At 46.1% G+C, this 56,581-nt stretch carries 64 protein-coding genes (2 of these 64 running past the window's edge); 51 read left to right on the top strand and 13 right to left on the bottom strand.

The features are described from left to right. The 14 genes from P3C17_RS15710 to P3C17_RS15645 all read left to right on the top strand — a co-directional run. Positions 1-251 carry the final stretch of a hypothetical protein gene (locus tag P3C17_RS15710; protein ID WP_300930314.1) on the top strand. Its footprint begins 283 nt before the window's first position, so 251 of the gene's 534 nt are visible here — the last part of the coding sequence; its start codon lies beyond the left edge, outside the window; the stop codon is at positions 249-251. 185 nt (positions 252-436) lie between these two features. Continuing rightward, a complete protein-coding gene (locus P3C17_RS15705) occupies positions 437-751 on the top strand; it encodes a hypothetical protein (RefSeq protein ID WP_300930313.1) in 315 nt (104 codons plus the stop codon). An 85-nt stretch (positions 752-836) separates the two neighbouring features. After that, positions 837-1,217 (top strand): hypothetical protein, encoded by a 381-nt coding sequence (locus tag P3C17_RS15700; protein ID WP_300930312.1) that lies wholly within the window; start codon positions 837-839, stop codon positions 1,215-1,217. An 86-nt stretch (positions 1,218-1,303) separates the two neighbouring features. Beyond that, positions 1,304-1,495 (top strand): hypothetical protein, encoded by a 192-nt coding sequence (locus P3C17_RS15695; protein ID WP_300930311.1) that lies wholly within the window; start codon positions 1,304-1,306, stop codon positions 1,493-1,495. A gap of 156 nt (positions 1,496-1,651) precedes the next feature. After that, a complete protein-coding gene (locus P3C17_RS15690) occupies positions 1,652-1,894 on the top strand; it encodes a hypothetical protein (protein ID WP_300930310.1) in 243 nt (80 codons plus the stop codon). Further along, the gene (locus P3C17_RS15685; RefSeq protein ID WP_300930309.1) at positions 1,891-2,154 is read left to right on the top strand and encodes a hypothetical protein; all 264 of its coding nucleotides are present in this window, start codon (positions 1,891-1,893) and stop codon (positions 2,152-2,154) included. The genes P3C17_RS15690 and P3C17_RS15685 overlap by 4 nt, the downstream gene beginning before the upstream one ends. Positions 2,155-2,770: 616 nt before the next feature. Continuing rightward, positions 2,771-3,085: a hypothetical protein gene (locus tag P3C17_RS15680; protein WP_300930308.1), complete on the top strand. Its 315-nt coding sequence runs from the start codon at positions 2,771-2,773 to the stop codon at positions 3,083-3,085. Positions 3,086-3,331: 246 nt separating this feature from the next. After that, entirely contained in the window at positions 3,332-3,778 is a 447-nt protein-coding gene (locus P3C17_RS15675; RefSeq protein ID WP_300930307.1) for a hypothetical protein, read from the top strand. Between the two features lie 97 nt (positions 3,779-3,875). Then, positions 3,876-4,184 (top strand): hypothetical protein, encoded by a 309-nt coding sequence (locus P3C17_RS15670; protein WP_300930306.1) that lies wholly within the window; start codon positions 3,876-3,878, stop codon positions 4,182-4,184. A gap of 135 nt (positions 4,185-4,319) precedes the next feature. Further along, positions 4,320-5,372 carry a serine hydrolase domain-containing protein gene (locus tag P3C17_RS15665; RefSeq protein WP_300930305.1) on the top strand — a complete coding sequence of 351 codons (1,053 nt, stop codon included), beginning with the start codon at positions 4,320-4,322 and terminating at the stop codon, positions 5,370-5,372. Positions 5,373-5,877: 505 nt separating this feature from the next. Next, positions 5,878-6,084 carry a hypothetical protein gene (locus P3C17_RS15660; protein ID WP_300930304.1) on the top strand — a complete coding sequence of 69 codons (207 nt, stop codon included), beginning with the start codon at positions 5,878-5,880 and terminating at the stop codon, positions 6,082-6,084. A gap of 76 nt (positions 6,085-6,160) precedes the next feature. Then, positions 6,161-7,087, top strand: coding sequence for a glycerophosphodiester phosphodiesterase family protein (locus tag P3C17_RS15655; protein ID WP_300930303.1), 927 nt, complete (start codon positions 6,161-6,163; stop codon positions 7,085-7,087). Positions 7,088-7,212: 125 nt separating this feature from the next. Next, positions 7,213-7,779, top strand: a complete 567-nt coding sequence (locus P3C17_RS15650; protein ID WP_300930302.1) for a GNAT family N-acetyltransferase — start codon at positions 7,213-7,215, stop codon at positions 7,777-7,779. A 155-nt stretch (positions 7,780-7,934) separates the two neighbouring features. After that, positions 7,935-8,240 (top strand): hypothetical protein, encoded by a 306-nt coding sequence (locus P3C17_RS15645; protein WP_300930301.1) that lies wholly within the window; start codon positions 7,935-7,937, stop codon positions 8,238-8,240. Between the two features lie 185 nt (positions 8,241-8,425). On the opposite strand, the gene P3C17_RS15640 is transcribed toward P3C17_RS15645, so the two are convergent. Continuing rightward, entirely contained in the window at positions 8,426-9,754 is a 1,329-nt protein-coding gene (locus P3C17_RS15640) for a S41 family peptidase (RefSeq protein WP_300930300.1), read from the bottom strand. A gap of 283 nt (positions 9,755-10,037) precedes the next feature. On the opposite strand from P3C17_RS15640, the gene P3C17_RS15635 reads away from it, so the two are divergent. The 3 genes from P3C17_RS15635 to P3C17_RS15625 all read left to right on the top strand — a co-directional run bounded on the left by P3C17_RS15635 (position 10,038) and on the right by P3C17_RS15625 (position 13,218). Further along, positions 10,038-11,498: an aminoacyl-histidine dipeptidase gene (locus P3C17_RS15635; RefSeq protein WP_300930299.1), complete on the top strand. Its 1,461-nt coding sequence runs from the start codon at positions 10,038-10,040 to the stop codon at positions 11,496-11,498. Positions 11,499-11,769: 271 nt separating this feature from the next. Then, on the top strand, positions 11,770-12,615 hold the full coding sequence (locus tag P3C17_RS15630; RefSeq protein WP_300930298.1) for a sulfurtransferase: 846 nt from the start codon (positions 11,770-11,772) through the stop codon (positions 12,613-12,615). A gap of 75 nt (positions 12,616-12,690) precedes the next feature. Then, complete coding sequence (locus P3C17_RS15625; RefSeq protein WP_300930297.1) at positions 12,691-13,218, top strand: GNAT family N-acetyltransferase; 528 nt, start codon at positions 12,691-12,693, stop codon at positions 13,216-13,218. Positions 13,219-13,294: 76 nt separating this feature from the next. Here P3C17_RS15625 and P3C17_RS15620 read toward each other — a convergent pair whose 3' ends face one another. Beyond that, a complete protein-coding gene (locus P3C17_RS15620; protein WP_300930296.1) occupies positions 13,295-13,549 on the bottom strand; it encodes a hypothetical protein in 255 nt (84 codons plus the stop codon). Between the two features lie 520 nt (positions 13,550-14,069). On the opposite strand from P3C17_RS15620, the gene P3C17_RS15615 reads away from it, so the two are divergent. The 5 genes from P3C17_RS15615 (at position 14,070) to P3C17_RS15600 (ending at position 17,629) form a co-directional block, all read left to right on the top strand. Next, positions 14,070-14,468, top strand: a complete 399-nt coding sequence (locus P3C17_RS15615) for a hypothetical protein (protein WP_300930295.1) — start codon at positions 14,070-14,072, stop codon at positions 14,466-14,468. Between the two features lie 158 nt (positions 14,469-14,626). Continuing rightward, positions 14,627-15,121, top strand: coding sequence for a GNAT family N-acetyltransferase (locus P3C17_RS15610; protein WP_300930294.1), 495 nt, complete (start codon positions 14,627-14,629; stop codon positions 15,119-15,121). 236 nt (positions 15,122-15,357) lie between these two features. Beyond that, positions 15,358-15,489 carry an HIT domain-containing protein gene (locus P3C17_RS21255; RefSeq protein WP_346015671.1) on the top strand — a complete coding sequence of 44 codons (132 nt, stop codon included), beginning with the start codon at positions 15,358-15,360 and terminating at the stop codon, positions 15,487-15,489. Between the two features lie 52 nt (positions 15,490-15,541). Next, on the top strand, positions 15,542-15,979 hold the full coding sequence (locus P3C17_RS15605) for a GNAT family N-acetyltransferase (RefSeq protein ID WP_300930293.1): 438 nt from the start codon (positions 15,542-15,544) through the stop codon (positions 15,977-15,979). 369 nt (positions 15,980-16,348) lie between these two features. Further along, positions 16,349-17,629: an amidohydrolase family protein gene (locus P3C17_RS15600; RefSeq protein ID WP_300930292.1), complete on the top strand. Its 1,281-nt coding sequence runs from the start codon at positions 16,349-16,351 to the stop codon at positions 17,627-17,629. 222 nt (positions 17,630-17,851) lie between these two features. Here the strand turns inward: P3C17_RS15600 and P3C17_RS15595 are convergent, their stop codons facing one another. From P3C17_RS15595 to P3C17_RS15585, 3 genes are all read right to left on the bottom strand, one after another. After that, the gene (locus P3C17_RS15595; RefSeq protein ID WP_300930291.1) at positions 17,852-18,970 is read right to left on the bottom strand and encodes a hypothetical protein; all 1,119 of its coding nucleotides are present in this window, start codon (positions 18,968-18,970) and stop codon (positions 17,852-17,854) included. A gap of 108 nt (positions 18,971-19,078) precedes the next feature. Beyond that, positions 19,079-19,690: a hypothetical protein gene (locus tag P3C17_RS15590; protein WP_300930290.1), complete on the bottom strand. Its 612-nt coding sequence runs from the start codon at positions 19,688-19,690 to the stop codon at positions 19,079-19,081. Between the two features lie 72 nt (positions 19,691-19,762). Next, positions 19,763-22,189 (bottom strand): catalase, encoded by a 2,427-nt coding sequence (locus P3C17_RS15585; RefSeq protein WP_300930289.1) that lies wholly within the window; start codon positions 22,187-22,189, stop codon positions 19,763-19,765. Between the two features lie 282 nt (positions 22,190-22,471). On the opposite strand from P3C17_RS15585, the gene P3C17_RS15580 reads away from it, so the two are divergent. From P3C17_RS15580 to P3C17_RS15490, 19 genes are all read left to right on the top strand, one after another. Next, a complete protein-coding gene (locus P3C17_RS15580) occupies positions 22,472-23,689 on the top strand; it encodes an FAD-dependent oxidoreductase (protein WP_300930288.1) in 1,218 nt (405 codons plus the stop codon). 80 nt (positions 23,690-23,769) lie between these two features. Further along, a complete protein-coding gene (locus tag P3C17_RS15575; RefSeq protein WP_300930287.1) occupies positions 23,770-26,490 on the top strand; it encodes a cation-transporting P-type ATPase in 2,721 nt (906 codons plus the stop codon). A 79-nt stretch (positions 26,491-26,569) separates the two neighbouring features. Beyond that, positions 26,570-27,085 carry a DUF2569 domain-containing protein gene (locus P3C17_RS15570; protein ID WP_300930286.1) on the top strand — a complete coding sequence of 172 codons (516 nt, stop codon included), beginning with the start codon at positions 26,570-26,572 and terminating at the stop codon, positions 27,083-27,085. 26 nt (positions 27,086-27,111) lie between these two features. After that, the gene (locus P3C17_RS15565) at positions 27,112-27,417 is read left to right on the top strand and encodes a hypothetical protein (protein ID WP_300930285.1); all 306 of its coding nucleotides are present in this window, start codon (positions 27,112-27,114) and stop codon (positions 27,415-27,417) included. A 39-nt stretch (positions 27,418-27,456) separates the two neighbouring features. Beyond that, a complete protein-coding gene (locus P3C17_RS15560; protein WP_300930284.1) occupies positions 27,457-27,957 on the top strand; it encodes a DUF2937 family protein in 501 nt (166 codons plus the stop codon). A gap of 74 nt (positions 27,958-28,031) precedes the next feature. Continuing rightward, positions 28,032-28,442 (top strand): DUF2784 domain-containing protein, encoded by a 411-nt coding sequence (locus tag P3C17_RS15555; RefSeq protein ID WP_300930283.1) that lies wholly within the window; start codon positions 28,032-28,034, stop codon positions 28,440-28,442. Positions 28,443-28,487: 45 nt separating this feature from the next. Then, positions 28,488-29,039, top strand: a complete 552-nt coding sequence (locus P3C17_RS15550; RefSeq protein WP_300930282.1) for an AAA family ATPase — start codon at positions 28,488-28,490, stop codon at positions 29,037-29,039. 58 nt (positions 29,040-29,097) lie between these two features. Then, positions 29,098-29,469 carry a hypothetical protein gene (locus tag P3C17_RS15545; RefSeq protein WP_300930281.1) on the top strand — a complete coding sequence of 124 codons (372 nt, stop codon included), beginning with the start codon at positions 29,098-29,100 and terminating at the stop codon, positions 29,467-29,469. Between the two features lie 53 nt (positions 29,470-29,522). Next, a complete protein-coding gene (locus P3C17_RS15540) occupies positions 29,523-30,326 on the top strand; it encodes an alpha/beta hydrolase (protein WP_300930280.1) in 804 nt (267 codons plus the stop codon). 40 nt (positions 30,327-30,366) lie between these two features. Beyond that, positions 30,367-30,834, top strand: a complete 468-nt coding sequence (locus tag P3C17_RS15535) for a GNAT family N-acetyltransferase (protein ID WP_300930279.1) — start codon at positions 30,367-30,369, stop codon at positions 30,832-30,834. Positions 30,835-30,875: 41 nt separating this feature from the next. Next, a complete protein-coding gene (locus tag P3C17_RS15530; RefSeq protein ID WP_300930278.1) occupies positions 30,876-31,337 on the top strand; it encodes a nuclear transport factor 2 family protein in 462 nt (153 codons plus the stop codon). 105 nt (positions 31,338-31,442) lie between these two features. Then, positions 31,443-31,733 carry a hypothetical protein gene (locus tag P3C17_RS15525; protein ID WP_300930277.1) on the top strand — a complete coding sequence of 97 codons (291 nt, stop codon included), beginning with the start codon at positions 31,443-31,445 and terminating at the stop codon, positions 31,731-31,733. Between the two features lie 51 nt (positions 31,734-31,784). Continuing rightward, positions 31,785-32,015, top strand: a complete 231-nt coding sequence (locus P3C17_RS15520; RefSeq protein ID WP_300930276.1) for a hypothetical protein — start codon at positions 31,785-31,787, stop codon at positions 32,013-32,015. Positions 32,016-32,384: 369 nt separating this feature from the next. Beyond that, a complete protein-coding gene (locus P3C17_RS15515) occupies positions 32,385-33,161 on the top strand; it encodes a Crp/Fnr family transcriptional regulator (RefSeq protein ID WP_300930275.1) in 777 nt (258 codons plus the stop codon). Between the two features lie 38 nt (positions 33,162-33,199). Then, on the top strand, positions 33,200-34,090 hold the full coding sequence (locus tag P3C17_RS15510; protein ID WP_300930274.1) for a GGDEF domain-containing protein: 891 nt from the start codon (positions 33,200-33,202) through the stop codon (positions 34,088-34,090). Positions 34,091-34,139: 49 nt separating this feature from the next. Beyond that, complete coding sequence (locus P3C17_RS15505; protein WP_300930273.1) at positions 34,140-34,505, top strand: hypothetical protein; 366 nt, start codon at positions 34,140-34,142, stop codon at positions 34,503-34,505. Between the two features lie 164 nt (positions 34,506-34,669). Then, the gene (locus P3C17_RS15500; protein ID WP_300930272.1) at positions 34,670-36,004 is read left to right on the top strand and encodes a hypothetical protein; all 1,335 of its coding nucleotides are present in this window, start codon (positions 34,670-34,672) and stop codon (positions 36,002-36,004) included. A gap of 111 nt (positions 36,005-36,115) precedes the next feature. Next, positions 36,116-38,275: a TonB-dependent siderophore receptor gene (locus P3C17_RS15495; protein WP_300930271.1), complete on the top strand. Its 2,160-nt coding sequence runs from the start codon at positions 36,116-36,118 to the stop codon at positions 38,273-38,275. A gap of 128 nt (positions 38,276-38,403) precedes the next feature. Then, a complete protein-coding gene (locus tag P3C17_RS15490; protein WP_300930270.1) occupies positions 38,404-38,967 on the top strand; it encodes a YdeI/OmpD-associated family protein in 564 nt (187 codons plus the stop codon). Between the two features lie 135 nt (positions 38,968-39,102). Here P3C17_RS15490 and fusA read toward each other — a convergent pair whose 3' ends face one another. Then, entirely contained in the window at positions 39,103-41,202 is a 2,100-nt protein-coding gene (gene fusA / locus P3C17_RS15485; RefSeq protein ID WP_300930269.1) for an elongation factor G, read from the bottom strand. Between the two features lie 391 nt (positions 41,203-41,593). Then, complete coding sequence (locus P3C17_RS15480; protein ID WP_300930268.1) at positions 41,594-41,779, bottom strand: hypothetical protein; 186 nt, start codon at positions 41,777-41,779, stop codon at positions 41,594-41,596. Between the two features lie 412 nt (positions 41,780-42,191). Between P3C17_RS15480 and P3C17_RS15475 the strand changes: the two genes are divergently transcribed. Together P3C17_RS15475 and P3C17_RS15470 are read left to right on the top strand one after the other, a co-directional pair. Next, positions 42,192-43,649: a PepSY domain-containing protein gene (locus tag P3C17_RS15475; protein WP_300930267.1), complete on the top strand. Its 1,458-nt coding sequence runs from the start codon at positions 42,192-42,194 to the stop codon at positions 43,647-43,649. A gap of 139 nt (positions 43,650-43,788) precedes the next feature. Continuing rightward, positions 43,789-44,814 carry a hypothetical protein gene (locus P3C17_RS15470; protein WP_300930266.1) on the top strand — a complete coding sequence of 342 codons (1,026 nt, stop codon included), beginning with the start codon at positions 43,789-43,791 and terminating at the stop codon, positions 44,812-44,814. A 44-nt stretch (positions 44,815-44,858) separates the two neighbouring features. Here the strand turns inward: P3C17_RS15470 and P3C17_RS15465 are convergent, their stop codons facing one another. Together P3C17_RS15465 and P3C17_RS15460 are read right to left on the bottom strand one after the other, a co-directional pair. Continuing rightward, positions 44,859-45,911: an alkene reductase gene (locus tag P3C17_RS15465; protein WP_300930265.1), complete on the bottom strand. Its 1,053-nt coding sequence runs from the start codon at positions 45,909-45,911 to the stop codon at positions 44,859-44,861. Between the two features lie 10 nt (positions 45,912-45,921). Beyond that, positions 45,922-46,227: a helix-turn-helix transcriptional regulator gene (locus P3C17_RS15460; protein ID WP_233081029.1), complete on the bottom strand. Its 306-nt coding sequence runs from the start codon at positions 46,225-46,227 to the stop codon at positions 45,922-45,924. Between the two features lie 149 nt (positions 46,228-46,376). On the opposite strand from P3C17_RS15460, the gene P3C17_RS15455 reads away from it, so the two are divergent. The 3 genes from P3C17_RS15455 (at position 46,377) to P3C17_RS15445 (ending at position 48,628) form a co-directional block, all read left to right on the top strand. After that, positions 46,377-46,850 (top strand): hypothetical protein, encoded by a 474-nt coding sequence (locus tag P3C17_RS15455; protein WP_300930264.1) that lies wholly within the window; start codon positions 46,377-46,379, stop codon positions 46,848-46,850. A 161-nt stretch (positions 46,851-47,011) separates the two neighbouring features. Further along, positions 47,012-47,494, top strand: a complete 483-nt coding sequence (locus P3C17_RS15450) for a fasciclin domain-containing protein (RefSeq protein WP_300930263.1) — start codon at positions 47,012-47,014, stop codon at positions 47,492-47,494. 147 nt (positions 47,495-47,641) lie between these two features. Next, positions 47,642-48,628, top strand: a complete 987-nt coding sequence (locus tag P3C17_RS15445; protein ID WP_300930262.1) for a DUF481 domain-containing protein — start codon at positions 47,642-47,644, stop codon at positions 48,626-48,628. A 46-nt stretch (positions 48,629-48,674) separates the two neighbouring features. Here P3C17_RS15445 and P3C17_RS15440 read toward each other — a convergent pair whose 3' ends face one another. Both P3C17_RS15440 and P3C17_RS15435 read right to left on the bottom strand, forming a co-directional pair. Beyond that, the gene (locus P3C17_RS15440; RefSeq protein ID WP_300930261.1) at positions 48,675-49,118 is read right to left on the bottom strand and encodes a hypothetical protein; all 444 of its coding nucleotides are present in this window, start codon (positions 49,116-49,118) and stop codon (positions 48,675-48,677) included. A 315-nt stretch (positions 49,119-49,433) separates the two neighbouring features. Next, a complete protein-coding gene (locus P3C17_RS15435; protein ID WP_346015669.1) occupies positions 49,434-50,048 on the bottom strand; it encodes an MsnO8 family LLM class oxidoreductase in 615 nt (204 codons plus the stop codon). 32 nt (positions 50,049-50,080) lie between these two features. Between P3C17_RS15435 and P3C17_RS15430 the strand changes: the two genes are divergently transcribed. Beyond that, the gene (locus tag P3C17_RS15430) at positions 50,081-50,275 is read left to right on the top strand and encodes a hypothetical protein (RefSeq protein ID WP_300930260.1); all 195 of its coding nucleotides are present in this window, start codon (positions 50,081-50,083) and stop codon (positions 50,273-50,275) included. Between the two features lie 39 nt (positions 50,276-50,314). Here the strand turns inward: P3C17_RS15430 and P3C17_RS15425 are convergent, their stop codons facing one another. Together P3C17_RS15425 and P3C17_RS15420 are read right to left on the bottom strand one after the other, a co-directional pair. Beyond that, complete coding sequence (locus P3C17_RS15425) at positions 50,315-52,120, bottom strand: S8 family serine peptidase (RefSeq protein WP_300930259.1); 1,806 nt, start codon at positions 52,118-52,120, stop codon at positions 50,315-50,317. Between the two features lie 287 nt (positions 52,121-52,407). Continuing rightward, the gene (locus P3C17_RS15420; protein ID WP_300930258.1) at positions 52,408-53,394 is read right to left on the bottom strand and encodes an LLM class flavin-dependent oxidoreductase; all 987 of its coding nucleotides are present in this window, start codon (positions 53,392-53,394) and stop codon (positions 52,408-52,410) included. Positions 53,395-53,629: 235 nt separating this feature from the next. Between P3C17_RS15420 and P3C17_RS15415 the strand changes: the two genes are divergently transcribed. The 4 genes from P3C17_RS15415 to P3C17_RS15400 form a co-directional block, all read left to right on the top strand. After that, positions 53,630-54,907 (top strand): MgtC/SapB family protein, encoded by a 1,278-nt coding sequence (locus P3C17_RS15415; RefSeq protein WP_300930257.1) that lies wholly within the window; start codon positions 53,630-53,632, stop codon positions 54,905-54,907. A gap of 90 nt (positions 54,908-54,997) precedes the next feature. Next, positions 54,998-55,552, top strand: a complete 555-nt coding sequence (locus tag P3C17_RS15410; RefSeq protein WP_300930256.1) for a cytochrome b — start codon at positions 54,998-55,000, stop codon at positions 55,550-55,552. Between the two features lie 58 nt (positions 55,553-55,610). After that, complete coding sequence (locus P3C17_RS15405; RefSeq protein ID WP_300930255.1) at positions 55,611-56,534, top strand: pseudouridine synthase; 924 nt, start codon at positions 55,611-55,613, stop codon at positions 56,532-56,534. Then, on the top strand, positions 56,534-56,581 hold the 5' portion of the coding sequence (locus P3C17_RS15400; protein WP_300930254.1) for a putative quinol monooxygenase. The gene runs 303 nt beyond the window's last position; 48 of the gene's 351 nt are visible here — the first part of the coding sequence; its start codon is at positions 56,534-56,536; the stop codon falls past the right edge of the window. Before P3C17_RS15405 ends, P3C17_RS15400 begins: the two co-directional genes overlap by 1 nt.

Here is a 56,581-nt window from a genome sequence, read left to right as displayed (position 1 = left end):
CAACGTCAGCGGGAAAAACTGAGTACACCCTTAGACTCGCAGATGAAGCGATGAAAAACTTTATTACAACACAACAAATTATCCGAGATGAAAAATCTGGACGTTTTAATTTTTCAGTTACAACCGATTTCGAGAAGTTCCCCAGTGAGGTTACTGAAATAGGTTTGTCAATTTTCTTAAAGCTATCCGAAGAAAAGGGCTTTGTGACCTTATTTGATAATGCAAAGTTAGAGATAAAACATGAAAGCTAACAAGCTCAGTGCAATCGGCTACTGCGTGGTTTGGACCTCAACCGCTGCAAGGGGTTCGGTCTGTGCTGCGATTCGAACGTATAGGCTTGAAAACAGTTAACAAACCACATCATTCAAGGCCTTCGGCTGCTGCGACGCTTACAAGTTCGCGCTTGCGCCGGAGCTTATATGCTTGAGAGGTTGTAATGGAAATCGAAGTAATAAGACCAAAGCAATTTGCAGATATGGCCCGTGACTATCATTTACTGGTAGACGGTAAAGAGATAGCCGTTATAAGGCGTGGCACAACACAAACAATAACTCTGCCTGAAGGTAGTAAAACGCTGAAGGCTGTAATCGATTGGTGTTCCAGTCCTGATTTTCAGGTGCGTGATATTCGTTCAGGGAAAATTGTAGTGAAGAACTCATTTGCGTCTAACTTTTTTAAGGCCGTATTTCTGCCWCTGTATTACATTTCATTAGGCAAAGAAAAGTACTTAAAAATTGAGACCAGCTTATAACAACCACCATCAAAAACGCGCTTGTTGGGCGCTCGACTTGCAACAAGTCGCTCGCGCTTGCGGGGAAAATTAGGAGTAGCAAGGCTTGAAATTCGAGCACCTATTCAAAAAACTTGGGAACATGGAGCTTACACTAGATGAAGCTTTGTATTACTGTTCCAAAGAAAACATCGGCTTTGTTGAATTTTGCAACGACGTTATGGTAGCCACCGCAACCCAATATTACGAAAAAAAGATTGATTACCCATTCGCAGATGCTGTTGCAAATAACGTCTATGGATTCATGCTGAGTGATCATTATCTCGGTTTGACCGGAAACTCACTATCCGAACCAGCCTACTCAGTATATTTGGCATTCGATTCTGGCGAGTATTTTCATCAAAATGATGATCGCAGCATTGATCCTGAGCTCAAGTATACAAGGCCGGAAATTGAGAGAATTTTGCGTGAAATTTCAAACGCCTAACAAGCGGCCCCTGTGACGCTCACAAGCGCCTGCAGGTGGTCATAGTTTTTTCATAGTTTCGATACTTAAATAGATGGAGTTCAAACATGTGGGAGATGGTGAGTTTTCTTGCTGCGATAGTAGTCATGATGTTTTTAATTGAGTTATTTGAATTACCTGATTGGATAAGGGCTCATTTAAAAAATGGCAAAACCCGTAAGAGTCTTGAGCTTAAGGTTGAGGCGCTTCAATTACAGGTTCAAGAGCTTGAACGAAAAGTCGATAGACTGTCGGAGTAAAGGATGAGCAAAGGATGAGCAAAATTTGTTTTTGCAAAGCAGCGAAAACTCGATCTGTGCTGAGCCAGTAAAACGTCGTTTTGCGGCTCAACCCGCAACACCTTGCTCGCGTCACTGAAGGTTCCTGTTTAGGCGTTTTACGTCGAGGATAAATCAGTGCAATTCATTAAGGCTCTCGTGATTGTTGTAGTGTTCATGTGTGAAATAGCTATGGCTGATGAATACGAACACGCAGAGATATACCCGGATTTGAGGCTGCAGGCTTGGTCGTTAAACGTCGAGCAGTTTTTTTACATATGCGCTGCAAAAGAACACTGCAGTGCAGAGCAAGGCGCTCCAGTCGACCGCTCAGGTGTCGGCAGAGCTTGGCGTAGTAACTTTGAATGGTTAGGTTTATGACACAACAAAAATCAGAAAAGCTAAAGGCACTGATTGCAAAGGGTAAATGGTCGTATGTTTTGAAGCATGGAGTGCTGGGCTGGGGGCTACCGACAGCGATTCTTTGGTCAACCATTATGCATTTTATAGACAGAATACCTTTTACCGAAAGTATCTTTATTGCTTTAATTCTGTTCCTTGCAGGCGGTGTGCTCTGGGGGCTATTTATGTGGTCTTTCATATCTCGTGAATTTAATAAGATGGATAAAAGTGGCTTGTAACACGCAAATGTTATCGCCATTGAAAGCACTGACTGCGACGTCAACCCGTTGCTCTGCTTTCCGGGCTCAATGCAGGTGTTACATACCTTGAGAAAGGCACGGCTTGTTGGCCGCTACTGACGATGTGAGGAGTAATGGAGCGCTCTTTATGACTAAAATGTACCAATGTAGCTTGTGTCACACTGAATTTTCCGATCACGACGCCTATTGTGAAAACTGGAAAGAACCAGACAAGAGTTTTGGCTGTCCTAAATGCAAGACCATGTTTCGTAAGATTGCTCCATCCCATTGGCGTTACAAAGTGGCAGTAACTATTTATTCCAGCGGAGCTCTGATCCCAGCGGTGATACTCGGCCCAGACATCATCAGAAAGGGTGACATAACGACCTTACTGCTCCTTGGGATGCTGGTTCTGTCGAGTACAGCTCTTTTCATACTGTACTCAAAAGAGGTCAGAAGAAAATACTTTACCATTGAAAGAATTGACTGATAAAAAACCATCAAAGCGGATGGAATAACCCCGCATCGCTTGTGCATCAGGCCGCTGATCTTTGTGCAAGCGTTGCTTGGCTAGTGTGCTCTTTGTGGTGGCAGCGGGTTTATCGGAGGTTCAAGAATGTTTGAATGTTTCAAATTTAAACAATTAGACGGTTTTTCGCCGGAAGAGGCTCGGCGAGTTATTACACAAGCGAAGAAAGATGCCTACAAAACAACTTCGTTTTGGGTATGGAGTGCACTGCTTTTCGTTTTCTCTATTGGATTAGCTGTTTTGCTAATGCAACTGCCAAGGCTACTGTATATAGAGCAAACCATTATCGGAATGCTGATACAGGGCTCAGGTATTTTAATTGCTGTGATTCTGCACCATCATCTTGCTCAGAAATTTTTTTTAAAATACCTTAAAAAGCAATTAAATAAGCATGAAGTATAACCAGCAGTGTTATTAAAGGCCTGCGATTGTGGTGGCGCTCACATGGTTGCACTCATGCGTTTATCATCACATGCTAGAAGGGAAAAGCATGACTAAGTGCGCTCTGTTAGTGAAAAATGAACACTATAAACTATGGGAAACAGGGGCGGCGTTTTTCAAGCTAGTGAGCGTCATTTTAGTTCTGTTTCGCGACTCGTAACATATTGCCCGGGTTTATGATGGGCTTCAGGGGTTCAAGGAGGAAAAGTGAATTCTGGCAGTAATAAATACCTTCTTATTGCAGCGCTATGTTGCGTTCTGGCTGCGCTTGCTCATATTGGCTGCATAGTGTTCGGCGCAGACTGGTATCGTTTCTTTGGCGCGGGTGAACAGATGGCCCACATGGCAGAACAAGGGCTTTGGTATCCGACAATAGTCACTTCTGTCATCGCGGTCATACTTTGTATCTGGGCATGCTATGGCCTGTCAGGTTCGGGGGCTATTAAGCCTTTACCGCTAACGAGGTTGGCTTTGGTTCTCATCAGTGGCATATTTTTACTTCGAGGCGTTGCCTTTGTTGGTTTAATGCCAATGTTTCCGGAAAATAGTTTCACTTTTTGGCTCGTAAGCTCTGGTATCTGTTTGTTTCTTGGTGGCTTATTTGCTTTTGGCACTGTGCAGCAATGGTCAAAACTGAGTCATAAAAATGTCTGATAATACGGCTTATATGCGACGAGGGGCCATCTTGAGCTGCTGTAGTTCAAATACTCGTTGATTCTTTTTAAAGCGGTATAGCGCTAATGGAGTTCTGATGTCAGGGAATACACTGAAGTATAAAATCGTATCTTTTATTTTCTTGTGTTTAGGTGCCGCTGCATTGCTGGACACATTGATAGAAATAGATGAGGCCAATGCTTTTGAGTTTGGATTTGTCGTGAGTATCGCAGGCATACTTGCAATCATTTCATTAGGGCTGGCTCCGGAAAAATTATTTTTGCCCTTGTCCAAAGCCTTTCAGATAAACACTACAAGCAAGAGGCACCAGGTTTCTGATCTATTCATTCTCAGTGCTGGTGCGTTAGGCGTCATTGGTTTCATTGGGGAAGCCGCTTTCGGTTAACAAATCAAGGTTGTAAACACATCACAGTGTGCAGCCGTTTGAAGTATCAGGACACTTATGCAACTTACATATAGATGGACAGTTTTTTCGTTGTTATTGGCTGTTTTTGGCTGCAGTGGAACACCTGATTGCACGATGGACACGGTACCAGTTATTCAGACAAATAACACAGTGGTCGCTGCTTTGGCTGATGAACTTCAGCGTGAACACAAGGCGGGCACTTTTGCCGGGCAGGTACTTATTGCTCAGAACAACAGCGTTGTATTTAAGGCCGCTTACGGTTGTGCAGACAGGCAACTTCGAGTAAACAATAGTGCTGCCACTGTCTCGGATATGGGCTCTATTGCTAAAACATTCACCGCCGCTGCAGTGCTTCAGCTTGTTGCCAATAAAAGGTTGCAGCTGTCCACTAGGGTCGGAGATTTTTATCCGGAAGCTGCCGATGCTATAAAACCTGTCACCATTGAGCAGCTGTTGGGACACTCTGGTGGGTTGGATAACTTTCATAACGATTCTGACTTTGAACCTATGGATAAGGCTGAGGCTGAACGCAGAATTTTATCCATGCCATTGATTGCTGCGCCGGGCGAAAAGATTGCGTATTCAAATGCAGCCTATACGCTTTTGGCCGCCATAGTTGAGAAAATAACAGCTCAAAGCTTTCAACAGTATGTTCATGAACATCTGTTAAGTCCGTTAAAACTGGCGGACACCGGCTTTTATCAGGACCCAACTATATCGGTCAGTCAGTTGGCTCGTGGATATGGCGGTGATGATCAAGGTAGTACAACCTATCAGAAAGGCTTAACCTGGGCGCTTATTGGCGCTGGAGGTATGGTAACGTCAGTGGATGATTTAGCCTCCTGGTTTGTCGCGCTGAAACAGGGCACTCTGTTTCCCGACAACACAGCTAATTTAACCTTTACTCAAGCCAATGAAAAATGGCTGTTGGGTAGCTTCTCCAAGCTTGATATCCAGGGGGAGCCCATCATTCAAATGGGTGGCAGTACAGATTTTGGTTACACTGCATTAATTCAATTTGTTCCGGATCGCGACTTATTGGTCGTGTTGTTGCTCAACGCACACAACACTAAGTATGCAAATGCAACACACCACCGCCTGAGCCGGAATCATATTTTGCCAATTATTCAAAGTAAAAATCAGACAGATAAGTTATCTGACCAATGAATGCTGGTTATCAGTGAAGTGCTGCCTGATGGAGATGTCAGTAAGACTGTTAGAGCTTTATGAATACGAAGAAGTACCTTGTTGTCAGTCCACACGAAAGTGAGTTTCCAAACCTATTAGGTTCGAAAAAGGGGATCTGCTTATCGTTGGTGAAAAATATTCAGGAGCTGAAGACTGGGATAACCGGTTCCTTTGCAGCACGCCAGGGCAAGAACCGGGCTGGGTACCTGGCCAGATTATTGAGCGACTTGGCGATTTGACAGGGATGGCACTTGAAGACTATACGGCAAGGGAACTCAATGTGGTGGAAGGCGAACAACTGACGGGCATAAGAACTTTGAATGGCTGGTTATGGTGTACAAAGCATGCTGGTACAGGATCAGGATGGGGCTATTGGAGAAGCTGAAAGAAGTTGTTGAGTAATATCGCGCGGGTGATGTTCAGTTTCCAGGTTTTGCGGAATACGAAGAGCATGTTTATAGCATTTGAGATCAGGAGTTATAAATTGAATAATCTAATGAAAATTATCCTCTGTTTTGTGGCTTTATCTATGCTGGCATCCTGTGCCGGGATAAAAGAAACGGGCAGAACCATAGGCCATACCACGAGGGATGTAACCAAAAAAATTGGACATACTTCAAGGGATGCCGTTAAGGCTATTGGCAAAGAGACAAAAGAAGTAGTGAAAGACATCAAGGATAACGAGGATTAAGCGGAACATTTTTTTACCACAAGAATCACACCGCTATGCTGTTCTAAGAGTTATAGAATCACCCTAAGGATATTGAATGAAAAAATGGATTGTTTCAGGCCTCTTTGTTGTCGTTTTAGTTGTGTTATTCCGGCAACCGGACATTGAGTTGTCGGACAAGGGAAGGATTATTTCATACAAGGGACTAGTTCAACCAACCAGCTATGTTGGTGTGGATAACGACAGCTGTACTGCAAATAAGCTCATCAGTGTAGAGCATCCTTATATTGAAAATACTCTGCCTGCAATAGCGCGGGCATTTGAGCTGGGGGCTGACAAGATTCATTTGAATGTACAAGTCACAGCAGACAACAAACTGGCTATTTTTCATGACTGGACATTGGATTGTCGCACTGACGGCAAAGGTGTAACCTCAAAACAAAGCATGGACTACCTGAAAACACTGGACCTTGGCTATGGTTATCGTATTGCCGGTTCCGAGCTGTATCCGTTTCGTGGCAAAGGTTTAGGACTGATGACCTCATTGCCCGAAGTGATGCAGCACTTCCCTGAAAAAGACTTTCTGATCAATATGAAAACTAAACAGCCAAGAGCCATTAAAGTCTTAGTTGGTTATCTGGCTGGCCTTTCAGCCACTGAGCGGGGCAGGCTCAGTTTTATTGGTGATCAGCAGATCATGGATGCGGTATCTGAACAATTTGCTGAACCCCGGCTGTATTCACAGGAGATCGCAAAGCAATGTTTGCTGGGCTATGTCCTTTTAGGCTGGTCCACTTATTATCCTGAGTCCTGCAGACACAAAACTATTATTCTTCCTGAAAAGTACGGCAAATATTTGTGGGGCTGGCCCTCGCAGTTTGCAGCCAGAGCTCAGGCAAACAATAGCCAGGTTTATCTTTATCAGACCTCTGAGCCTTACAGGGTAAATTCCGATCTGCGTACTAAAGGCATCGGACTTTTTACAGGTGATTTACCGGGCTTAGTCAAAGCTACAGCTGATTAAAAGGTTCAATTAAGCACTGACTTGTAATTTGACCTGAAATCACATCGATAGTTGTAGCAATTAGTGGGCTGTATCACTATTCCTGCATGTATCGCAGCAAGATATATACGAAATTGGAGAGATGGATGTTTGAAGCGTTTTATCCGGTTATTGAGACAAAAAGATTAGTATTACGACCGCTGGCGATCAGTGATTCCGAATCCTTGCTGAGCATATTCTCCGATGCTGAGGTGATGAAATATTGGAATACACCACCCTGGACATCTATTCAGAATGCTGTGGATTTTATCAATGACAGTAAGGATTCCATGCTGTGTCAGGCATCTCTTACTCTTGGAGTTTATCTGAAACCTACAGATGAGTTGGCCGGGAAATGTATGCTGTTTAACTATGACAAAGAGTCTAAGCGCGCTGAAATTGGCTTTGGCTTAAGTCGGGCCTGTTGGGGGAAAGGCTATATCGGTGAAGCCGGAGAAGCTTTGATCCAGTATGGTTTCAACAAACTAGGGCTTCGTCGTATTGAAGCTGAGATTGACCCGGACAACCTTTCCTCGGCAAACGCTCTGGAGAAACTCGGGTTTTCCAGGGAGGGGGTGCTAAGACAGCGCTGGGAAATTAATGGTGTTGTCTCTGATTCGGCACTTTACGGCAGGCTGGTTACTGACGAGCCGTTAAAATTAAACAATGCGTAATAAAACAACCAAGCTCCCCGTTATGATTGCCCTTTTGTTGTTTAAGGACAGATTTAAAGAGGGCTTTAGCTTTGCAACTGTCTTAGCACCTGATTTTGTAACTCTGCGGGCGACGAGTGAGTCGTCGGTAGGGAAAAGATTTAAGGAAAAAACGCATGTCGTGGCAATGCCAACATTGTAATACCACTATTGATGATGATGAATTTGAAGTCTGCTGGAACTGTAATTGTGAAAAAGGTCAGGCTGCGCCTGCTCAATCCTTGCGGGATATCAGTCCTGATTGTATTCGGTGCAAGTCAGCTTTAACTTTTTTAGGCACTAAAAGTTTCCACGAAGGTACGCGTTGGGGCGTCTTAGGGGATCTGGGCGAGTTCTTTGTTAATAAAGAAAACTTAGATATGTATGGCTGTAAATCCTGCGGAAAGGTTGAATTCTTTATTGCTGGTTTTATTCACCGCTAATGGGGCAATTTGTGTTTATATCCTTTCTGTTTCAAGCTGAGGAAGCTTTGTGAAGAATAGTGAGTAGTAGAGGTGCAAAAACTGACAGTGACACTTTAGTTACTGTCACAGTCAGCTTAGACCCGATCCACGCTCTGGTATAGCGATATATCAGCGCAAAGCTGAATCGCAATACTGTCTGTGAGTTACTTCTGTTGCAGCAAAAGGCTGGCCGCTAAAAGTGTATGATCCTGCTCACTAGCTGCCTGGTAATCGGTCAGAATGTCCGGCTGTACGGGCTGTTTTTTGTGACTGCCAGAAGCCCGAATAATGTAACGGCTGGGAGCCAACACCAGCAATTTTGTGTTCGGAAGATAAAAAGGCACAAGGTTACCTGTTTGGTTGGCATGGCCTCCCGTGGCTTGACCCATCAGTGTAGCCAGTTGATGATCTTGCACAGTGGTGGCAAATACAATACCAGCAGAGTAGGTCATTTCATTGATCAGTACTACAGCCTTTCCGCCGAACTGCAAGTGTTTATCCGCTGGTTTTATGCTTTCTGCATTAAGCACATCCAGCTCTATGGTTTCCCCTGGCTTTCCTTTGTAGCCAAAAAGGCCATTAGTTTCCTGAGTTAACTTCTCTGTGGCTTTCGCCGACTGATGAATAGTTGTGTTGGTTAAATAGCTGATCACTTCAGCGCCTGCATCCGTTTGCCCCCCTGTGTTACCTCTGACATCAATAATGAGTTTATCAATTCTCTTCTCTGCTATTTCTGTGAAGCTTGTCTGGATCAGTTCTGAGTAATCAGCAGACGCTGAGGCTACATCGAAAGTACCAAGCCGCAGATAGGCGATATTCTGTGGTAAAACCCGAAACCAGTTGTCCTGTACTTGCCCGTCAGTGATTTCCCACTGATCCAAAGGGGTTAGCTCTAAAGACATCTGTTGCTGTTGGGTTTTTATACGTAGATGAAAATGATCTTTAAAATCCCAGAGTGCATTTAGCCAGTACGGAAACAATAAGGTTCCCATATGTTTTCTCAGCTCCTCTGTCTCGCCATGACTGTAGCTTTGAAGCTCGTTCAGTAAATCGGAGCTGAAGACTCCATTTATACTGATAATTTCAGTGCCTTTATCTAATCGTATTGAGTCAGATTTCCTTGAATAAGAGTGCTCCAGATACAGCCTGCCGCCATTGACTGTGAGCCTAAAAGGAAAGATTTTATGGCCAGATTTCTTGTCAAAGCTGGTTTCTGCCAGCAATGGGAATATAAAGCTGTGACCATCATTGAACAATGGATTGATTTTGCCTGCGATCCTGAAGAACTCCTGCCGTGTCATCCCGTCTTTTAACTGGCTTTCTATAAAGGCGTGCTGATGATCTATTGCTTGTTGATCAGTAAATTCCGAGTAGGCAGGATGGCGTTCAGCCATCTGTTTTTTCAGATAAGCAAGGTCAGCAGCTAACTCTTGCTTGCTGAATTTCCTTTCCGTAAATGAGCTGTTTACATCTTTATGGATCCAGGATTCCATTCCTCCGCATCCAGCCAAGGCCAGCAAAGTCGCAGTCAAAAAAACAGTTAATTTATACATAGAACATTCTCTGTAACTTATGGTGTAGTAAAAGTTATCAGTAACAATGTAAATAAAACGTCAAAGTTTCCGCTTATCTGAAGTGGATAAAAATCCTGACACTACATCTTTACACTGCCGCCCTTTTGCAGAAGAGGGAACTCAAAGTTTACAGCGCTGCACCAGCTGTGCTTTATGTTAAAATGCCCGCGTTTTTAGCTGAGCGTCTTAATCAGGAGTTGTTGTGTCAGCATTATCATCCTTATACCCACAGCCTTTATGGCAATGGTTTGGTCAAATTTGTGCTATTCCGCACCCGTCGAAACACGAGCAGGCGTTAAGCCAGCATATTCAACACTGGGCGCGTGACAAAGGCTTAACTGTTGTTGAAGACAAAGTGGGCAACCTGATCATTAAAAAGCCTGCAACACCAGGTTTTGAAAATCGTAAAGTGGTGGTTATTCAGGCGCACCTGGATATGGTGCCGCAAAAAAACGCCGATAAAAACCATGATTTCACTACAGATCCTATAGATGCATATGTCGACGGTGACTGGGTAAAAGCCAGAGGCACAACGCTAGGCGCCGACAATGGTATAGGTATGGCCTCAGCTCTGGCCATTTTAGGCAGTGACGATATTAAACACGGTCCTTTGGAAGTGCTGCTGACCATAGACGAAGAAGCTGGTATGACAGGTGCCTTTGGTGTAGAACCTGGCATGCTGGATGCCGAAATTCTGATCAATACCGACTCTGAGCAAGAAGGCGAAATTTACATGGGCTGCGCCGGTGGCGTGGACGCTGAATTTACAGTACCAGTCGTGTGGCAAGCCGCATCTGATGGTGTAACCACTTTTGATTTAAGTCTAACAGGCTTAAAAGGTGGCCATTCAGGTGTGAATATTCATCTGGGCCGTGGCAATGCCAATAAACTGTTGGCGCGTTTTTTAGCTGACCATGCAACAGAACTGGAATTGGCCATCGCCAGCTTTAGCGGTGGTTCGTTACGTAATGCGATACCACGTGAAGCGACAGTCAGGCTAACTGTTCCTTCGGAAAAACTGACCCAGTTGCAACAAGCGGTGACACAATTTGAAGCCTTGTTGCAGTTTGAATTAGCTGCGGTTGAACCTGCATTAAAACTCAGTCTGGCCGAGGTGGTTACTCCGGCTCAGGTACTGACTGCGGAAACTCAAACTACTTTAGTTCACTTACTCAATGTCTGCCCTAACGGCGTGATGCGGATGAGTGATGAAGTAGAAGGCGTGACTGAAACCTCATTAAATATGGGCGTGATCAGCACCAAAACAAACAGCATTCAGGTGCTCTGTTTAATCCGCTCCTTAATTGACAGCGGTCGTGAGCAGGTTGAAAGCATGTTAACTTCACTGGCGCAGTTGTCTGGGGCACAAGTGAAGTTCAGCGGTGCATACCCTGGCTGGAAACCGAACCCGGATTCGCCAGTGATGGCCATAGTGCGCGACACCTATCAGGATATTTATAACAAAGCACCGGTCATTATGGTGATCCACGCTGGTTTAGAGTGTGGTTTGTTTAAAAAGCCTTATCCGGATATGGATATGGTGTCGATAGGCCCGACCATCCGCTTCCCGCATGGTCCGGATGAAATGGTCAACATCACCACAGTTGGTCAGTACTGGGAATTATTGCTGGCTGTACTAGAGCGTACTCCTGAACGTGCTTAACTAAGCTAGTAAGCCATCAGTAAAAAAGCCCCTGATCTAATAGGGGCTTTTTTGTGTCTGCAATCTGGTTTGCTGCAAAAGCATACAGCGGCATTGTCAGGCAAAGTTGCTGTATTATTTCCGGGTTTTACATGCCTGAGCCACTAAACTATTGTACTTTCTGGTTTTTCTCAGTAGTTTTACTGCCAATGAATACAGGATACGCGCTTAAATATCGGGCTGGTTATGCCTCTGCTGCTGCGTTGTGTTGTCGTTTTAGATAGGAGAAAAAATGGAATTCCCTCTTGTCACCACTTCTTGGCTCGAAGCCAATTTAAACAATCAGCGACTTGTGCTTATTGATGTGAGTATGAGCAAAGTGGTGGGTAAAAAAGCTATTGAATATGACAGGCCAGTCTTTATACCAAATAGCCAGCATCTTGATTTAGAAAGATCATTGTGTGATTTAACCTCTACGCAAGTTCACGCCTTCCCTGTGGAAGATCAATTCACGCGGCAGGTTCAGCGGCTTGGTATAAATGCTGAAAGTATCGTTGTTTTTTATGACAATCAGGGCGTTTATTCAGCGCCACGGGCCTGGTGGGTTTTTCAGGCAATGGGCTGTAAACATAGCTTTGTGCTGGATGGCGGTTTACCTCAATGGTTGTCCGAAAAAAGGGCGGTGGTATCGGGTTTATCTGTCGATGAACCAGTACCAGGTCAGATGAATGGAAAGCTTCAGTCAGATTTTATATGCGACTCCAATTACATCATGGACAAAAGAGCAGGTGGACAGCTAACTCTCATTGATGCGCGCTCGAAAGAGCGATTCTTGGGGTTAGCTCCGGAACCAAGGGCAGGTGTGCGCAGTGGTCATATTCCTAGTGCTTTAAACTTGCCGTTTCCAGAGGTGTTGAATGGGCATTGTTTTAAAAGCCCTGAACAGTTATCTGAGATTTTCTTAAATCTGGCCGGAAGCAATAACACAACGCTCGTATTTTCTTGTGGTTCTGGTATCACCGCATGCATTACCTTGCTGGCTGCTGTTGTCGCGGGTTACAGTTACAGTCAGCTGATTTTGTACGATGGCTCATGGTCTGACTGGGGAAGTAACAGTGTTTTGCCTGTTGAACGCTAAGCTGACAAACGCATGTGATTACCAGCAGGTACCAGCGTCAGATGAACCAGTGGACGGATATAGCTGAGGACAACAATGATACCGACATTAAAGACAGAGAGATTAATTCTCCGACCTTTTAAAGCAGAAGATGCGCAAAGAGTTCAACTGCTGGCCGGTGAAAAAATAATTGCCGATATGACAGAAAACATACCTCATCCTTATCTGGATGGTATGGCAGAGGAATGGATTGGCTTGCATGACGTCTGGTGTAAAAACAGAACTGCGGTCGTGTTTGCTATTGTGATCCGGGAAACCGGCGAACTTATAGGCGCTGTCAGTATTACGCAAATTTCAGGGCAGACAGGGAATCTGGGGTATTGGATAGGCCTGCCTTATTGGGGACAAGGTTATTGCACTGAAGCTTCTATGCGGATCCTTGAGTTCGGTTTTAACCACTACGCTTTGTCCTGTATTGATGCAAGGCATCTTAGTGAAAACCCGGCCTCAGGCAAAGTGATCACCAAAAGTGGCTTTAAGTATGTAAGGGATGACGTTGTTGCTGAACGTGCTGTCAAATACTACAGACTTGAAAGGCAAGAGTGGCTGTGTATACCCAAGTAACTTCAAGATGCAGAATTCAGCGGGAGATAAAAGCCCTTTAGGCAAACCGCTGTAACCAGGGCTTTGAGTTCAACATTTATGGTAAAGACTCAATGATGCCAATGCGATTACCTTCGCTATCTTCAATTTCAGCAACGAATGAGTAGTCGCTCGCTTTCGTTTTAGGAAAAAGAATGTTGGCGCCAGTTAACTCCGCGCGTCGCAACGTCTCGTCTATGTTGTTGGAATGCAAGTAAATCAATGTGCCTTGCTGTGAGGGCATATAGATTTCACCCAGCGCTAATGAGCCACAGATCCCTGAGCCATCGATGTTGAAAGGCAAATACGCCATTTGATTGCCGTGGATCTTTGCAATTTGAAAATCAAAACCAAATCCCCTTTCGTAGAATGCCTCTCATATCTGTTACGGGGATCTCAAAATACATCGCTGGATTCGTTTTTTCTGTCACGTTTTCGTCCTGAGTCATTGAACAAGCAGAGATACAGATTACAGCAGAAGCGAACAGTAACCTTGTCAGCTTACTTCTGATTTTTGCTTTGAAGTGCAGTTGCGCTATTGATCATCGCTCTCGCCTAACCATAGGTTTTCAAAGACAGCAGGCCTGCAAATTGGATATTTTTCTGCTTTCTTTTATGCTTTTGACTGATAGAAAGCTTATGCCTGTGTACTTGGATTTCAATACGTTTTTCTTAAATCACTCACCTTAGTGTCGCTAAAGTTAGCTTTTACCATTTATTCTTCAGGCAATTAGGGTGTGCTTCATAAAGTGAACTCTGAAATGCTATATTTGCCATTCAGGCTGTGCAGGCGATAGAGTAAACCGCAACCCTAACGAAAAGCATGGAAGGGAATGATGAATTTTATTCTACGGAATTTTAAATGGCTGATGGTGCTGTCCGGTGTGCTGACCTCCACTATGCTTTATGGTCTTTTTGCACCTCAGGCTGCGCTGCAGTCCATGTTCGGTAGCTCATTTAATGGCGAACTTGAATCATTGATTATCCGTAGCTGGTCTGCTTTGGTTGGCCTTATGGGGCTGATGCTGATCTATGGTGCATTCAATAAAAAGTACAGAGTTTTTACTGCAACTATAGCGGCCCTCAGCAAACTGATTTTTGTGGCGCTGCTCTTTATGTACGGCCAGAGTTTTTTACTGAAAGCAGGCTTGGCTATCGGCATGGATCTGATGGTTGTGCTTTGTACCCTGATATTTTTAATAGCGGTAAAAAGTAAGGGTGCAGCTAAGTAGCATGATGCTGAGGAAGGCTCTGTAACGAACTCCAAAGATTCTAGTATTCGCTATTGAAAGTCTTTGATAAATAAATTATTTTTCACGTCCAATCAAGAGAATCACAAAGGCGAGCTGGTTATCGCCATCTCAGATATTTCATCAGATAGGATGTTTGTATGAAAATTGAAGTAAGAAAATTCAAAGAAAATGAAGTCGGGTTATTGTCCAGTCTGTGGCAATTTTATGCATATCATCAAAGTACGTTCAATGGCGATAGTGTCAGTGAAAAGGGACTATTTGATATTGACGATGACTATCTGGCCGATGTTGTTCAAGGTATCGAGGACTGCGAAGCCTGGTTAATTTGCGTTGACAATGCTGTTGCGGGCTTTGTTACCGTTGAATCTACAGAAATAGCGGGCAGAGAAATGCCTGAGCTTTCAGATATTTTTGTGTTACCAAAATATCGCAACCTCGGGATCGCTACTTTTGCGATTGATAAGTTGTTATTAAATTCTGGCAATGAGTGGCATGTGGCTGTCTATAACGAAGATCGCGCCGCTTATAGTTTCTGGCAACATTTGTTTGCAAAACTCCCAATTAAATCAGTGGATGAATTAAGCCCACCGGAAAATGACGAGTTTCATGAGTTTGTTATACAAAATACCTGAACACTCTGTCCTGTTGTTTGTTAAATGAGCTCCACCAGCCAACTGTAGTGGGGAAATAGTCCGCTATCGATGGCTGGTCAGTCAACGTCTGCAATTGCAAAGTTAAGCTGAACAGGAGCAGGGTTCTCTTACAAAAAATAAAAGCCGTCTTAGTGTTTTGGGTAACAACACCTGGCAGGCTGATCCATCAGGATGATGTGTGACAAGGATAGATGTGAGTTGTATTTTTTTGTGAGATAGTTGCGGGTCAGTCTCCTTGCCATCAAGTATCGGAAGATGATGAGCACCTGGCTTTTTTGTCTATTTACCCAAACACTACAGGTTTTACAGTTGTTACTCCAAAGAAATACTACCCGAGTGCAGGCTAAACACTCTGGCGCTGATGCGCCGTGACCTTTTCCCTACGTTTAAGGACAAACCGTGCAGGTATTGCTAGAGCAAGTTACTAAAGAAAATTATGAAGCTGTGTGTGATCTGGATGTAACAGAGGATCAACAGGACTATGTGGCCAGCAATATGTGGTCACTGGTGGAAGCTATGTTTAACGAGGGTTATGAAACCCGAGCCATCTGTGTGCATGAGAGGCCTGTTGGTTTTTTAATGTGGGTGAAAGAGTCCAGCGAAAAAGTATCAATTTGGCGCTTTATGGTGGATCAACACCATCAACAACAAGGCATAGGCCGGATTGCATTAAATCTTGCAGTGGAGCAGATAAAACAAAGTCCGGGCCTGCAGCAAATTGAAATTTGTTATAACCCCAAAAATCCGGTAGCCAGGGATTTTTATGCCAGCTTTGGTTTTGTTGAGGTAGGTATGGATGAAGAGGGCGAGGATATGTTAGCTGTGATTCAGTTGTAGCCGACTGACAAATGCAACCAAACTAACGTTGGGGCCCAAGTGTTAAGGATAAAAACAGAGACACCTTTGGCAGACAATTTTTTATAAGTATTTGAAACACATTCAAACCTTTTCCCTTTTTGCTACGACTAAGTGGTGTAAACAAAGTTTGGTGGCTCATTTGTGTGGGCCTCTGAGTAATATTTTTTCCACAAAAAGCCGTTTGAACTAAGGGATTAAGAATGAAAAATTGGCAGGATAGACAATTTCCACAGCCGCAGGCTGCCCGTCAGGGTAAGGCACATGGAGGTGCCGTATGAAAAATTGGCAGGATAGACAATTTCCACGGCCGCAGGCTGCCCGTCAGGGTACGGCACATGGAGGTGCCGTATGAAGAACAGCCTGATAAAACTCACACTTTTCCTCAGTATTTATTGTGTTTCAGCATTACCCGTCTTTGCCGGGCAGCTACTTCTGACCAATGGTACTTTATTGGATCCCAGTGATCAGAGCATCACCAAACAACATCTGCTGCTGGATGAAACCGGCATTATTGCCAGATTGGATAGTATTCCGGCTAATTTTACCGGGCAACAGCTGGATATTAATGGCAAGTTTGTGATCCCAGGGCTTATCGATATGCATACCCATGCTTTTGGCAATCGTGGCCCAAATGCTCAAAGTGAAATTATGGGGCCAGGCACCACGGCTCAAGTGGTGTTGCATGCAGGAGTGACGGGTTTTGTTGATTTATTTGGCAATGAAGAGCAGCTATTTGAACACAGACGGCTGCAACAACAGGGCTTAATAGCTGGTGCTGATATTTATACCAGCTTGTCTTGTTTAACCGCGCCAGGAGGGCACTGCTCGCAATTTGGTAAAACCCGGACCATCGCCAGCGAAGATGAAGCTAAGCAGCATATTGCTGAGCTAGCAGCTAAACAAGCCGATGTGATTAAGCTGGTCAGTACTATAGGCGGCAGCTTACCATCGCTTCCACCTGCATTACTTAAAGCCTCAGTGAATGAAGCGAAAAAGCGGGGTATAAAAACCATAGTGCATATTCATACTTTGGCTGATATCGACAGTGCTATAGCTGCTGGTGCTGATGCTATCACTCACTTGCCGGATGATGCAGCAATCACTGCTGAATTAGCGCAAAGGTTGGCTGTCAATCAAGTGGTTGTTATTCCAACTCTCGCCTGTGATACCGATGAATATGAGTTTATGTTCTCCGATGTGCTGCAATCTGCTCTTGCCAAACAATTAGCGGCCCCCCGTATTATTCAGGGTTATCAAAAAGCAGCTGGTGATATGACGCCCGAAAAAAAGCAACAAGCCAAACAAAGAACTGAAAAATACTACTTGTCGATGAAACATCTGGTGGCGGCTGATGTGTTGTTACTGAGCGGCACTGACGCAGGCAACTATGGCACTTTACAAGGTTTTACTGTGCATCGGGAGATGGAAAAGTTTGTTGCCTCAGGACTAAACAACTGGCAAGCGTTGGCCAGTGCGACCAGTGATGCAAGGCTTTTTTTGGGCAAACCAGCAGGCTTACAAGCTGGTGCGCAAGCTAGTGTAGTGATTCTGGACAGTTCACCCATTGAAGATATTCGCAATAGCCAAAAGATTTTTGCAGTGATCCATAAAGGTAAAGTTATCCATTAAAGTTGTTGTTCAGTATGAATAAACGGCAGGGAAGAATCTTCTGCCGTTTGTCCTTGTTCGGCCAATAAAAAACCTTTACCAGATAGCCTCAGGCACACTGGTAAAGGAGGTCGCGTGCTCTAAAAGAGTATCGCGATTAAGATAATGATGGGAATTGGGATCCCAAGAAACCAGAGCAATACTGAACGCATAACAATCTCCTTTTAATCGAGTGGGTGTGATTTAAGCATCACGTTGACGACCGCCATAAACCGCCATCAGGCTTGCGATAAATGCGCCAAATAACAGGGCTACAGCCATCCAGAGTGCGGCATAAGCTGATGCTTTGCGGGCTTCATCAGCAGCTTCACGAGCTGTAGTTTCAGCGTTTTCCAGCATGATTTTTACTTTATCAAAGCCCTCTGATACACGTTGCTCAGCATCCTGCTGGCTCAGATTGGTCTGCTGTGCGATCAATTGAGCTATATAGCTTTGATCTTCTTCTGGTAACTCGCCTGCGTACATGGCTCGGGCGAATATCCGTGTCACTTCACCAGCAGGAATGTCACGAACTTCCTGATCCGATCCATTGCTGCGCGACGCAGCTCTTTCAGTTTGTACTTGTGGAGCTGGTTCATTTGCTGGTGCTGTAGCTCCTTGTGCCTGGGCTTCAGGAGTCAGTTCATTTGTCTGTGACGCGACTCGTCCAGCCAGAACATCAGGCGAAGGTTGATTTGCCTGTGGGGTGGTGCTTTCAGTGGAGCTTTGTGCATCAGCACGGAATAATGAATCGACAAAATAGCCCAGAGCATTTTTGTTGTCGCCAGAGCCGTCTTCACTGGCTGCCATAGTTGCCGCTGAACCTGCAGCTGTGCCGGCTACAGCACCTGCTGCCCCGCCAACCATTTCAGCGCTGGCACGCATACCACTGCCCACTGCGCTTACGACTGATGTCATGATGACCGCTGTCAGCAGTGATGCGACGGCCCAGGTAAGAAAGCCGTGGGCTGTATCGCGAAAGTACACTTCATCTGTGTGCAAGTCTGTCCATTTGGTACGCAAGCGCCCAGCTAAATAGCCACCCATGCCGGATGCAGCCAGCTGGGTGAAACTTAGCCAGACGATAGCTGCAACACCAAAGCTGGTGGCACTGATACCTTCCATACTCCATGGCGATACTGCAGAAAATCCCAGCCCTGTGCCAAGGATCATCAGTAACAATGACAAGGCAGCCGCTCCGGCAGCTCCGGCAAAAATCGCCGCCCATGATACTGCGCTCTGGTTGCCTGCGGATCTATCAACAATGTGTGAAGGAGCGAGCGGCTCTCTCATCGGGTCCAAACCCAGGTTAACGTATGACATAAGATTCTCCATTGCTGTTATCTATCACTAAGGTCGTAAGGTAAGTGAGCCTGCTGGCATCTGTGTTGGCTGCATTGCTTTCGTTGAAAGTTCTCTGTGTGGTATTCATTAGTGTTGAGACTTCAGCATACTGTCGCGCTGGTGCACCGCTCGCACCGCACCTATGGCGGTTTCTACTTTTTTAACTTCTTTCGGAGGCGGCAGAACAGCTGGTAAACCCAGGGATTCGATCCATAATTCGCGCAGGAAACCTTTGGTGTGATACAAATGATGGTGCTCGACCAGCTCAAACGCAGCTAAAAGCGCAGCTGTTTCTTCACCCTGACCATATTTTGCCAGATGCCCAATCAGCTCCCAATTTTGGTGATCTTTGGTTTCGGCCGACACCACACACTCACAAGCCACCAGTTGCGCTGCTGCGGCGCGGCCTCTTGCTTTGGCCATCAGCATGGCTTTCACCAGAGAATCGCAAATGTGAGCAACTACTTCACGGCCTGGCGTTCTGGTGTCAGGGTCCAGACCAAGCTCACCAAACACATCCACCAGCGCGTGTTCGTGGCTGATTGTTTGTTCCAGATACTCTTGCCATTCAGCTTTTAACTCTTTGTTTTGCGCGCATAACAGTGCCGTTTCGTAGATTTTTATGCCGCCGCGCTCTGTCTCAAGCGCCTGATGCAGCAGCTCGTGCAGTTGTTTTTTGATATAAGGTGTTTTTTTCATTGTTTTATCCTTTGGTAACACCACTTGAAGCAGTGGCAAGCTGTGCGCAGACCTCTCACACAGATGGAGTTATTAACTGGCCTCAGCTTTAGTGGCTGGGTCCCGGGATGGATGGCGATGAGCTGCCACTGCATGAATGAAGTCAGGCACTATGGCGGCCAAACTGCTGTTGTCTGCCATCAGAATGCCCTCGTTTTCATCCACACCTGGCCCAACGCCCGCTATATCAAGCAGCTCCCGGCCGTCACCCAAAGCAAGAATGGTTTTGCAGTGCCGGTACAAATCTTTGATAAATCCAGACGTATGCTTGTTGGCGGCGAGAGCCCGAACCGCTTCGTTGCCATCGGGCAATACAGCGGCATCAAACAGCACGGCCGGAGAGTTTTCCAATGAGCGGTCTGCTTCAATTTTTTCGCTTGAAGCGCAAGTAAATATGCCAATGCGTGGCCCAACAAAATGAACCACAGCGCCAGCTTCTGTCAGCGCGTCATAAAGGCTAAGCAGCGAGCTGTACTGAATTCCTTCCTCGATCAGAATGGCTACCTGACGGGTGCGAATACCACATTCGCCCGGCAATGCCATCATGGATAAGGCCGCTGAAGCTGTGACTTCAGGCAATTGCGGTTCAAGAATGGCTTTAGGCATGGCGTCTGGCAGGTCCATGCCCAGACCGGCTGCCACTTCGGCGGCCAAATCAGGGCATACATTGACCAGAGAAGACAGCATGCGACTGCGAATGGCAGGCACCGCCACTTTGCTTAGTTCAAAGCGAAACGCATCGGTAATATGGGCTTTTTCAACTGCAGTCTGGCTGTTAAAAAACAAGGTAGCTTGCAGGTAATGCTCGGCAAATTTTTCTGGTTTGCCCCGCACTTTGTCTTCGCTGACCCTGTCAGGAAAGGACATAAAACCGCCGTTACCGGCCTGGCTGACGGCTGATTGACTTGCTCCGGCCTGAAAAGGGCAACCACCTGCCAATGAATTCGGCTCATAAGCAACCCGGCCACGATTGAGCGCTTGCCTGTGCATGCCATCACGTTGGTTATTTTGCACTGAGGCAAGTGGCGAGTTGATCGGAATTTCATGAAAGTTAGCACCGCCAAGACGGCTGATTTGGGTATCCACATAGGAATGGATCCGGCCTGCAAGCAGCGGATCATTGGAAAAATCTATGCCGGGTATGATATGTGCAGTGCAAAACGCCACCTGTTCGGTTTCAGCGAAGAAGTTATCAGGGTTACGATTCAGCACCATTAGTCCGACAGGCGTTACTGGTACCAGTTCTTCCGGGATCAGCTTGGTGGCATCAAGCACATCAAAACTAAAGCCTGCTGCTTGTTCTTCTGTGAATAACTGCAGACCCAGCTCCCATTCCGGAAACTCTCCCGATTCTATGGCTTCCCACAAATCACGGCGATGAAAGTCGGGATCTGCGCCTGATATTTTCACTGCTTCATCCCAAAGCAGCGCATGGGTGCCTTGTCGTGGTTTCCAGTGAAACTTACAGAATATGGATTGGCCCTCTTCGTTTACCAACCTGAAGGTATGAACGCCAAAACCCTGCATCATGCGATAACTGCGTGGTAGAGCGCGGTCTGACATCAGCCACATCAGCATATGGGTCGATTCAGGCATCAAAGATACAAAATCCCAGAAGGTATCGTGCGCCGATGCAGCCTGCGGCATGCCGTGATGGGGTTCAGGTTTGACGGCGTGCACCAGATCAGGAAACTTCATCGCATCCTGAATAAAAAACACCGGCATGTTGTTACCTACCAGGTCCCAATTGCCTTCGTCGCTATAAAACTTCACGGCAAAACCACGCACATCACGAGCTGTGTCTTTAGAACCCCGTTCGCCTGCGACCGTTGAAAAGCGTACAAAAACCGGGGTGATTTTACCCTCTTCGGCGAAGGGTGCGGCACGGGTATATTTGCCAAGCGCGTCATAGGCTTTGAAGTAACCATGTGCACCAGAGCCTCTGGCATGGACTATGCGTTCCGGGATCCGTTCGTGGTCAAAATGGGTGATTTTTTCCCGCAGAATAAAATCTTCAAGCAAGCTTGGCCCACGCAAACCGGCTTTCAGGCTGTTCTGGTTGTCACTGATACGAACACCCTGATTGGTAGTTAAAGGCCGGTCACTTGCATCAACCCGAACTCTATTCAGTGAGGCCACTGTTGGATTAGTGCCGGGGCGCACTGCACTGCCGGTTTTGGCTGTACCTGTATCTTCTGTCGCTGTGCTTGCGGTCAAAGCAATAGAGCGAGGCTCTGCAGTAGCGCCGGGCAGTGGCGCTAAAGCGTTGTCGTGACCGTATTCGAGTGCTTTGTTGCTATTGTAAGGCACTGTGCCAACTAAAGCGTCTATAGCACTGGCTTGCTCTGCCACTATATCGTTTGTTTTCAGTACAGCCTGATGACCAGGAGTTGCGGCTATTGATAGGGCATCTTTGTTTTTCAGCTGCGACGGCTTATCTGGTTTTTTACTCTTCGTCATAATTCTTCTCCGGTGAGATGTGGGCGGCAGACAAAAGAAATACAGCAGGAAGCGCTAACCTGTATCGATTCTTACGCCGCTGGCAGGTGATGTCTGTTCGATAACGAACTCTCTTTCTGCACCACAGCTGTGGCCGAGATCTGGCCTGCCTGTTCCGATTTTATCCTGAGTGTGGCAACGCACCGACGCTCTGGCCTGCATCGCTCAGGCTGGCTGTAAATCAGTTGTTTTGAAGCTTGGACAGGCCTCAATATATTTTCCGTTCAGCATAAGGAGCGAGCTGTGGATTTAAAAAGCGGTTATCCGTATTGGGCCATCAAAAATGGTCTTATGCATGCGTTCCCGCAACTTGATCGCAACCTTAGCTGCGATGTGGTGGTGATGGGCGCTGGTATTACCGGGGCTCTGATTGCCGATGAACTGGTTTCACATGGGCATGATGTGGTCGTGATTGATCAGCGGGATGTCTGCTGGGGCAGCACCTCAGCTAGTACCGCCTTACTGCAGTATGAAATTGATACTCATGCCATAGAGATAGCCAAAAGCTACGGTGAGGCTTCAGCACTTTTAGCCTATCAATCCAGCCTGAAGGCTATAGCCCAGGTTGCAGTGTTAGCCCAACAGATAGGTGATGTGGATTTTTCTCACTGTGAAAGCCTGTATTACGCCAGTAAATCGAAGGATAAACAGAGTCTTGCTGATGAATTTTCCTGGCGTAAAAACCATGGTTTTCCTGTGTATTGGTTGAACAGGCAAGCTCTGAAAGAACAGTACCAACTGACAGCTCCAGCGGCTATTTTAAGCACTGTAGCTGCCCGGGTTGATCCTTACCGGCTTGCGTCAAAACTACTGCATAGAATGCGGCAACAGGGCACCGCTGTATTTGATCGCACTGAAGTGAAAACTATCAAAGCAACAAGGCGTTCGGTTCAGCTCATCACAGATCAGGGCTGGCTGATTAAGGCGAAGCATCTGGTGATCGCCAGCGGCTATGAAGCTCAGTGTTGGTTAAAGCAAAAAGTGGCACAAAATCGCAGCAGCTTTGCCTATATCACTGACCCTGTTGATCCAGCTCAACTCGGCTGGTTGGCCACTACTTTATTGTGGGAGTCATCACGGCCTTATCTTTATTTACGCAGCACAGGTGATGGGCGCCTCCTGGTCGGGGGCGAAGATGATGACTGCGATATTCCGGCACGCAGAGATAAGTTGGTTGACCGCAAAGCTGCAACTTTACAGCGTAAAGTTGCGTTGTTATTTCCGCAACTTCAGGCAAAGCCGGCTTTCGCCTGGGCTGGTAAATTTGCTGAAACCAAAGACGGATTGCCGCTTTTTGGTCAGCATTGCCAGTACGGACCTCGAGTAGTCTTTGCTCTGGCTTATGGCGGCAATGGCATTACCTACAGCATGCTTGGAGCTGGCTTATTACGCGCACAAATTGAGCGGCGTCCACATCCATTAACTGAGCTGTTCTCCTTTGCCAGACTGGGGTATGGCTGATATGAAGCTGGCAAACTTAAAGAGCTATCACTCACAACCAGTTGCATCAGTTCAGAGTGCAACACAAGGCAGGGCAAAAAATGCAAACATCAGAATTGGATAAGCAGAAAACCAGTTGGCATAGTGAGCCTGTTGAGTCGTCACTGGATGAATTGAAGAGTTCCACTTCAGGTTTGGAGGCGCAAGAGGCGCAAGCGCGTCTTGAAAAAAATGGGCCTAATCGTTTGCCCGAAGCGGAAAAACGCAGTGCATTGATAAGTTTCCTACTGCATTTTCACAATATTCTCATTTATGTTTTGCTTGGTTCTGCCTTTATTACCGCAGTACTGGGGCATTGGATCGACACCGGGGTAATTCTGGCTGTTGTGGTTGCTAACGCCATTATGGGCTTTATTCAGGAAGGTAAAGCAGAAAAGGCAATGGATGCGATTCGTCAGATGCTTGCGCCTCGTGCCAATGTCATTCGGGGTGGTGAGCGCAGCAGTCTTGAAGGTGAAAAGCTGGTGCCTGGTGACATAGTACTGCTGGAGGCTGGCGATAAAGTACCTGCCGATTTACGTTTGCTCAGTGCCCATGGTATGTCAGTACAGGAAGCTATCCTGACAGGTGAGTCTGTGCCTGTGCAAAAGCAGACAAAAGCAGTGGCTGCAGATGCAGCTCTTGGTGATCGTCTCTGCATGGCATTTTCCGGAACTCTGGTGGTTGCAGGTCAGGGCAAAGGCGTTGTGGTGGCCACGGCGGGAAATACAGAGATAGGACGGATCAGTCACCTTTTATCGGAAGTAGAAACCTTGAGCACTCCTCTGGTTAAACAAATGAGTGTCTTTGCAACCTGGCTGACTGTACTGATCCTCTGTATTGCGGCGCTTTTGCTGCTTTATGGTTATTTTGTTACCAACACAGCTTTCCCTGAGTTGTTTATGGCTGTGGTCGGTTTGTCCGTTGCCGCCATTCCTGAAGGTTTACCCGCCATACTTACTATTACTCTGGCCGTTGGTGTGCAAGCTATGGCCAAACGACAGGTGATAGTGCGGCGACTGCCTGCCATTGAAACACTAGGGGCGGTTTCGGTGATTTGTTCAGATAAAACAGGCACTTTAACCCGTAATGAAATGCTGGTGACTTCGGTCCTGACTTCAGAGCACTTGTTTAGCCTGGAAGGTGAAGGTTATAAGCCTGAAGGTGTGTTGTCGTTGGACGACACTCATGTTTCCCCTGCTGACTATGGGGTATTGGACCAACTGGCCAGGGCGGCCGCACTTTGTAATGATGCTGCATTGCATGAAAAAGAGGGGCAATGGCAGGCTGAAGGTGATCCAATGGAAGGGGCCTTGCTTGCTTTCGCCGGCAAAATGGGCATGGAGCTTCGTAAAGGACAAAAGGACTGGACTCGTACTGATGCCATTCCCTTTGATGCCCAATATCGTTTTATGGCGACTTTAAATCATGACCATGAACAAAACGCTTTTGTCTTTGTGAAAGGCGCGCCGGAACGTATTCTGAGTATGTGCCAGCAGCAAATGGGCAGTGATGGCACAGAGCAAACTCTCGATACCGACTATTGGCAGCAACAAGCTGAAGCTATAGCAGCGAAGGGGCAACGGGTGCTGGCTTTTGCGCTGAAAACGGTGTCACCAGAACATACAGTGTTGCAGCATAAAGATGTGGAGGCTTCGCTTACTTTGCTGGGCATGGCAGGAATGAGCGACCCGCCGCGACCTGAAGCTATTGCCGCTATAGCAGAGTGCTATGAAGCCGGGATCCGGGTAAAAATGATTACCGGCGACCATGCGAAAACAGCAGCAGCCATTGGTCGCCAAATTGGCTTGCAAAACCCAGACAAAGTGCTGACAGGTGCTGATTTGGACGCGATGGACGATCAGATGCTCAGTACCAGTGTTCTTGACTGTGATATTTTCGCCCGCACCAGTCCTGAGCATAAACTACGGCTGGTGACCGCCTTGCAAGCGCATGATATGACGGTGGCCATGACAGGAGATGGCGTTAATGATGCTCCGGCATTGAAGCGCGCTGACGCAGGTATTGCGATGGGGCTTAAAGGTTCTGAAGCGGCCAAAGAAGCGGCAGAGCTGGTGCTGGCAGATGACAATTTTGCCTCTATTGTTGCTGCTGTTCGTGAAGGGCGCACAGTGTATGCCAATCTAAAAAAGGTGATTAGCTGGACACTGCCAACCAATGCAGGTGAAGCCATGGTGATTATTGTGGCTTTGCTTTTAGGTATTGCCTTGCCGATCACTCCGGTACAGATCCTGTGGATCAATCTTATTACCGCCATTACTTTGGGTATTGCATTAGCTTTCGAGCCCACTGAAGACCATACCATGCGCCGGCCGCCTCGTCCGCGCAGTGAGCCCTTGTTAAGCGCTGAACTGATATGGCATATCATCTTTGTCTCATTGCTGTTCTTAGCTGGCGTTTACGGTATTTATTATTTCGCCATAGAAAGAGGTTACTCTATGGAGCTGGCGAGTACCTTAGCGCTTAACACCCTGGTTGCCATGGAGATTTTTCATCTGTTTTTTATCAGAAATATCTACGGCACTTCGTTGACGTGGAAAGCAATACGTGGCACAAAAGTGGTATGGATGGTGGTAATTGCAGTGACAGCAGCGCAGTTTGCTATTACCTATCTGCCAGCACTGCAAACAGTGTTTGCTACAGAGTCTGTGCCGTTTTGGGACGGCGTAATGGTATTTACCATAGGTGTAGCTTTGTTTGCCATTGTTGAGACTGAAAAGCAGATCCGTGTTGCTATTCGTCGTAAGTTAAACACTGACTGACAGCTTAGCTATCCGATGCACAGGTCCCTAACCGAGATGCTTAGCACAACAAGAAATGGAGTAACTATGGATAATAACTATGGATAACGATAAAGAGTTAAAGGGACTTGGTGGCTGGCTTATTTTGGTTGCTATAGGCGTTATTTTGGCGCCAGTCAGGTTATTGGTTACTTATATTCCAATGTATACCCAGATATTTGGCGATGGAACCTGGGAGAGTTTAACGACTGTTGGCTCCGATATGTACCTGCCACTCTGGGGGGCGTTGCTAATGGGGGAACTTGTATACAATTCTTTGATTGTGCTGGCCTCCTTGTATCTGATTTATTTATTCTTTTCAAAGCATTACTTATTTCCCCGTTTTTACATTGCCTTGGTGATCGTGTCTTTGGTGTTTATTCCTATTGATGCGTGGTTGCTGACACAAGTGTTGCCAACTGAAACAATGTTTGACCCGGATACAACAAAAGAGTTTGTACGTGTTTTGATTGGTGGTCTCATTTGGATCCCATACATGCTTGTTTCAGAAAGAGTTAAAGCAACCTTTGTAGAGCATAGGCCGGCGCTGCCTGTGTCACAAAATGCAGCCTTTTAATCTGTTGGTCCAGAAGGGTTAACATAATGAAACTACCTACAAAAAATGAACTGATAAGCTGTTGTGTGTTGCTGAGTATTGGCCTCTTTATGCTGTGGTATTTTCCGGCTCACTCAAACGCTGGCTGGTATGCAATAGTACTGGGGGTTACCTTTGGGTTGTTCCCCGGGCCGCAATTAAAAGCGAAGTTTGAACCCACTCACGAAAAAGCAGCACAACAGCGACAAGATTCTATTGCGGCGCGGGAAAACTCATTCAGTTGGTGGGCATCGCCATTTCCCTGGGGATTGGCTGTTTTAATGCTGGCCCTGGTGTTTGCCTTCACAGCATAACTATTTTTAATTCGATAACCGGACACAGGACGCTTAATTTTGATTGGAAGACTGCTCGATAAGTTGGTTTTTGGTGCAGCGTTAATTTTAGCGCTGCAAATGCCGTTGCTGGTCGATCATTATCATCAATATTTGGCAGGACTTTACAGCGCTACTAAATGGCAAGTGGATGGTTATGAGGCCACAGCAAAAGCCCATGAATTTGCTGATGTGAACTCTATGATTGATAACCACCTGAAAAACGCTGAACCCAGTGTCAGAACGGATGCGGAACAAAAACGGCAAACTGTTGAGTTATTGCAGGAGTTAACCAGCGGCATGGAGATCTTTGCCCATGGCAATTTGTTAGAGAAGATGGTCTTTATGCTGCACCCCGACAGGGTTCACGTGGTGAAAGAGGTGCTGCAGAATTTCAAAGTGGGTATACCGCTGAACGCCAGTGGCTTGCTGTTTGGCGTGGTGTTGGCTTTGTTATTAAATATGCTGATTATGTTGCCGTTCAGGCTGATGCGCTCTGGTCGCCGTGCAGAGCAGTACTAGAGCAAGTGGGGTGTTGAACTGGTTCTGTTTGTTGTCTGGTCACTGCCAATAAACAGACATTGAGAGGAAATGCCATGTCCAGAGAACTGCTGCTGCTTGTATTGGCTGATGCGATTTTGCTGGTGCATGTACTTTTTGTCTGTTTCGTCGTCTTTGGGCTTGTGGCTATTTATCTGGGCTATTTTCTGAGCTGGTTGTGGGTCAGAAAGCTGGCCTTTCGATTGCTGCATTTGCTTGCTATCGGCATAGTGGTCCTGCAATCCTGGTTGGGTGTGATTTGCCCTTTAACTATTTGGGAAATGGCACTTAGAAAAGAAGCCGGGGCTGTGACTTACTCAGGCTCTTTTATCCAGCACTGGTTGCATCAGTTGCTGTTTTACACAGCGCCGGAATGGGTATTTATTCTGCTGTACAGTGCTTTTGGCTTACTGGTTTTGGCCAGCTGGTTTTTGGTGCGACCAAAAGGCCGTAGCGGTAAACCCTGAGTTTCAGTGCATTATGCGACGTTTTATTATTCAAGGAAGATCAGTGTGAAATTTGTGATGATTTATGGTGCCTCAGGCGTTGGCAAAGAAAGCGTCGGACGTGAGCTGGCAAAGCGAAATGAGTGGCATCTATTTCCACAGCATCTGGCTTTTGATATAGCTTGTGCTGTTGTGGGCTTTGGTAATACGGGGTTTGAGAAGTACCAACGCAAGATTTGCTTAGACGCATTCAGAACCCTGATTGAAAAGAAAGTCACTGGAATCGTTTTTACCTTCTGTTATGTTTATCCGGCCAGCAACTACTTTATCGAAGGCCTTTTTGAGCTGCTCAATGAGTATCAGATCAAGGCCGACTTTGTCAGATTATCCTGTGATCTGGAAGAGCACATCAGTCGGGTGACTTCTGAACAACGGAAAAACACCAATAAAATTCAATCGAAACTTTATCTTGAAGACTATCTGAACAGATTCGATTTTTCTGTCGATATAGCCGAAGTTGAAACTTTCCATCTCAACAGCACCGGATTAACTATTCAGCAGTCGGCACTCGAAATTGAACGTTATCTGGCTAAACACCAGGAAAAAACGTTCACCTGAACCGCTTTTCAACTATAGAATGTTGCTGTCAACGAAAGCGGTTTAGGCAAGGAAGAGTATGTTTTACAACGCATTTATATCACTGAGTTTCATTATTACTCTTGTGTCATTTCCAGTATTTAGTCAGTCCTGTGATATTGCCGGCATTTGGAAACACACGGAAAAAGATGTTTCTCTGGTGCTTGATACCAGCCTGCAAACAATTAAAGTGAAGCAGCATTCGTTGAACGCCGGGGTTGAGGGATTAACAGTGGTGAAAAATCTGCTTCCTGACGTCGCACAGCCTAATCTCTGGTCTGGCGATATCTATTCAGCAGATATCAATTCTTTTGTGCCAGTTCAGCTTAAAAGCCCAGACTGTACTACTTTACTGATCACTGAAAATGCTGTTAGTAAGAAAGAAATTCTGCGTTTGATTCGTCAGCAGTGAATTCGCAGTGTTCAGGTCGGTTCTTTATCATTGAGTTTTAGTAAGGAGTTAGTTTGAAGTTTATTCTGGTAATTTGTGCACTGTTGTCTTTTTCCCTTTCTGCCGCTGGCAGCAAATTAGTGCAAGTGAAAGATGCTGAACTTGAATATGAAATGGCGGGGGGCGGTAAAACCGTTATTTTGCTGGAAGCTGGTGGTGCTGCTGCAATGTCAGACTGGGAGCCGGTATTTCAGCAAATGGCAAAGCAGGCCACTGTGATCCGTTACTCCAGGGCTGGCAACGGCAATTCCACCGCTATAAAACGCCATTTTACGTCACGTGATTACGCCGATTATGCCAGCGAACTGCTGACCAAACTGAATATCACAGCACCTGTCATACTGGTGGCTCATTCCTATGGTGGCAGTATAGCCCGGGATTTCGCTGCAACTTACCCAGCACAGGTGAAAGCACTATTGCTGCTTGACCCTTCGTCTGAGCATGATGTCGATATTATGCGCGCCATCGATTTGCAGCGAGCGAATCGCGAAATAGCGCAAATTAAGCTGGATGATATGGCCAATGGCATGTCGAATCAGTATCTGGATTTCTGGAGCAAAAGGCAGCTGCCGGATTACCCGCAAATCAAAGATATGCCAGTCACAGTTATTGCTTCTGTCAAAACTCATGAAAAGCCAAGCAACTTGTTTTTCACCAATCAGGCCCGCCAGATGTGGGGCGAGATGTGGCAGCAATGGGCAACAGCATTTCCGCAAGGCCGGGCTGTATTAACCAAAAAAAGCGGTCACTACGTGCAGTTTGATGAACCACAATTGGTGCTGAGTGAGCTGCAGTTATTGCAGGAGAAGTCAGAGTAAAGCAGGCTGTTAGCTATCTTGCTTTATATAAAAGGATATTATGGAATTTTTATTACTTGCAGATGAGCCATCTGCAGCAGAGATAGTCGCGTCTTGGTATTTTGAGCAGTGGTTCCGCGATACAGGTCATTACACTAAAGAGCAAGTTCTTGCTAAAGTCTTAGCTGCAACAAACAGAAATCAGGCTCCGATGCTTATTCTAGCCAGACTTAACCAAGAGTGGGTAGGGGCTGCCGAGCTTAAAATTCGTGAAATGGAACTCTTTCCAGACTACGAGTTTTGGCTTGGTGGGGTTTATGTCACGGCACAAGCCCGGGGGGCTGGCGTGGCTTCGGCTTTGGTGAACGAAGCGCTTGTGCGAGCCCGGCGTTTGGGAATAAAACATCTGTATTTACAAACCGAAGATTTGACGGGAGGCCTTTATGCTCGTCATGGTTTTGTACCTGTAACCAAGGTTGAATCCAAAGGCGTAGATGTGTTAGTTATGGTGACAAATCTTGCGGGTTAAAAGCTGCTGTTCGTCATAAAAAGTCAATAAAGGGAGTTTAGATGAAAAAGGTACTGGTAGCGCTGTTTGGGTTGGTTGCTTTTTATCATGCACATGTTGCTGCGGATGATTTTGACTATGACGCTTTTGTAAAAGCTTATTATCAGGCTCAGGTGGCGACTCAGCAGCCTGATGCGACCAAAGAAGATTTAGAACATTACCTGTCTTTTTTAACCGAAGACGTGGGCAATCAGCATTTTCCAAATGCGCCTGATGACTCGCGGGAGCCTGACGGTAAAGTGCTGATGCGTAAGGGGATGAGTCGTTATTTAGGTGTGCATACTGAATACAAGGCTGAACTGATGAGTTATGAATTTGGCTACAATGCAGTAGTGATTAAACATAAGTTTTCAGCCAAGGGAAAAAGAGCTGATGGCTCAGAATTTAGTTACGCTAAAACTGCACTGGATGTGTTGGAGCTTGAAGCGGGCAAAGTAGCAGTGATGCGCCGCTATAGTAAATAAGATGTGCTGCAGTCACTTTGCAAGCATAACTACTTCATCACAGAAAGCAGCCGAGGGCCGCTGTTTTCTGTGGTTTTGCAGCTGCTCTAAAAAGGAGATTATCCTTTGTCTACAGAAAAACCACCTCACAATATAGCGCTTGCCAGCCTTTGGTTTGGCTTGTCCCTGTTGGTTGCGGCAGCTGCGATAGCTGTTGTGTTTAGTCAAACCCCTTTGTTGATGCCAGGCTTATTGCTCTTGTCTGTTGTGCTTTTTATGACCGGCAGGCAAAGGGTGCAGCCTTTGGCTATTGATCCGCAAAAGTATCATCAGCGGGTTCGTGTTGTCGCTTTACTTTCAGCTGTGTTTTGTGGTGCTGCAGTTGCTTTAAATAGTGTGTATGCGGCTTTGGTTTAAAAGCTCAGCTATAGAGCTAATACAAATAATGCAATCGAAAGAGAGGTAACTATGAGTATTTTTGGCCGAAAACCATGGCTGAGAAGTGCCGTTATCGAAATTGTTATTTTATGTATGCCATTGTCTTTATTCAGTTTTATTTCGTTCGAAAAACGGGATTTTGCTGCTATGTTTACTTTTTTTGTTGTACTTATGTTGTTGTTTGTTGGCTATATTTTTTTCAAAAATCACAGTATTTATCAAAAGCTAAAAGGTCATTCTGTCGAAGACCAGTCTGATTGATCAGGCTCAGCTTGAACAGAGCTGCATCTGGTGTTTTTACACGGAATGAATATTTGCATCCCAGTCCCGTTACTGTGTTATGTTAACCAGCGTTACTCATCTCTTCGCCCCTATCCTGCAGGGCGGTCTGTACAGTTCTTGTATTATTTTTGTAAGTGAAAAAGCTGTACGGTTTTTCAGTTACACCTAAAGCTACAACCTCTGCTGTTTGTCCTTTTACTGCAATGCGCTCACAACTGTTTTTGATGTGGTGCTTTGCTGAGTGAAGTTAATCTTGTGTGCGAAATCGCACAGAAGTTGTTTTGAGCTAAGCAGTATCTTCAGCCGGTTCAACCGGATCCTGATCACCATTCCAATTAGAGGGATTGCATGTCGAAAAAACCTAAACCGCACCCGCAACAAAATCATTTTCTTGCGGCCCTGGATCCTGACGTGCAGGAGCGTTTATTTCCCCATCTGGAGCTGGTGCCATTGCCGCTGCGCTCTTTGATGTACGAGTCGGGCCGCACTATGCGCCATGTCTATTTTCCTACAGACTCGATAATTTCGCTGCAGTACATTATGGAAAATGGTGCGTCCACAGCCATTCTGGTGGTAGGCAATGAAGGGTTATTAGGGATTTCATTGCTGATGAGCGGGCAGGGCACACCAAGCCGCTCTGTGGTACAAAGTGCTGGTCATGCCTACCGTTTGCCACGGGTCAAGGTGAAAGAAGAATTTAACCGGCACGGCAAGTTATTGCTGTTGATGTTGCGTTACACCCAGGCGCTCATCACTCAAGTGGCCCAGACTGCAGTGTGCAACAGACACCATTCGATTGATCAGCAGCTGTGTCGCTGGCTGTTATTGTCTATAGACCGTTTATCTCATAATCAGCTGAACATGACGCAGGAGTTTATTGGCAATATGCTGGGTGTCCGCCGTGAAGGAGTAACACAGGCTGCATTAAAGCTGCAGCAACAGGGCGTAATTTCTTATTCGCGAGGCCTTATTAAAGTGTTGGACAGAGACAAACTGGAGACGCTGAGCTGCGAATGCTATGGCGTAGTTAAAAAAGAAACTGAAATGTTATTGCCCTATTTGCCGAAGCGGCAGGTGATCACTGATGTGGCCGCTATCCCAGTCGTCAAACTGCCAACGGTCTAGGCTGGTTCTGAAACTGTTGTTTTTATAAAGAGGTCACCATGTCAGCAACACCGAAAGTGCCCGTGAAAAAGGTGACCGTCAAAAGGGCGACGCTGCATGGAGTGCTGAAAAAAAATGAAGAAATTAAACTAGATGTTGGCAGGGCTGCCGGTGAACTGGCGTCGGTCAATGATGTTTTAAAACAAGAGAATGCTTCAATTCAGACCATGAGGGTAGCGCTGACTCAAAATGCAGACGCTGAAATCAGGGTGGCAAAAGCGGCAGACGATTTAAAAAGGGTGAATGTTAAACTTGCCAATGAAATTGCAGTGCGTTTAGGTATTGAATCTGAACTTGACACCATCAAAGCCGACTTAGCCACAGTACGTGATGATTTATTGCAGGCTGAGGTGACAAAGCGCCATGCGCAACAACAGGCATTGACCGATACTCTGACCGGCTTAGCGAATCGAGCGTCCTATGAGCAGGCTTTGAATCAGGGGCTGGCTCAGGCTAGGCGGCAGGGATGGCGGCTGTCCGTGATGTTTATCGACGTGGATAAGTTTAAAAACATTAACGACAGCCATGGTCATGAGATGGGTGACAAGGTGTTGTTGATGGTGGCCAACCGGTTACAATCTTTTATCCGTGATGGGGATATGGTCAGCCGCTGGGGCGGTGACGAATTTGTTTGCTTGTTGCTCGAAGTAAAAGATAAAAATGATGTGTTGTGTCTTGCCAGAAAGTTAGCTGTTCGTGTGGCTGAGGCTGTGACTCTGAGTGGCCTGACGTTGCATATAAAGATCAGCATAGGTATCGCACTCTTTCCGGCCGACGGTGACACTGCGCAAGTGCTGATTAAGCATGCAGATATGGCTATGTATCAGGCAAAAGGCTCGGCGCAGCAAGTGATGTTGTTCCGGCATCATAGCGATACAAATCCAGACTAATTAGCTCCGAAAAACGGCTCTGGATCCAGAAAAATAAAAGTGGGGGAAGATGAATAACTCAAGGATAGAAATCAGTTTTCGGTTTCGTCAGTTAAACAAAATGCAGGCTCTGACTTTGTGCCGCGAAATAGATGCTGTCTCTTACGCTGCTGAAACAGAGCAGCAAGCAAGTGCGGCAATTGCGGTAAGTGAAAGTAATACAAAACAACTTACCTATAGTGCTCTGGTTGCGCTAAAACCCGAAAACATCGAAGCCATTACCATGTTTTATGTTCGCCAGGGCATGGATCTGAGCCACTGCGATATTTTAATCACTGCAACATTAGCGAACACCACAGGTTTTACCCTGCCAGCCATAGTGAACCAGATGCTGAAGCATATTGACTGCCCACTCAGCTTCTCAGTACTGACTTAAAAATCCGGTATAAACAAATAACAGCTTGCTATTGCTGTAGCCAACAATGGACGTCACAAAACCTTACAGTTTAATCCGCTGATTTAAGGTTTTTGTTTTGCAGATGGTTTTCCAATTGTGGTGCAATAAACTCATTGATTCTGACTGAAAACGGTAAAATTCATATGGTTAAGCTCGGCGTTCTTATCGCTATTGCTCTTTACACATCTGCTCTGGCTGCTAGTCAGGTATCAACCCTGATTAAAAAGGATGAGGAGGGGCAATGGCGGGTGACATACAGCACAGCTTCGCCAATGCAGCGTATGGTGTTTCAACGCAATCCGGATGGCTCAAGGGCAAAGCACTGGGTAGCACAATCCGAGCTTTTTAAAACTCTGTACCTGGATGGTACAGAAGCTGTGGTCAGAGCCGATGGTCAGCCTTTTAGTGAGGTTAGTTTTGACCTTCCAGCGGTTTATACACCTTTACCTAAAGAATATGCTGCTTTTTCTCCTTTTTCTGACGGTGGCATGCTGCTGCATTCGGGACGCTTTTTTGCCTGCGCAGAGCACTGCCAGCCAGAATTGAATAGTTGGACCTTGACACTAAAAGCGCCTGTTGGTGAGAACATCATTGTTGGCGGCAAGCTCTATCAAAATGAAGTGACCWGGCAGGAGCGGGACAGTGGTTCAAAGCTGTATCTGGGCAAAGCAACCCCTTTAGCCGGACCTGATTTTATCAGCCTGATTGACTCTGAGTTACCCCTAATACTTCAGCAGCAAATCAACAGCCAGTTACCGCAATTGATGGCATATTTCACCTCACAGATGGGAGCTCTGAACTTCAGACCTGCGCTTTTTGCTTCTTATAGCGCAACAGAAGATGGCAGTTATGGTCATCAGGGCGGCACTTTACCAGGACAAATTTTTATGCACTGGTATGGGGAAAAGGCGATAGAGAAGCTGGAATCAGAAGCCGTATTCTGGTTTTTTGCCCATGAAGTGGCGCATTTGTATCAGCGAGAAGCCGGAGCTGTTGATCGCAGTCAGGATGCCTGGGTGCATGAAGGTGCGGCAGAGTATCTGGCTGGGCTGGCAACAACAGAAGTGCAGCAGAACAAGCAGATGTTGCAGCAGAAGCTAACGGATGCCGGGCAGCAGTGTGCGGCAGGATTAGAAAAACAGCGAAATTATGCCAAAGCTGCAGCTGCCAATTCACAATTGCACTACAGCTGTGGTTTGTTATTAAACCATGCCATCGATCAACAGTTGCAGCAGCTGGATCCACAGATGAGCTTCTTCAGGTTATGGGCGTTGTTCAATGCACGGGTGCAAGATGGGCAAACCGCACAAGCTGCCACTTATCTGACTGTACTCAAAGCTTATGTTTCAGCAGAGTTCTGGCAGCAACTTCACTTGTTCAGCAGCCAGGATGATTTTGATGCACTCAAGTTCATACAGCAGTTACAAGCGGCTCATCAGCCTGGATTGATAAAAACCAACACACCTACCACGATGTAGGGCAGCTGTCCGCTTCATCAAATTTATTCAAACACGAATTATTCTTAATTGCTTTGCAATTGAGATCTATTTTCATTTAGAATTCCGGCACTGTTTTCAGAGGGAAGTGCCATGTCATTGTTTAAACTCCACAAAATATCCTTAGTTGCTTTGGCTGTGGCCACAAGTTGTTATTCTGCAGCCCTACTGGCAGATGACAGCAAAGCCGTTGATGAAAAAGAAATTGAAGTGATCACGATAAAAAGCCAGCGTGGTTTAATTTCTTATGTCAGTGCTTCAGGTGCGAAGTCTGATACTCCTATTATCGAAACTCCGCTCTCCGTGTCAGTACTGACCGAAGAGCGTATTGCTGATTTAGGCGCGCTGACGGTTCAGGATGCTTTGGGTTACGTGTCGGGTTTATACAATGGTCCTTATGGTCTGGATACCCGGGGTGACTGGTCTGTGATCCGTGGTGTGTCGCCAGTGCAGTATCTGGATGGTCTGAAATCCTTGTTTGGTTATTACAACAATGTGCGCACAGAGCCTTTTGGCTTGTCGCAAATTGAAATTCTGAAAGGCCCAAGTTCAGTCTTGTATGGTCAGGGTTCTATTGGCGGTATCGTCAATTTAGTCAGCAAAAAACCTGAAGCAGCCACCAGCGGTCAGTTATGGGCGCAATTGGGTAACTATTCACGTAAACAACTGGCTGGTGATATCACAGGTTCACTGAATGACGATGAAACACTGCAAGGCCGCTTGGTGGGGGTATGGCGCGACAGTGATACTCAGACTGACTTTGTGCCAGACAACAGCAAAGCCTTAGCACCGTCTTTTAGCTGGCAGGCCAGTGACGACACTAAAGTGACAGTGCTTGGCAACTGGCAGGAAAGGGAATCAGGCACCAGTACGCAGTTTTTCCCGCATCAGGGCACTATTTTACCCAATGAGTTTGGTCAGATCCCAAGCAACCGTTTTGTCTCCGAACCAGGTTTTGACCGTTATGACACAGAGCAACAATCCGCTACTGTGATTGTGGAACACCAGCTGACGGATGATTGGGGTGTGCGTGTCGCCAGCCGGTACAGTGACAGTCACGCCGATTACGACACTATGTATGGCTGGCCGCCAGTGTTTCAGGATGACAACCGCACTATCTCCCGTGTGGCTTACTTGAGTAATGCCGATGCACGTTCTATCACCAGTGATGCTCAGTTGCATGGTGATTTACAAATAGGCTCAATAGAGCACAAGCTGGTGATGGGTTTTGATTACCAGAATGCCTACACCGACAATGACTCATTTTATGGTGCGGGTGGTTTACTGGACTTATACAACCCTGTGTATGGTCAGGTGACAGATTTACCAACAGATGCTGATGTGACTGATTATGCAGCCACCAAGGTGTATCAGAGCGGCCTGTATCTGCAAGACAATATGAAAATTGCCGATAGCTGGATGGTGTCTGCGGCGTTACGCCGTGACCGCACAGTTAGCCGTACCGAAGGCTCTGAGGCTGAATCTCAGTATGCCACTACAGGTCGTCTGGGCCTGATGTATCTGATGGATGGTGGCGTCTCGCCTTACATTAGCTACAGCGAATCCTTTGAACCACTGCTCGGCGCTGATGCTTATGGTAAAGCCTTTAAGCCTCAAACCGGCGAGCAGTGGGAAGCTGGTGTGAAATATCAGCCTGACAATACAGAACATCTGTTAACGGCTGCTATCTATCAAATTAAAGAACAAAACCGCACTACCACTTTAGCGGCTGACCAGTTGGGTGACCCGGAACTGATTGATCCAAATGGCCAAATTCAGGGTGGGGAAGTGACAGCTAAAGGTGTGGAACTGGAAGCTCAGCTGGCATGGCAGCAGCTGGATATTTATGCCAGCTATGCCTATACCGACGCTTATGTCAGCCAAAGTAATACATTGGGTGAAGAAGGGGCTGATTTATCCGCAGTGCCGGAACAACAGGCTTCTGTTTGGGCGACCTGGCGTTTGGCTATGGTTGATGGCATGAAAGTGGGTGGTGGTGTGCGTCATGTAGGTAAAACATCGGATGGCAGCGCTTATGTCGCGATGAATGGTGTGGTGCTGAACGACCCGCTGACCACGCCTTCTTATACCTTGCTGGATGCGATGCTGGGCTATGAAATGGGAGATTACGATCTAAGCCTGCAGGTGCAAAACCTGACTGACAAAACAGTGATCACCTCCTGTCTGAATCGTGGGGATTGTTTCTACGGTCAGCGCCGTTCTGTCAGTGCAAACCTGCGTTATAAGTTCTGATAGACACTTTTATCGTGGCTTTGATGTAAAACCCCGGGTTATAAAGTCCCGGGGTTTTCTTTTTTCCTTCTTGTTGTTCAGCCACTGAGTCAGTTAGAGTGCAGTTTTCTGATGAAATGGTGAGCCTGATGACTGCCCCATTATTTTTTGACAGCCCACAAGCCTTCCGATGCTGGCTGGAGTTACACGCAGCCACTGCGTCAGAGCTATTAGTAGGCTTTCACAAGGTCGCTACGGATAAGTCGTGTATGAGCTGGTCTGAATCTGTAGATGAAGCTTTGTGTTTTGGCTGGATCGATGGCAAACGTAAGCGTATAGATGAACAGAGCTACAGCATTCGTTTTACGCCACGTAAAAAGAGCTCCATCTGGAGTCAAATCAATATAGATAAGATGGAAAACTTGCGGGCTCAAGGCCGGATGACTGCAGCAGGGGAGTTAGCCTTCTCTTACAGAACAGAGCAAAAATCTGCAATCTACTCGCATGAGCAGGAGACAGTGGCCAGCTTGTCAGCAGAAGAACTAACAATTTTTCAGAGCAATGCTGCAGCCTGGTCGTTTTTTGTAACCACAGCACCAGGTTATCAAAAGGTGCTGCTGCACTGGATCTGTAGCGCCAAAAAAGCTGAAACCCGTTTATCCAGACTGGCGAAATTAATGGAAGCCAGCGAAGCGGGGAAAAAAATGCAATAACTGCTGAAAATACAAAAATGTCAGGAACGTTTTTTGGACAGCTTTAGCTGGTCCCGAAGGGATTTTTCACAGGGATGTGAAAAACAAAAAGCCCCGCGGTTTTCACCAGCGGGGCTTTTTTGCATTAGCAGCTAATTAGTTTTTAGCAGCGGCAGCTTTCTTTTCTTTCTCTTTTGCAATCACTGTGTCAGCCACGTTTTGTGGACATGGTGCGTAGTGAGAGAATTCCATAGAGAACTGACCACGACCAGAAGTCATAGTACGCAGTGTAGAGATGTAACCGAACATCTCAGACAGTGGTACGTCACCTTTGATACGTACGCCAGTGACGCCAGCTTCCTGACCAGAGATCATGCCACGACGACGGTTTAAGTCACCGATTACATCACCTACGTGATCTTCAGGAGTGAAGACGTCAACTTTCATGATTGGCTCAAGCAGTTGCGCGCCAGCTTTTGGAATTGACTGACGGAAAGCGCCTTTAGCTGCGATTTCGAACGCGATGGCTGAAGAGTCAACTGCGTGGAAACCACCGTCGAATACTTCAACTTCAACGTCTAATACTGGGAAGCCCGCTAAAGTACCAGTGCTCATCATTGAAGCAAAACCTTTCTCGATGGCTGGCATGAATTCTTTTGGAACGCTACCACCAACAGTAGAAGAGATGAACTTGAAGCCTGAACCTTGCTCACCTGGACGAATGCGGTAGTCGATTTTACCGTATTGACCTGAACCACCAGATTGTTTCTTGTGCGTGTAGCTGTCTTCAATTTCACGAGTGATTGTTTCGCGGTAAGCAACCTGTGGTTGACCTACAACTAATTCAACACCGTAAGTACGTTTCAGGATGTCTACTTTGATATCTAAGTGCAGTTCACCCATACCTTTCAGAATGGTTTCGCCTGAATCAACATCAGTCTCAACACGGAACGTTGGATCTTCTGACACCATCTTACCGATGGCGATACCCATTTTCTCAACAGAACCTTTGTCTTTTGGCGTGACAGAGATAGAGATTACTGGCTCTGGGAAGATCATTGGTTCTAAAGTACAGATGTGTTTTGGATCACACAGAGTGTGGCCAGTTTGCGTGTTGTTCTTCAGACCAACCAGCGCGATGATATCACCGGCCTGAGCTGTAGTCAGGTCAGTACGGTCATTCGCGTTCATCTCAACCATACGGCCGATACGTTCAGTTTTACCTGTGAACGAGTTCAGTAAGGTATCGCCTTTGTTCAGAACACCAGAGTAAATACGGATAAAGGTCAGGGCGCCGAAACGGTCATCCATGATCTTGAATGCTAAAGCACGGAACGGCTCATCAGCAGAAACGATAGCGAATTCGCCAGTTGCTTCGCCTTCTTCGTCAGTCAGAGGCTGTGGGTTTACTTCAGTTGGAGACGGTAAGTAATCAACAACAGCGTCTAACAGTAATTGCATACCTTTGTTTTTGAAGGCAGAACCACAGTAGGTAGGGAAGAATGCCAGGTCACGTGTACCTTTACGGATACAAGCTTTGATCTGCTCAATAGTAGGTTGTTCACCTTCCATATATGCCATTAACAGGTCGTCATCTTGTTCCACAGCAGTTTCAACTAACTGCTCACGGTACATAGCAACGTCATCAGCCATATCCGCTGGGATATCTATTACTTCGTAGTTTTCTGGTTTGCCAGAATCATCCCACACGTAGGCTTTTTCAGTCAGCAGGTCAACCACACCCACGAAAGTATCTTCGCGGCCGATTGGTAAAGTCATGATCAGTGGCTGAGCGCCCAGTACGTTTTTAACTTGATCTGTCACGCGGATGAAGTCAGCACCGATACGGTCTAACTTGTTTACGAAAATCAGACGAGATACTTTCGCGTCGTTCGCATAACGCCAGTTAGTTTCTGACTGAGGTTCAACACCACCAGAACCACAGAATACACCGATACCACCGTCTAATACTTTCAGAGAACGGTAAACTTCAACTGTGAAGTCAACGTGGCCTGGTGTATCTATTACGTTGAAGCGGTGACCTTTCCAGAAACAGGTTACAGCTGCTGACTGGATAGTAATACCACGCTCAGCTTCTTGTACCATGAAGTCAGTGGTCGATTCACCTTCGTGAACTTCACCTATCTTATGGATTTTACCGGTCAGTTTCAGGATACGCTCGGTAGTAGTGGTTTTGCCGGCATCAACGTGGGCGAAGATACCAATGTTTCTATATAAGGATAAATCTGCTGACATAGTAATCTCAATAAGCTAGGGTTTGAAAATAGTGCGGTAATATACAGGAAATTATTCCGATTTGCCCGAAAAAAAATCACCTGTATCTATGAATTTTATGTCCGTGTTGAGCAAACTTAGCCGGACTTGGTTTTAGCCTCGTGTCTTACGCTGTGACTTTACGACTCAGAAGCTTAAATGACGCAGGTTACAGCTGTATTTCTGCACTGATTTTTATCAGCAGACTGATGGATATGGTGTGGAGAAATCTGGCAATTCAGCAGTACAGCCGCCTATACAACGGGCGAACCCGATAGAGGCCAGTTAACTATCTGAGCGATAAACCGCCATGACAACAAAGCCTGCATAGCAGGCATTGGTTCTACAGTTTTAAGCTGCGACAGCTAAAAGGTCAGACAAATTGCAATACGGCCAGGCCAACGAGGCCGCTAATGGCCAAAATACAATGTTCAAGCAATTGCTCTGTTCTTTTCTCTTTTGTGATTTCTGCACCTGGGAAAAATACGTAAATCAGATTGATCAACAACAGCAGTAACAAACCCAGTCGGGCTGTAAATAACAATATATCGGTCAGCACTTATCACTCCACTACTATCTCAGGACAGGCCAGTACACAATTCACTCTTTTACTATACGGCTGTAACGACCTTGCGGTTTTCAGCCTTTGCCAGCTAAATAGTAAAAATGCGCAGTTAAAAACCGCGGTAGCATACTGATCAAAGTGGCAATGGGCAAGGCGCGTATTGTCACATCTGCTAATGGCTATCGACTTCTTCTCATAGCCTCTGTTGTATTGCGCAGGTTGCGTCACTGAGTTGCCCCCTGACTGCGACAATATGTCGCATCGGCTGATACTGCCCCTTATGTAAAAATAACGCTCAGTTAACTGTTTAATGCTAAGGCGTTATTTTTTATGCCATTTCCCTGTCGTATTCTGCTAAATCTCGCTTGTTCTGCATTTTCTTTTTCTGTTATGGCTGGTGAGTATCATGGCTAAACTCACTATCCATAACCCACAACAGCAGAAAAGAGCGCTGCGTGCTGCTGGTGCTCAAAGAGCGGTTTTTTTCTGGCATGGCTGGTCTGCGCTGATGATAGCGCCCGTATTGCTGGTGTTAGTAGTTACCGGCTGTGCTTATTTATTCGATCGTGAATTTGATCAGTGGTGGCAAAAGGACGCCTATCAGGTAAAACCACAAGGTACTGTCGCCACATTAGCGCAACAGCAAGATTACCTGCGTCAGCAGTATCCGGCTTGGACCATCAACAGAGTGATGTTAGCTCAGGCTCCAACTCAGGCCGTGCGCTGGCAACTGACAGCGCCTGATGGAGTGCATTTGATTTATCTGGATCCATACCGTTTAGTGGTGCAGGCTGATATTGACCCTACAACCCAGCCAATGGCCATAGTGCGGCGTTTGCATGGTGAGCTGATGGCTGGCACAACAGGGGGTTATATTGTCGAGTGGATGTCATGCTGGACTTTATTTTTACTGCTGACAGGTGGCTGGCTCTGGTGGCCCAAACATTGGCGGCTTGCCGGGGTTTTAGTGCCAAGAAAACGCAGTGATGGCCGGGTGCACTGGCGCGACTGGCACGCCGTTCTGGCACTTATCAGCTCATTAGCTTTGGCATTTCTGGTATTGAGTGGTATGCCGTGGTCGACGTTTTGGGGCAAGCAGTTTGCCCAGTTGGGTCGGGACTTCAGCACGGAGTGGCACTGGGTAACGCCATCGCCCAATTTTCATTTACCGGACACTGTGAAAAGCAGAGCTGTGGATCCGCACCATGAACATCAGGAACATGCTGCAACAGACTCAGCAGCAGTGCATATCACAGGAGGAACTGAATCCTGGGTCACACAACAGCATTCGGCGCCACAGGCAGCGCATCCTCATCATTCGAAGTTGCACGAATTAACATCTCAGCCACAGCAGGCCGATGTCAGTAAGGCTGAAGCTTATTTGACAAGGCTGGCGCTGGAAACTTATGGTCCTGGTGTACGTATTTTTTATCCTGCAACTGACAAAGATGTATTTAAAATCAACTACGTGCCTGATAAAGCCGAAGGCCAGCAGACTCTTTATATAGACCCTGCCAGTGGTGAATTGCTGGATGATATTGGCTGGCTGCGTTATTCGGCCTTAGCCAAAGTGGTGGAATGGGGCACCATGACCCATTTAGGGCGGCAATACGGGGTCTGGAATCAGTGGCTGAATTTGCTGTTTTGTTTACTGGTACTTGCAGCTTTAATTGCAGCTTTAACTTTATGGTGGCGACGCAGAAAACCAGGGCGATGGTTGCCGCCTTTGCAAAGCACAGACAGCTTGCCTTTGGCGTTAAAGCTCAGTTTGCTGGCACTGGTCGTACTGTTTCCGCTACTGCTGTTGTCATTGCTTGCTTTTGTAGTGTGCAAGTTCTGGCAGCGCAGAGGTGCTGTTGAGTGAATTGTTGATAGGTAGAAGGGGCTTTATTCGCTTTGGCGCGAATTAAGAGAAATAAACTGACAAAGGTAGCGTTGCAACTCTGGCATAACAAAATAAGGCATGTTAAAACAGTGATCATTAAATGCAAAAGGAGTTGTAGATGAACTACTTAGTTTCGGTGTTAGCTGTTTTAGTTTTAAGTGGATGTGGTGGAGGTGGTTCAGATACAGATTCGGGATCAGGCCAGGGACAAAGTAAACCACTTCTGGCTGACTATCACGGTAGTTGGGGCATCGATGGATTGGCTGTAGCGATGATTTCCTCCACCAGTGTGACCACTTATGTATACGACGAAAGCCGGGGCTGTTACGAAGCCGATTTTTTTGATGTGACGGCCAGTACCAATACATCACTAACAACAAAAGATGTTACAACAGGTGAGGTTTCTACCTCATCTTTTGCGCTGGTAAACGGTATGCTGCGCATTAAAGAAGGCAATGAAACTCTGGACTTGCCTGCAACAGATTATTTTGTGCCATCACCTGGCTGCCCTAATGTGAACGGCATTCAGACTATTACTGCTGAAATTACTCTGGAGACTTTGCCTCCTTATGTCACGATAAACCGCAGTGCGCAATCCAGTGGATATGTAGAGTATTCTTACGACATTAGTTTTGATACCAATAAAAACTCTGAGCTTGATGCCGGGGATGTGACTCTGATGGTACGTCATTTCAAAAGGGATGGTGAAGAAAACATCAAACTGCCACTCAGTGATATCAGAGCCGCTGTCTGGCTTTATACCCCTGTGAATGGCAGTACCCGTGTTCAGGTAACCAGTAACTCAATAGCGTCTTTTACCTTAGGTTTGGAGCAGCAAGGTTCAACGCTGAAATTTACTGCCGATGCCAGGCAGCATGCTTCTCTGATGCGTATCGCTGCTGATACCCCAATAGTAGTCAATACCTATCTGCATTATCCATCACCTGAAGCTGAAATACTGGAAGGATTCGCTGATGGTCCATGGAACTGGTCTGGCGCTGAGCATCGTGATGTATTTCCGGAACAAGGTACTGCGATCCCCAATACTTATCCACAATATGTTATGACAGATGCTACTGGAGATCTGTCAGTAGGTCAGGCCAAATGGGTGGATATTAAGTCGGTCAAACTTAGTTTCAATTAAACGAATAACAGACCTGCCCGGTTTGCTGGGCAGGTCTGTTATGTTTACGCCAAAGTTGGATAATCGGTATAACCTAAAGGCCCTTTGCCATAAAACAGCTCTGGTCGTGGCTGGTTTAGTGGTGCATCCAGTTCTAAACGTTTTGGTAAATCCGGGTTGGCAATAAAAGGTATACCGAAGGCGATAGCATCTGCTTTACCATCTGCCAACCAGGCATTGGCTTCTGCTTTGCTGAATTTTTCATTCGCAATCACAGTGCCACCAAACAGTTGTTTGATCAGCGGTGTAATACTGTCGTCAGCTGCATGTTCACGGGTAGAGATAAAAGCTATACCACGTTTGCCCAGTTCAGTGGCTACGTAACTAAAAGTGGCGGTGCGGTTGGAGTCAGCCATATCATGAGCGTCCATACGAGGGGCTAAGTGCATAGCCACTCTGTCTTTGCCCCAAACACTTATACAAGCATCTGTGATTTCCAGCATCAAACGGGCGCGGTTTTCTAAAGAACCACCGTATTCGTCATCACGTAAGTTGGTGCTGTCTTGCAGGAACTGGTCGAGCAAATAGCCATTGGCGCCATGGATCAGCACACCATCAAAACCAGCGGCTTTGGCATTTAAAGCGCCGATACGGAAAGCTTCAACTACGTCTTTAATTTCGCTTAAAGTTAAAGCACGTGGTTCTTCATAGTCTTTGATTGGACGAACAAGGCTGACATGGCCAGCCGGACGCAACGCACTTGGTGCTACAGGTTTGGCACCGTCCAGATAAATCGGATCAGAAATACGGCCTACGTGCCACAGCTGCAGGAAAATACGGCTGCCTGCTTTATGCACTGCGTCAGTGACCAGCTTCCAGCCTTCAGTCTGAGCTTGCGACCAAATTCCTGGTGTATCAGGATAACCCACACCCATAGGGGTCACAGCTGTGGCTTCGGATAAAATTAAGCCTGCGCCGCTGCGCTGGGTATAGTATTCAGCCATCATGGCATTAGGCACACGGCCTTCGTCAGCACGACAGCGGGTTAAAGGCGCCATGACAATACGGTTTTTCAGGGTTAAATCACCTATGGTGATTGCATCAAATAAAGTTGGCATCTGTAACTCCTCAAAGTTGATCATTTAAACGCGCCAGAAACTGTTGAATAACTTCTTCATTACGCGAGAAAAAATTCCACTGGCCTACTTTTTTGCTGCTGATAAAACCAGCACGTTGCAAGGTGGCCAGATGGGCTGACACTGTCGACTGAGACAAACCGGTTTTCTGGTCGATTTTGCCGGCACATACACCAAAACTCAGTGAGTGTTCCTGATCGGCGAAATAGACTTCAGGTTGTTTCAGCCAGTTTAAAATTTCCCGTCGCACTGGGTGGGACAGGGCTTTGATCATGTCGTCGAGTTCTGCAGAGCTCATCGGTTAATCCATATGTGTATATCGCGATGCGGCGAAATATATATCGTCAAGTTGCGATATGCAACTTTTATTTTGTTCTGCCCGGTACATTTGTCTGCTGCTATGCTCAGAACAGACTCTCCAGGCAGGCACAGTGAGCAGGAATAGATATGAATAGTTTTTTGTCGTCGCTGGAACTTAAGCGTAGCGAAAATGCGCTTTACGTGTGTTTTACCGGCATTCATGAAGATTACCTGACGGCCCGTTATGCCGAAGCTCTGGAGCAGTTTTGCCAGGCGATGCAAGGCAAGCCCTGGGCTCGTATCGTGGATTTGCGCCAATGGTCAGTGACTGCTGTGCAAAACCAGAAAATGATAGAGCAATTACTGCAACAGGATTTAAAGCGGGGTTTAACTTTGGAATACGTACTGCTTCCGCCGGATGCTGTAGGACGCTGGCAAGTAGAGCAAACTTTAAAAAGTTTAAATAGCTTTACATCCAGTGAGGTTTTTCATCCGACTAACGATGAAAACGAGGCATTAGATGGTCTGCTGAAACATGGTTTTTCTGTCAATTTTGGCGCTGTGACCCGACACGAATCACGCTGCTGGAAAGTTCCGAAAACACCGGAGACTAAAAGCTAAATTATTAAAATACAGCGTAAAGAAACCATCTGCTTGTTACAGCGTACTACGGCATGTTTCAACTTAAGTTTACCGAAAATAAATAAATATACTTCTGATCTTTTTAAGCATCGACGCCGTTTTCTATTGCGGGTTTTATGTTCAACTAAAAGGAAATCAGAATGAAATTTCGCTCATTATTGAATTTAACCGTTCTCTCTGCAGCTTTAGTCGTCTCTGCTGCATCTTATGCTGCTGCCAAAGCTGATATCGTTGATACTGCGGTAGCTGCAGGTAGCTTTAACACGCTAGTGACTGCGGTCAAAGCAGCAGACCTGGTCGATACTTTAAAAGGTACTGGCCCATTTACTGTGTTTGCACCAAACGACGCCGCTTTTGCCAAAATTCCAGCTGCAGATTTACAGGCGCTGTTAAAAGACAAAGCCGCTCTTGGTAATGTACTGACCTATCACGTGGTGGCGGGTAAAGTGATGGCTGCTGATGTCGTGAAGTTAACCTCAGCCAAAACAGTACAAGGCCAGGATTTAAAAATCGCGGTGAAAGACGGTGTGGTTTATGTCGATGGCGCTAAGGTGATTAGCACTGATATTGAAACCAGCAACGGTGTTATTCACGTGCTCGATTCTGTTGTATTACCTAAATAGTCACTGTGTCGCAAAGTAGATGAAAAGGGGCCTTGTGCTCCTTTTTCTTTTTGCCTTTTTGTTTATGGAAGCTGCGCAGGCGGATTCTCTGCTGTTAAACTTAGGTCATTTGAAATTGATTTTGTATTCACAAGGAAGATAGCTGTGGTGAAAACACTGCTTTTTGTGGCTTTGTTGTGGTGTATATGCTGTGAAGCGTCTGCAGGGCAGGCTGCAGTGGTCTGGATGAAAAATGGTGACAGATTAACTGGTATGATCACCCAGCAGGACAAAAAGATTGTATTTCTGAACTTACCTTATTCAGGGCAAGTGCAATTACCCAGAGCTCAGATTGAGCGTATTGAACAGCCAAAACTTGCAGCTGTTGAAGTGACTCCTGCGGCTGCCCAGCCGGAAGCCCCAGTGGTTAAAAACCAGGCCGTAAGGCACTCCAGCATAGATTTAACTGCGGGTAAAAAGCGCAGTAGTAGCAGGTCGGATAATCTGGGCTTTAAAACTGCTTTTGAGCAACGTGATGACAATTTACGGCTGACCTTTGATGCCAAATACGATTACGAAACCAGTAACTCGTTAAAGAAAACCCATAAATATCTGCTGAATCCAGGTGCTGACTATTTTTTTCAGCCTCAGCTATTCTGGCGGAATAAAATCGACTACTCGCAGGATTTTGTCAGCTCAGACTACAAAAATATCGATTTAAGTTCAGGCCTGGGTTATAGCTTTTATGATACCAAAGAGCTGAGGGTGGAACTGATAGCTCTGGCTGGTTTAAAACGAACTTACTTTAAAGAAAGTGCTGGATTAGAACTTTTTGTCGGTGACAGACAAAGTCTGGATTTTCGTCATATTCAGCTGGAATGGGACTTGCGTTATTTATGGACCGGTAGCAGTTTTGAGATTTTCAGCGAAGGCAGTTACTTAAAACCTGTGAATCAGCCTGTGAGCTTTATCCAATTTAAACAGGATGTGAATCTGAGTACAGGGCTGAGTTATTACCTGACAGAGCGTATCCGCTTGTCATTTTCGGTGGATTTTGATTGGTCTAAAATTGATGTGGTGTTGCCACAGGATTTGGTGATTTCTTCCGACAGCCGCGATTTACATCAAAAACTTAGTATAGGTGCGAAATTCTGAAATGGGGGTCAGATTGTTGGCAGATAACCATCTGACCCTAAAAGCCTTATCTTGTCATTGCAAGCGGTAAACTATTTTCTACTGAGGTTGCATTCACGTCCATCAACTGACCATTAAAGTAAATGAAAGTGTAGGTAACTGTAACAACATGGGTTGCTGTTTCATATGTTTGTGATATTGCGGTTGCGCACGGACCTTTATCGCAAGGCGCAGCAGGAGCATGCTCAGGCGTTGTAGAATCCACACTGTCGCTTGTGCTCACATGAACCAATTCTGCCGAACTATCCAAATCGAACGTATCGGCCGAAATAACGTTTCCTTTTTCGTCCCAAACGGTAACTGTTGCCTTACCCAATTCCTTGTTATGAACAATTTCACTGCATGCTCCTGCAACGCATTCACGCAGTGGCGTTGTGTTTGCTTCAGCATTTCCAACAAGAAAGCACAAGCCAAAAATCAACACTAACCTATGATATATCTTGATATTCACAAATAAATTCCTTTTATAGTTTCGTTTGGATCTCAACGGGCAGGATAGTTTTGAATCGCTAAATTTAACTATTTTAGGAATTCAGCTTGAACAGTGACACGCCAAATTAACAAATGCAACTTATTTTGTATTCTTTTTGGGTCAGGCTTTGTTCTTTGTTCTGGTTGCTTCCCCATTAACTACTTGTTTTTGCATTGTTTTTTATTGCATTTTATCAGGCGATGGCAATAAAAATTCTGCACATCAACAAGCCAAGGCCAGTCCAATAGATTGATGCAATAAGTTCCAAGCCTTGATCCTGAGCTGAACCCATTTTTAATCAGAGATAAGCTCTGCCGCAATCCTAAAACTGGTTTGCCGTGCTTTAGGGTCGTGCATCATGCTGGTGAGCATCAGCTCGTCCGGATTGGTTTGTTCAATAAAATCCAGCAAACCTTTTTTCACTTCAGCCGGATTGCCTATAACTGAACAGGCCAGAGCTTTTTCCACATAAGCTTTTTCATGTGCTTGCCAGATCTGGTCCATATCTTCAACTGGATCAGGTAACAAACCCGGCACACCTCTTACCAAATTCACAAACTGCTGCTGAGGTGAGGTAAACAGATGCTGGGCTTCTGCTTTAGTTTCTGCGGCAAATACATTCAGCGCCAACATCAGATATGGTTTATCCAGTTGAGCCGATGGCTTAAATTCTCTTCGATACAAAGCAGCGGCCTGTTCCATCATCGCTGGGGCAAAATGCGAGGCAAATGCATAAGGTAAACCCATATGAGCCGCCAGTTGAGCGCCGTATAAACTCGAACCTAAAATCCATAGAGGCACATTCAGGTTTTGTCCTGGCACGGCTTGTACCGCCTGATTTGGCTTCACCGGACCAAAGTATTGCTGCAATTCAAGGATATCGGTTGGGAACTGATCTTCAGTTTCCATGCGGTTGCGCCGTAAAGCCCGTGAATCAACCTGTGAGCTTTATCCAATTTAAACAGGATGTGAATCTGAGTACAGGGCTGAGTTATTACCTGACAGAGCGTATCCGCTTGTCATTTTCGGTGGATTTTGATTGGTCTAAAATTGATGTGGTTTTGCCACAGGATTTGGTGATCTCTTCCGGCAGCCGCGATTTACATCAAAAACTTAGTATAGGTGCTAAGTTTTGAAAAAGGGGCCGAGTTTTGACTCAGCCCCAATCCAGTGATTTAAAGATTGATAGAAGTGCTGGCACTGCACTTCGTTGTGCTTGCTGCTTCACAAACTTTATAGCTGTAGCTACCACGGTTTAACGGGCCGTCGCGGTGCGCGCCGTCGTTAGCTGTAGTCAGTACTTTAACATTGTTGCGGTATAGGTCTACTGAACTGGTTGTGGCGCTTGCCCAGGTCAGATCGACATAACTTTTACCTTTGTTTTTCACTGATTTTAACGTCAGGCTGATACCCGGAGTTGGAGTACCACCAGCACAACCATTGGTTGTCAGATACTGATGCGCTGCAGCAGCCTGAACAATACCGTAACCAAAGTACACATCTTTACCAGCAGCGCCTGCGTCTTTTGCAGTCGCTTTTAACGCATTACGGATTTGAGTTCCGGTACAGCTTGGGTGGTTTGACCACACCAGAGCTGCGACACCAGCTACAGCCGGAGTTGCCATAGAAGTGCCACTCATCAGGCCATAATCGCTGGTGCCAATGTGGATAGAAGCAGTAGTTGCTGCCAGCAGAGCAGTTCTGTCTTCAAAAGCAGCACCTACCGCTGGGATGGATGTAGTGTTGGCCGAACCTTCACCTAAAGTACCGTACAACATGCCTGCAGTGTTGTTGATCAATATGGCGCCAACACCACCAGAGTTCTGACAGTTTTTCACTTTATCGTGGAAAGAAATCACACCACGGTCAATCATACAGATTTTACCGGCAGCACCTGAGTTAACACTCTGAGCTGTTCCCATGAAAAAAGTAGCTGCGCTGGCAGACCCCGGGTTTTCCATCGCTGAAGTTGCATAGGGTGTGCCGTTGGCGCTTAAGGTAGCACTGGTTGCCATATCGGCTGGATAAGTTGATAAAGTATCAACACCACCAGCTGTGGCTTCCACACAGAAAGTTTCATTAGTCTGGCCATTCAGGGTACAGCTTGGGAATTGAGAGAAGTCAGCAATGTTGTTGTTATTGTCGTTAGCGCCGATCATCATGACGGAAGGGTAACCAGCTGGGTATGAACGCACGTTATTGCCATCGTTACCGGCAGCAGCTAAAACTAAACCACCGCCATCAGTAAAGGTTTTAAAAGCGTTAGATTCAGTAGTGTTAGAACCACCACCACCTAAGCTCATGCTGATAATATTTGAACCAGCGTTTTTACATTTTTGTGCTGCATGAGCCAGATCAGAAGAGTAACCCCAACCTTCCGCATTAAATACTTTGATGATATGCATAGCAACACCAGGTGCCATGCCAATTACACCTATGCCGTTGTCTGCTGCACCTATGGTTCCTGCTACGTGAGTGCCGTGTGGGCCACCATTGTCGTACCAGTTGCCAGTGCCTGAGTCGTTATCTCCTGTGATACTACCCCAGTTAAAGTCAGGGTTAGACTGGTCTAAACCTGAGTCAATCACACAAACTTTCATGCCAGCACCAGGGTTAAATTGCACCTGATTGGCCTGAGACTGGTATACAGCATAAGGAGTAATTTGTTGCTGCATTGGATCGCCAGCGTCGTCGTTAAACAGCGCCATAGGTTTACGCACTAAGTCTTCTTCAATCAGTTTGATATGTGGGTTCTTTAAAATACCTTTGATGTCATCTACAGATCTGCCGTTAAACTGAGCTGCGATAAAACCATCTGCATCTACTTTTACTTCACCACCCAGCTGTTTTGTTAACGCAGTGATCATACCTTTGTTGGCATTGTCGACCTGAATAATGACCCGATCTGCAGCTGCCGCACTGCCACAGCCTAAAGCCAATAAAGTTGCTAATGCAGTTGGATTTAACTTGTTGATTTTCATTTAGTTGTTCCCGTTAATTATTATTATTTTCTCCGTTGCGACTATTCATCTTACGTGTTTTAGTCGCAATAAATTGGAGTCTTGTCGCATGCTTTTGTATATAAGCATCGTCTAAATGCCATTTTTTTGTAGATAAAATCAACTGGGTTATTAAATTTTGTTTTCAATTGTAATTAAATGTAAGCGGTAGCATGTATAGCTTTTTGTACAAAAAGTGGCCGCAGACCGCTTCAACTGTTAAAAGCACAAGCGATCTGGAAAATGCGCGAACAGGTTATAGGAGTGCATTAATCAGAGATAAGCTCTGCCGCAATCCTAAAACTGGTTTGCCGTGCTTTAGGGTCGTGCATCATGCTGGTCAACATCAGCTCGTTTGGTTGATGCTGTTCGATAAAATTCAATAAACCTTGTTTTACTTCTACTGGATTACCTATCACCGAACAGGCTAAGGCTTTTTCCACATAAGCTTTTTCATGTGCTTGCCAGATCTGGTCCATATCCTCAACTGGATCAGGTAACAAACCCGGTACGCCCCGCACCAAATTCACAAACTGCTGCTGAGGTGAGGTAAACAGATGCTGGGCTTCTGCTGTAGTTTCTGCGGCAAATACATTCAGCGCCAGCATCAGATAAGGTTTATCCAGTTGAGCCGACGGCTTAAATTCTCTTCGATACAAAGCAGCGGCCTGTTCCATCATCGCTGGGGCAAAATGCGAGGCAAATGCATAAGGTAAACCCAAATGAGCGGCCAGTTGAGCGCCGTATAAACTCGAACCTAAAATCCATAGAGGCACATTCAGGTTTTGTCCTGGCACGGCTTGTACCGCCTGATTTGGCTTTACCGGACCAAAGTACTGCTGCAATTCAAGGATATCGGTTGGGAATTGATCTTCTGTTTCCATGCGGTTACGTCGCAATGCCCGTGCTGTTTGCTGATCGCTGCCAGGTGCCCGGCCTACACCTAAATCGATACGGTCCGGATACAAAGTGGCTAAAGTGCCAAACTGTTCTGCTATCACTAAAGGTGAATGATTGGGCAGCATAATGCCACCAGCCCCTAAGCGAATTCGAGAAGTTGCAGCAGCCAGGTGGCTGATCAGCAGGGAGGTCGCCGCACTGGCAATGCCCGGCATATTGTGATGTTCAGCCAGCCAATACCGCTTGTAACCCAAAGTGTCTGCCAGTTGCGCTAAGGCTTTGCTATTGGCAAAACTGTCGCTAATAGTGCTGCCTGAAGCAACAGGGGCTAAATCTAAAATAGAAAAAGGGATCATCAGTACTCCGCAAGGCTGTAATTATCTGCATTCAATACCGTTTGGTATGAAACTAATGCAGCAATGGGTGCTCTGGGCCGGGGATTCAAGTGGTGTGCTGCATTTAGGCGGATTTTGCCGCCCGATGCTTTATTTTTTGCGGTGAAGTGAGGTAAACAGGCTTAGGGTTGTGACAGATCAACGAACAACGCAAAAATTCAGCTATGCTGGGATCAACTCACTAAGAATATGAATTATGGCTGGATTTGACATCACACTGGCGCAAAACTTTTTGATTGCGCTGCTTATTGGTGCCTTGGTTGGCATTGAACGGGAAAAGCATAAAAACAACAATCACCCCGGTTCTTTTGCCGGAGTCCGTACTTACATCTTATTTGCGCAATTGGGGGCTGTCAGCGCCTGGTTGTCTGTGCATTTACAAACACCATGGTTGTTTATCGCTGCTTTGTTGGCCGTCTCTGTGACAGTACTCTGTGCTTATTATCTGGAGAATAAAGCCAAAGCTGTGGCTTTGGGATTAACCAGCGAGTTGTCTGCTATTACCGTCTGTTTATTGGGCGGCGCTGTCATTTTTGGTTTTGCAGAAATCGCCGTATCTCTGGCTATTTTCACTTCGGCTATTCTGGCGTTTCGGGAGCCTTTGCATGGTTTGATCAGCAAAATTGGTGCTGATGATCTGTATGCCGGCCTGAAACTTCTGATTGCCAGTTTTATTGTATTACCCCTATTGCCGAATGAAGCAATCGACCCCTGGCAGGCATTAAACCCTTATAAACTCTGGTTGCTGGTGATTTTAATTTCTGCTTTGTCTTTAGTAGGTTATATAGCAGTACGTTCTTTAGGTTCAGTCAAAGGCACCATGATCACCGCTCTGACTGGTGGGCTGGTGTCATCCACAGCTATGACCTTAAGTTTTGCCCGCAGCAGTCAAATTGAAAATGACAGCGGGGCAGCTAATCGGCTGGCAGCTGGCATTTTAGTGTCCTGGCTGGTGATGTTTGGTCGGGTGATACTGATTGTGACTGCTATATCTGTGCCTTTAATGCAGCAACTGTTATGGCCTTTAGTGGGGCTGGCCTTAGTCACCGCAGTATTAGCAATGGCTTTTTTTCTGGCCAGTCACAGACTGCAATCAGCCTCTGTTGCTACTGCTGTGCCTGTGAATAATCCTTTTAGTTTATGGTCGGCTATTCAGTTTGCTTTGTTGTTTGCGTTGGTATTGTTGCTGGTCAAACTGGCAGAGCATTATGCTCCAGGTCAGGGCTTGTATTGGCTGGCTGCTCTAGCGGGGTTAACTGATGTGGATGCCATTAGTTTATCTCTTGCCGATTATGCCAGTCGTGGTGAGTCTGTTCAACTGGCCGCTACTGCTATTGGCATTGCCATCTTAAGTAATTCTTTGGTGAAAACTGTCATGGTATGGGTGGCTGGCGCTCAAAACCTGGCAATGCGTATCTCCGTAGCCATGCTGGTGCTGGGTGTGGCAGGACTGCTGTTGTTTAGTGTTGTTTGAATGCTCTGCGGGAAGCTGATAGCGCAGAAGCTCAGCTTGCCTTAAGTTTTCACTGGCAGAATGAAAAAGTAATTCAACACAGAGGTGGTTATGTCGGCTTCACAACAAAGTTATAGCGTCTGGATGCTGCGTTTGCATTGGCTGACTGTTCTGCTGCTTATTGCTGTTTATGCCAGTATTGAGTTCAGAGGGGTCTTTGAAAAAGGCACAATGGAGCGTGACTTGATCAAAGAGGTGCATTTTGTGTTGGGCTTAAGTTTATGGTGTATTACGTGGCTTCGCTTGCTGGTCAAGCGTTTTAGTTTCATACCTTTGATAAAACCCGCACCCAAAACCATAGTGATCAAAATTGCAGCTTTGATGCATGCTGTGCTTTATGTTTTTTTACTGCTGATGCCTATATTAGGTTATCTGCTGTTAAGCGCTGCTGATCATGTTATTCCATTTTGGGGCTTTCAGTTGCCAGCCTTAATAACACCAGATCCAGATCTTGCTGCATCCATTAAAGAAGTGCATGAAATGGTGGGCAAAGCAGGCTACGCCTTTATCGCTTTACATGTACTGGGCGCTCTGGCACACCATTACATTGTGAAAGACAATACGTTAAAGCGTATGTTGCCTGGTTTATTCGGCACTAAAAGCTAAAACAAGTTGACTCAAAGCGCCGAATTGTCTTAACTCTGGCCCTCTGACGTGAGGGGATATGAGCAAAGCAACAAAGCCATCTGAAATTACCTTACCACCCAAAGATTTGGGCTGGGGTACAGTGCTGAATTTTCTGATTGAAAAATTCCACCGCATTGACGCTAGCATTTGGCGACAGCGTGTAGCTGATGGCAAAGTCTATTGGTTTGGTGGTGAAGTCATCAGTGCAACCACCGCCTTTTTACCCAGCCGCCGGGTCTGTTATTACCGTGAAGTGGCAGCTGAGCCTGTTATTCCTTTTGCCCATCAGATTTTGTACCAGGATGAGCATATTATTGTCGCTTGCAAACCGCATTTTTTACCTGTGACTCCTGGCGGTGAATTCGTCAATGAATGCCTGCTGGAAAGAGTGAAACGCGATACGGGTCTGCACGATGTGGTAGCAGTGCACAGGCTGGATAAGGAAACAGCAGGTTTAGTGCTGTTTTCTGTCAATAGCCAAAGCAGGCCTTTGTATTATCAGCTGTTTGCACAAGGGCATATCAGCAAAAGTTATCAGGCGGTGGCCCTGTTATCTGCAGAACTTCAGCAACTCGAATTACCACACAGCTGGCAAGTTAAAAACCGGCTGGAAAAGTCAACTCCGGCGTTTTTAATGCAACAAGTGGATGGTGAAGTGAATGCGTTTTCCAGCCTGACCCTGGTGGAAAGAGGTACTGAACTTGGATTGTTTGAACTTAGCCCCCATACAGGGAAAACCCACCAGTTGAGGTTACATATGCTGTCTGTGGGTTGCCCTATTTTATTTGATAAATATTACCCAGAGTTGCTGCCAAAGCAGCAACTGGATTTTGCCGAACCACTGCAATTATTGGCAAAACGCCTGAGTTTTATGGATCCGGTTACAGGCCAGGATCATCAGTTTGAATCAAACCGTCAGCTGCAAAGCTGGCCCGTTATTACCGAATCGAAGGAAAGCTAATGTCTAAAAAAGTGTATTGCATCGCCCAGTTTTTACCTAAGCCTGGC

The organism is Rheinheimera sp. 1928-s (assembly GCF_029269265.1).
Lineage (GTDB): Bacteria > Pseudomonadota > Gammaproteobacteria > Enterobacterales > Alteromonadaceae > Pararheinheimera.
Note: the sequence above shows the minus strand (reverse complement) of the source record. Positions and strands in the feature narration are given on the sequence as shown.

Bases quoted from the DNA above. Each gene is read 5' to 3' on its own strand.
- P3C17_RS15695 (WP_300930311.1), top strand. From the start codon at position 1,304: ATGTGGGAGATGGTGAGTTTTCTTGCTGCGATAGTAGTCATGATGTTT.
- P3C17_RS15685 (WP_300930309.1), top strand. From the start codon at position 1,891: ATGACACAACAAAAATCAGAAAAGCTAAAGGCACTGATTGCAAAGGGT.
- P3C17_RS15680 (WP_300930308.1), top strand. From the start codon at position 2,771: ATGTTTGAATGTTTCAAATTTAAACAATTAGACGGTTTTTCGCCGGAA.
- P3C17_RS15670 (WP_300930306.1), top strand. From the start codon at position 3,876: ATGTCAGGGAATACACTGAAGTATAAAATCGTATCTTTTATTTTCTTG.
- P3C17_RS15665 (WP_300930305.1), top strand. From the start codon at position 4,320: ATGGACACGGTACCAGTTATTCAGACAAATAACACAGTGGTCGCTGCT.
- P3C17_RS15655 (WP_300930303.1), top strand. From the start codon at position 6,161: ATGAAAAAATGGATTGTTTCAGGCCTCTTTGTTGTCGTTTTAGTTGTG.
- P3C17_RS15650 (WP_300930302.1), top strand. From the start codon at position 7,213: ATGTTTGAAGCGTTTTATCCGGTTATTGAGACAAAAAGATTAGTATTA.
- P3C17_RS15645 (WP_300930301.1), top strand. From the start codon at position 7,935: ATGTCGTGGCAATGCCAACATTGTAATACCACTATTGATGATGATGAA.
- P3C17_RS15640 (WP_300930300.1), bottom strand. From the start codon at position 9,754: ATGGAATCCTGGATCCATAAAGATGTAAACAGCTCATTTACGGAAAGG.
- P3C17_RS15630 (WP_300930298.1), top strand. From the start codon at position 11,770: ATGGAATTCCCTCTTGTCACCACTTCTTGGCTCGAAGCCAATTTAAAC.
- P3C17_RS15625 (WP_300930297.1), top strand. From the start codon at position 12,691: ATGATACCGACATTAAAGACAGAGAGATTAATTCTCCGACCTTTTAAA.
- P3C17_RS15620 (WP_300930296.1), bottom strand. From the start codon at position 13,549: ATGGCGTATTTGCCTTTCAACATCGATGGCTCAGGGATCTGTGGCTCA.
- P3C17_RS15615 (WP_300930295.1), top strand. From the start codon at position 14,070: ATGATGAATTTTATTCTACGGAATTTTAAATGGCTGATGGTGCTGTCC.
- P3C17_RS15610 (WP_300930294.1), top strand. From the start codon at position 14,627: ATGAAAATTGAAGTAAGAAAATTCAAAGAAAATGAAGTCGGGTTATTG.
- P3C17_RS15600 (WP_300930292.1), top strand. From the start codon at position 16,349: ATGAAGAACAGCCTGATAAAACTCACACTTTTCCTCAGTATTTATTGT.
- P3C17_RS15595 (WP_300930291.1), bottom strand. From the start codon at position 18,970: ATGTCATACGTTAACCTGGGTTTGGACCCGATGAGAGAGCCGCTCGCT.
- P3C17_RS15590 (WP_300930290.1), bottom strand. From the start codon at position 19,690: ATGAAAAAAACACCTTATATCAAAAAACAACTGCACGAGCTGCTGCAT.
- P3C17_RS15585 (WP_300930289.1), bottom strand. From the start codon at position 22,189: ATGACGAAGAGTAAAAAACCAGATAAGCCGTCGCAGCTGAAAAACAAA.
- P3C17_RS15575 (WP_300930287.1), top strand. From the start codon at position 23,770: ATGCAAACATCAGAATTGGATAAGCAGAAAACCAGTTGGCATAGTGAG.
- P3C17_RS15570 (WP_300930286.1), top strand. From the start codon at position 26,570: ATGGATAACGATAAAGAGTTAAAGGGACTTGGTGGCTGGCTTATTTTG.
- P3C17_RS15565 (WP_300930285.1), top strand. From the start codon at position 27,112: ATGAAACTACCTACAAAAAATGAACTGATAAGCTGTTGTGTGTTGCTG.
- P3C17_RS15555 (WP_300930283.1), top strand. From the start codon at position 28,032: ATGTCCAGAGAACTGCTGCTGCTTGTATTGGCTGATGCGATTTTGCTG.
- P3C17_RS15545 (WP_300930281.1), top strand. From the start codon at position 29,098: ATGTTTTACAACGCATTTATATCACTGAGTTTCATTATTACTCTTGTG.
- P3C17_RS15535 (WP_300930279.1), top strand. From the start codon at position 30,367: ATGGAATTTTTATTACTTGCAGATGAGCCATCTGCAGCAGAGATAGTC.
- P3C17_RS15530 (WP_300930278.1), top strand. From the start codon at position 30,876: ATGAAAAAGGTACTGGTAGCGCTGTTTGGGTTGGTTGCTTTTTATCAT.
- P3C17_RS15520 (WP_300930276.1), top strand. From the start codon at position 31,785: ATGAGTATTTTTGGCCGAAAACCATGGCTGAGAAGTGCCGTTATCGAA.
- P3C17_RS15515 (WP_300930275.1), top strand. From the start codon at position 32,385: ATGTCGAAAAAACCTAAACCGCACCCGCAACAAAATCATTTTCTTGCG.
- P3C17_RS15510 (WP_300930274.1), top strand. From the start codon at position 33,200: ATGTCAGCAACACCGAAAGTGCCCGTGAAAAAGGTGACCGTCAAAAGG.
- P3C17_RS15505 (WP_300930273.1), top strand. From the start codon at position 34,140: ATGAATAACTCAAGGATAGAAATCAGTTTTCGGTTTCGTCAGTTAAAC.
- P3C17_RS15495 (WP_300930271.1), top strand. From the start codon at position 36,116: ATGTCATTGTTTAAACTCCACAAAATATCCTTAGTTGCTTTGGCTGTG.
- P3C17_RS15490 (WP_300930270.1), top strand. From the start codon at position 38,404: ATGACTGCCCCATTATTTTTTGACAGCCCACAAGCCTTCCGATGCTGG.
- fusA (WP_300930269.1), bottom strand. From the start codon at position 41,202: ATGTCAGCAGATTTATCCTTATATAGAAACATTGGTATCTTCGCCCAC.
- P3C17_RS15475 (WP_300930267.1), top strand. From the start codon at position 42,192: ATGGCTAAACTCACTATCCATAACCCACAACAGCAGAAAAGAGCGCTG.
- P3C17_RS15470 (WP_300930266.1), top strand. From the start codon at position 43,789: ATGAACTACTTAGTTTCGGTGTTAGCTGTTTTAGTTTTAAGTGGATGT.
- P3C17_RS15465 (WP_300930265.1), bottom strand. From the start codon at position 45,911: ATGCCAACTTTATTTGATGCAATCACCATAGGTGATTTAACCCTGAAA.
- P3C17_RS15460 (WP_233081029.1), bottom strand. From the start codon at position 46,227: ATGAGCTCTGCAGAACTCGACGACATGATCAAAGCCCTGTCCCACCCA.
- P3C17_RS15455 (WP_300930264.1), top strand. From the start codon at position 46,377: ATGAATAGTTTTTTGTCGTCGCTGGAACTTAAGCGTAGCGAAAATGCG.
- P3C17_RS15450 (WP_300930263.1), top strand. From the start codon at position 47,012: ATGAAATTTCGCTCATTATTGAATTTAACCGTTCTCTCTGCAGCTTTA.
- P3C17_RS15435 (WP_346015669.1), bottom strand. From the start codon at position 50,048: ATGGAAACTGAAGATCAGTTCCCAACCGATATCCTTGAATTGCAGCAA.
- P3C17_RS15425 (WP_300930259.1), bottom strand. From the start codon at position 52,120: ATGAAAATCAACAAGTTAAATCCAACTGCATTAGCAACTTTATTGGCT.
- P3C17_RS15420 (WP_300930258.1), bottom strand. From the start codon at position 53,394: ATGATCCCTTTTTCTATTTTAGATTTAGCCCCTGTTGCTTCAGGCAGC.
- P3C17_RS15415 (WP_300930257.1), top strand. From the start codon at position 53,630: ATGGCTGGATTTGACATCACACTGGCGCAAAACTTTTTGATTGCGCTG.
- P3C17_RS15410 (WP_300930256.1), top strand. From the start codon at position 54,998: ATGTCGGCTTCACAACAAAGTTATAGCGTCTGGATGCTGCGTTTGCAT.
- P3C17_RS15405 (WP_300930255.1), top strand. From the start codon at position 55,611: ATGAGCAAAGCAACAAAGCCATCTGAAATTACCTTACCACCCAAAGAT.